At 38.1% G+C, this 57,671-nt stretch carries 52 protein-coding genes (1 of these 52 running past the window's edge); 33 read left to right on the plus strand and 19 right to left on the minus strand.

The window, feature by feature from the left end; translation table 11 throughout:
• The first annotated feature begins 278 nt into the window (after positions 1-278).
• From J7E57_RS13295 to J7E57_RS13305, 3 genes are all read left to right on the plus strand, one after another.
• Entirely contained in the window at positions 279-1,064 is a 786-nt protein-coding gene (locus tag J7E57_RS13295) for a DUF3050 domain-containing protein (RefSeq protein ID WP_215124999.1), read from the plus strand.
• 127 nt (positions 1,065-1,191) lie between these two features.
• Positions 1,192-2,070 carry a cupin-like domain-containing protein gene (locus tag J7E57_RS13300; protein WP_029274179.1) on the plus strand — a complete coding sequence of 293 codons (879 nt, stop codon included), beginning with the start codon at positions 1,192-1,194 and terminating at the stop codon, positions 2,068-2,070.
• 103 nt (positions 2,071-2,173) lie between these two features.
• The gene (locus J7E57_RS13305) at positions 2,174-2,788 is read left to right on the plus strand and encodes a sugar O-acetyltransferase (RefSeq protein WP_251029911.1); all 615 of its coding nucleotides are present in this window, start codon (positions 2,174-2,176) and stop codon (positions 2,786-2,788) included.
• A gap of 193 nt (positions 2,789-2,981) precedes the next feature.
• On the opposite strand, the gene J7E57_RS13310 is transcribed toward J7E57_RS13305, so the two are convergent.
• Positions 2,982-3,407 carry a YybH family protein gene (locus J7E57_RS13310; RefSeq protein ID WP_215124998.1) on the minus strand — a complete coding sequence of 142 codons (426 nt, stop codon included), beginning with the start codon at positions 3,405-3,407 and terminating at the stop codon, positions 2,982-2,984.
• Positions 3,408-3,500: 93 nt separating this feature from the next.
• On the opposite strand from J7E57_RS13310, the gene J7E57_RS13315 reads away from it, so the two are divergent.
• The 5 genes from J7E57_RS13315 (at position 3,501) to J7E57_RS13335 (ending at position 9,301) form a co-directional block, all read left to right on the plus strand.
• Entirely contained in the window at positions 3,501-4,379 is an 879-nt protein-coding gene (locus J7E57_RS13315; protein WP_215124997.1) for a carbohydrate kinase family protein, read from the plus strand.
• Between the two features lie 114 nt (positions 4,380-4,493).
• Positions 4,494-5,591, plus strand: coding sequence for a vWA domain-containing protein (locus J7E57_RS13320; protein ID WP_215124996.1), 1,098 nt, complete (start codon positions 4,494-4,496; stop codon positions 5,589-5,591).
• Between the two features lie 160 nt (positions 5,592-5,751).
• Positions 5,752-7,239, plus strand: a complete 1,488-nt coding sequence (locus tag J7E57_RS13325; protein ID WP_215124995.1) for a sigma 54-interacting transcriptional regulator — start codon at positions 5,752-5,754, stop codon at positions 7,237-7,239.
• A gap of 5 nt (positions 7,240-7,244) precedes the next feature.
• Positions 7,245-7,991, plus strand: a complete 747-nt coding sequence (locus tag J7E57_RS13330; RefSeq protein WP_215124994.1) for an AAA family ATPase — start codon at positions 7,245-7,247, stop codon at positions 7,989-7,991.
• 59 nt (positions 7,992-8,050) lie between these two features.
• Positions 8,051-9,301 carry a metallophosphoesterase gene (locus J7E57_RS13335; RefSeq protein WP_215124993.1) on the plus strand — a complete coding sequence of 417 codons (1,251 nt, stop codon included), beginning with the start codon at positions 8,051-8,053 and terminating at the stop codon, positions 9,299-9,301.
• Between the two features lie 99 nt (positions 9,302-9,400).
• On the opposite strand, the gene J7E57_RS13340 is transcribed toward J7E57_RS13335, so the two are convergent.
• From J7E57_RS13340 to J7E57_RS13350, 3 genes are all read right to left on the minus strand, one after another.
• Complete coding sequence (locus J7E57_RS13340; RefSeq protein WP_029274172.1) at positions 9,401-10,090, minus strand: response regulator transcription factor; 690 nt, start codon at positions 10,088-10,090, stop codon at positions 9,401-9,403.
• 92 nt (positions 10,091-10,182) lie between these two features.
• Entirely contained in the window at positions 10,183-11,856 is a 1,674-nt protein-coding gene (locus J7E57_RS13345; protein ID WP_215124992.1) for a sensor histidine kinase, read from the minus strand.
• A gap of 3 nt (positions 11,857-11,859) precedes the next feature.
• Positions 11,860-13,743, minus strand: coding sequence for a S9 family peptidase (locus J7E57_RS13350; RefSeq protein ID WP_215124991.1), 1,884 nt, complete (start codon positions 13,741-13,743; stop codon positions 11,860-11,862).
• A 228-nt stretch (positions 13,744-13,971) separates the two neighbouring features.
• Here J7E57_RS13350 and J7E57_RS13355 point away from each other — a divergent pair, with 228 nt between their 5' ends.
• Entirely contained in the window at positions 13,972-15,795 is a 1,824-nt protein-coding gene (locus tag J7E57_RS13355) for a tetratricopeptide repeat protein (RefSeq protein WP_215124990.1), read from the plus strand.
• A gap of 21 nt (positions 15,796-15,816) precedes the next feature.
• Here the strand turns inward: J7E57_RS13355 and J7E57_RS13360 are convergent, their stop codons facing one another.
• The 3 genes from J7E57_RS13360 to J7E57_RS13370 are packed head-to-tail and all read right to left on the minus strand — an operon-like array spanning position 15,817 to position 17,367.
• Positions 15,817-16,464 (minus strand): hypothetical protein, encoded by a 648-nt coding sequence (locus J7E57_RS13360; RefSeq protein WP_215124989.1) that lies wholly within the window; start codon positions 16,462-16,464, stop codon positions 15,817-15,819.
• 46 nt (positions 16,465-16,510) lie between these two features.
• A complete protein-coding gene (locus J7E57_RS13365; RefSeq protein WP_215124988.1) occupies positions 16,511-17,086 on the minus strand; it encodes a GNAT family N-acetyltransferase in 576 nt (191 codons plus the stop codon).
• A 17-nt stretch (positions 17,087-17,103) separates the two neighbouring features.
• Positions 17,104-17,367, minus strand: coding sequence for a hypothetical protein (locus tag J7E57_RS13370; RefSeq protein ID WP_215124987.1), 264 nt, complete (start codon positions 17,365-17,367; stop codon positions 17,104-17,106).
• 108 nt (positions 17,368-17,475) lie between these two features.
• On the opposite strand from J7E57_RS13370, the gene J7E57_RS13375 reads away from it, so the two are divergent.
• Entirely contained in the window at positions 17,476-17,787 is a 312-nt protein-coding gene (locus J7E57_RS13375; protein ID WP_215124986.1) for a DUF4286 family protein, read from the plus strand.
• Between the two features lie 43 nt (positions 17,788-17,830).
• On the opposite strand, the gene J7E57_RS13380 is transcribed toward J7E57_RS13375, so the two are convergent.
• From J7E57_RS13380 to dtd, 3 genes are all read right to left on the minus strand, one after another.
• A complete protein-coding gene (locus tag J7E57_RS13380; protein WP_215124985.1) occupies positions 17,831-18,160 on the minus strand; it encodes a nucleotide pyrophosphohydrolase in 330 nt (109 codons plus the stop codon).
• The gene (locus tag J7E57_RS13385; protein ID WP_215124984.1) at positions 18,150-19,691 is read right to left on the minus strand and encodes a glycosyltransferase family 39 protein; all 1,542 of its coding nucleotides are present in this window, start codon (positions 19,689-19,691) and stop codon (positions 18,150-18,152) included. Before J7E57_RS13385 ends, J7E57_RS13380 begins: the two co-directional genes overlap by 11 nt.
• Positions 19,692-19,781: 90 nt before the next feature.
• The gene (gene dtd, locus J7E57_RS13390) at positions 19,782-20,234 is read right to left on the minus strand and encodes a D-aminoacyl-tRNA deacylase (RefSeq protein WP_215124983.1); all 453 of its coding nucleotides are present in this window, start codon (positions 20,232-20,234) and stop codon (positions 19,782-19,784) included.
• Between the two features lie 30 nt (positions 20,235-20,264).
• On the opposite strand from dtd, the gene J7E57_RS13395 reads away from it, so the two are divergent.
• Together J7E57_RS13395 and J7E57_RS13400 are read left to right on the plus strand one after the other, a co-directional pair.
• On the plus strand, positions 20,265-21,290 hold the full coding sequence (locus tag J7E57_RS13395) for a hypothetical protein (protein WP_251029912.1): 1,026 nt from the start codon (positions 20,265-20,267) through the stop codon (positions 21,288-21,290).
• On the plus strand, positions 21,256-23,709 hold the full coding sequence (locus J7E57_RS13400; protein ID WP_215124981.1) for a hypothetical protein: 2,454 nt from the start codon (positions 21,256-21,258) through the stop codon (positions 23,707-23,709). Before J7E57_RS13395 ends, J7E57_RS13400 begins: the two co-directional genes overlap by 35 nt.
• 323 nt (positions 23,710-24,032) lie before the next feature.
• On the opposite strand, the gene J7E57_RS13405 is transcribed toward J7E57_RS13400, so the two are convergent.
• Complete coding sequence (locus J7E57_RS13405; protein WP_215124980.1) at positions 24,033-25,079, minus strand: 3-oxoacyl-ACP synthase III family protein; 1,047 nt, start codon at positions 25,077-25,079, stop codon at positions 24,033-24,035.
• Between the two features lie 124 nt (positions 25,080-25,203).
• Here J7E57_RS13405 and J7E57_RS13410 point away from each other — a divergent pair, with 124 nt between their 5' ends.
• Positions 25,204-25,485, plus strand: coding sequence for an ATP-dependent Clp protease adaptor ClpS (locus tag J7E57_RS13410; protein ID WP_029274160.1), 282 nt, complete (start codon positions 25,204-25,206; stop codon positions 25,483-25,485).
• An 88-nt stretch (positions 25,486-25,573) separates the two neighbouring features.
• Here J7E57_RS13410 and J7E57_RS13415 read toward each other — a convergent pair whose 3' ends face one another.
• From J7E57_RS13415 to rsmA, 3 genes are all read right to left on the minus strand, one after another.
• A complete protein-coding gene (locus J7E57_RS13415; protein WP_215124979.1) occupies positions 25,574-26,173 on the minus strand; it encodes a thioredoxin family protein in 600 nt (199 codons plus the stop codon).
• A gap of 110 nt (positions 26,174-26,283) precedes the next feature.
• The gene (locus J7E57_RS13420; protein ID WP_215164993.1) at positions 26,284-26,676 is read right to left on the minus strand and encodes a hypothetical protein; all 393 of its coding nucleotides are present in this window, start codon (positions 26,674-26,676) and stop codon (positions 26,284-26,286) included.
• A 19-nt stretch (positions 26,677-26,695) separates the two neighbouring features.
• The gene (gene rsmA / locus J7E57_RS13425; protein ID WP_215124977.1) at positions 26,696-27,481 is read right to left on the minus strand and encodes a 16S rRNA (adenine(1518)-N(6)/adenine(1519)-N(6))-dimethyltransferase RsmA; all 786 of its coding nucleotides are present in this window, start codon (positions 27,479-27,481) and stop codon (positions 26,696-26,698) included.
• Positions 27,482-27,654: 173 nt separating this feature from the next.
• Here rsmA and pdxA point away from each other — a divergent pair, with 173 nt between their 5' ends.
• From pdxA to ade, 16 genes are all read left to right on the plus strand, one after another.
• Complete coding sequence (gene pdxA, locus J7E57_RS13430; RefSeq protein WP_215124976.1) at positions 27,655-28,734, plus strand: 4-hydroxythreonine-4-phosphate dehydrogenase PdxA; 1,080 nt, start codon at positions 27,655-27,657, stop codon at positions 28,732-28,734.
• A gap of 241 nt (positions 28,735-28,975) precedes the next feature.
• Positions 28,976-30,154, plus strand: coding sequence for an MFS transporter (locus J7E57_RS13435; protein WP_215124975.1), 1,179 nt, complete (start codon positions 28,976-28,978; stop codon positions 30,152-30,154).
• 175 nt (positions 30,155-30,329) lie between these two features.
• Positions 30,330-31,175, plus strand: coding sequence for a sulfurtransferase (locus J7E57_RS13440; RefSeq protein WP_215124974.1), 846 nt, complete (start codon positions 30,330-30,332; stop codon positions 31,173-31,175).
• A 243-nt stretch (positions 31,176-31,418) separates the two neighbouring features.
• Positions 31,419-31,949 (plus strand): YceD family protein, encoded by a 531-nt coding sequence (locus J7E57_RS13445; RefSeq protein ID WP_215124973.1) that lies wholly within the window; start codon positions 31,419-31,421, stop codon positions 31,947-31,949.
• A 15-nt stretch (positions 31,950-31,964) separates the two neighbouring features.
• Positions 31,965-32,156, plus strand: a complete 192-nt coding sequence (rpmF, locus tag J7E57_RS13450) for a 50S ribosomal protein L32 (RefSeq protein ID WP_025143959.1) — start codon at positions 31,965-31,967, stop codon at positions 32,154-32,156.
• Positions 32,157-32,257: 101 nt separating this feature from the next.
• Positions 32,258-33,196, plus strand: a complete 939-nt coding sequence (plsX, locus tag J7E57_RS13455; RefSeq protein ID WP_215124972.1) for a phosphate acyltransferase PlsX — start codon at positions 32,258-32,260, stop codon at positions 33,194-33,196.
• An 18-nt stretch (positions 33,197-33,214) separates the two neighbouring features.
• The gene (locus J7E57_RS13460; protein WP_215124971.1) at positions 33,215-34,213 is read left to right on the plus strand and encodes a beta-ketoacyl-ACP synthase III; all 999 of its coding nucleotides are present in this window, start codon (positions 33,215-33,217) and stop codon (positions 34,211-34,213) included.
• 116 nt (positions 34,214-34,329) lie between these two features.
• A complete protein-coding gene (gene accB, locus J7E57_RS13465; RefSeq protein WP_131529503.1) occupies positions 34,330-34,806 on the plus strand; it encodes an acetyl-CoA carboxylase biotin carboxyl carrier protein in 477 nt (158 codons plus the stop codon).
• Positions 34,807-34,903: 97 nt separating this feature from the next.
• Complete coding sequence (gene accC, locus J7E57_RS13470) at positions 34,904-36,247, plus strand: acetyl-CoA carboxylase biotin carboxylase subunit (RefSeq protein ID WP_215124970.1); 1,344 nt, start codon at positions 34,904-34,906, stop codon at positions 36,245-36,247.
• Between the two features lie 170 nt (positions 36,248-36,417).
• The gene (locus J7E57_RS13475; RefSeq protein ID WP_215124969.1) at positions 36,418-37,611 is read left to right on the plus strand and encodes an LVIVD repeat-containing protein; all 1,194 of its coding nucleotides are present in this window, start codon (positions 36,418-36,420) and stop codon (positions 37,609-37,611) included.
• A gap of 119 nt (positions 37,612-37,730) precedes the next feature.
• The gene (tatC, locus tag J7E57_RS13480) at positions 37,731-38,612 is read left to right on the plus strand and encodes a twin-arginine translocase subunit TatC (protein ID WP_215124968.1); all 882 of its coding nucleotides are present in this window, start codon (positions 37,731-37,733) and stop codon (positions 38,610-38,612) included.
• 45 nt (positions 38,613-38,657) lie between these two features.
• Entirely contained in the window at positions 38,658-39,095 is a 438-nt protein-coding gene (gene rpiB / locus J7E57_RS13485) for a ribose 5-phosphate isomerase B (protein ID WP_057931793.1), read from the plus strand.
• A gap of 26 nt (positions 39,096-39,121) precedes the next feature.
• Positions 39,122-40,756: a M28 family peptidase gene (locus tag J7E57_RS13490; RefSeq protein ID WP_215124967.1), complete on the plus strand. Its 1,635-nt coding sequence runs from the start codon at positions 39,122-39,124 to the stop codon at positions 40,754-40,756.
• Between the two features lie 154 nt (positions 40,757-40,910).
• Positions 40,911-42,296, plus strand: coding sequence for a LutB/LldF family L-lactate oxidation iron-sulfur protein (locus J7E57_RS13495; RefSeq protein ID WP_410522687.1), 1,386 nt, complete (start codon positions 40,911-40,913; stop codon positions 42,294-42,296).
• Between the two features lie 30 nt (positions 42,297-42,326).
• Positions 42,327-44,303 (plus strand): thiamine pyrophosphate-dependent enzyme, encoded by a 1,977-nt coding sequence (locus J7E57_RS13500; protein WP_215124965.1) that lies wholly within the window; start codon positions 42,327-42,329, stop codon positions 44,301-44,303.
• Positions 44,304-44,403: 100 nt separating this feature from the next.
• On the plus strand, positions 44,404-46,041 hold the full coding sequence (ade, locus tag J7E57_RS13505; protein WP_215124964.1) for an adenine deaminase: 1,638 nt from the start codon (positions 44,404-44,406) through the stop codon (positions 46,039-46,041).
• A gap of 162 nt (positions 46,042-46,203) precedes the next feature.
• Here ade and J7E57_RS13510 read toward each other — a convergent pair whose 3' ends face one another.
• The 3 genes from J7E57_RS13510 to J7E57_RS27345 form a co-directional block, all read right to left on the minus strand.
• Positions 46,204-46,812: a SprT-like domain-containing protein gene (locus J7E57_RS13510; protein ID WP_317196549.1), complete on the minus strand. Its 609-nt coding sequence runs from the start codon at positions 46,810-46,812 to the stop codon at positions 46,204-46,206.
• Between the two features lie 81 nt (positions 46,813-46,893).
• Complete coding sequence (locus J7E57_RS13515) at positions 46,894-47,301, minus strand: GxxExxY protein (RefSeq protein WP_251029913.1); 408 nt, start codon at positions 47,299-47,301, stop codon at positions 46,894-46,896.
• 34 nt (positions 47,302-47,335) lie between these two features.
• Entirely contained in the window at positions 47,336-49,603 is a 2,268-nt protein-coding gene (locus J7E57_RS27345) for a helix-turn-helix domain-containing protein (protein ID WP_215124963.1), read from the minus strand.
• Positions 49,604-50,232: 629 nt separating this feature from the next.
• On the opposite strand from J7E57_RS27345, the gene J7E57_RS13525 reads away from it, so the two are divergent.
• Complete coding sequence (locus tag J7E57_RS13525; protein WP_215124962.1) at positions 50,233-51,816, plus strand: peptide chain release factor 3; 1,584 nt, start codon at positions 50,233-50,235, stop codon at positions 51,814-51,816.
• Between the two features lie 81 nt (positions 51,817-51,897).
• Here J7E57_RS13525 and J7E57_RS13530 read toward each other — a convergent pair whose 3' ends face one another.
• Together J7E57_RS13530 and J7E57_RS13535 are read right to left on the minus strand one after the other, a co-directional pair.
• Positions 51,898-53,418, minus strand: a complete 1,521-nt coding sequence (locus J7E57_RS13530) for a glycoside hydrolase family 32 protein (protein WP_215124961.1) — start codon at positions 53,416-53,418, stop codon at positions 51,898-51,900.
• Between the two features lie 47 nt (positions 53,419-53,465).
• Entirely contained in the window at positions 53,466-54,518 is a 1,053-nt protein-coding gene (locus tag J7E57_RS13535; RefSeq protein ID WP_215124960.1) for a helix-turn-helix transcriptional regulator, read from the minus strand.
• Between the two features lie 1,024 nt (positions 54,519-55,542).
• Here J7E57_RS13535 and J7E57_RS13540 point away from each other — a divergent pair.
• The 3 genes from J7E57_RS13540 to J7E57_RS13550 form a co-directional block, all read left to right on the plus strand.
• Positions 55,543-56,640 (plus strand): slipin family protein, encoded by a 1,098-nt coding sequence (locus J7E57_RS13540; protein WP_251029914.1) that lies wholly within the window; start codon positions 55,543-55,545, stop codon positions 56,638-56,640.
• A gap of 64 nt (positions 56,641-56,704) precedes the next feature.
• Positions 56,705-57,466 carry a DNA polymerase beta superfamily protein gene (locus J7E57_RS13545; protein ID WP_215124959.1) on the plus strand — a complete coding sequence of 254 codons (762 nt, stop codon included), beginning with the start codon at positions 56,705-56,707 and terminating at the stop codon, positions 57,464-57,466.
• Positions 57,456-57,671: the beginning of a DNA polymerase beta superfamily protein gene (locus J7E57_RS13550; RefSeq protein ID WP_215124958.1), read on the plus strand. The gene runs 846 nt beyond the window's last position; 216 of the gene's 1,062 nt are visible here — the first part of the coding sequence; it begins with the start codon at positions 57,456-57,458; its stop codon lies off the right edge, out of view. Before J7E57_RS13545 ends, J7E57_RS13550 begins: the two co-directional genes overlap by 11 nt.

Raw genomic sequence — 57,671 nt, forward strand, 5'->3', positions numbered from 1 at the left:
TTTAAAGACAGTACCTTTTCAGCTTCTATGGCTTGATTGTCAGTTAATTTTCATGTTTTCGTTTTTATATATTTGATGCCTTTGAACGCTTTAATTTTGCGGACTTTATAAATTAAATTATCTCAAAACTATGTACCTAAAAAAACAAAGGTCTGTTTTTAAAAGGGCTGGAAAGCGGTAAAAAAGAACAATCAAAATAAAATAGTGAAAGAATTAATGAATGAGTGTGTTTAGTTTAACTCAACCGTTCTCTTTTTCAAAACTCAATTATTCAGTACATGCATCCGAATATCATTAAAATTCAAGAAAGAATAGAGCCCCTAAGGCAGCAAATCATCAACCATAAAGTTTATTCGGCCATTAGTGAACTGGAAGATCTTCAGGTTTTTATGGAACACCACATTTTTGCCGTTTGGGATTTCATGTCGCTGCTTAAAGCCTTACAGATAAATTTAACCTGTACCACCCTACCCTGGGTCCCGGTGGGCGATCCTGTTACCCGGCAATTGATTAATGAAATTGTGGCTGGTGAAGAATCGGATATAGATGCTCACGGAAACATTAAAAGTCATTTCGAACTGTATTTAGATGCGATGGATCAATGTGGGGCAAACACGAAGCCGATCAATGCTTTTTTAAGTGAGCTAAAAAATGGCAAAAGCTTTAATGAAGCTTTCGAAATTGCCAATGTACCCGCAACTGCTAAAGATTTTGTTAATGCGACATTTGAAACCATTAACAGTGGCAAAACACATTTACAGGCCGCAAGCTTTACTTTTGGTCGCGAGGATCTGATCCCAAACATGTTTTTTAGCATGGTAAATGACCTGAACAGTACCCAGGCTGATAAAGTTTCGATTTTTAAATATTACCTGGAGCGCCATATCGAAGTAGATGGCGATCACCATAGCCATTTGGCACTCGCTATGATGGAGAAGCTCTGTGAAAAAAATGAAGCCTTTTGGGCCGAAGCAGAAGAGACCACAATACTAGCCTTGCAGAAAAGGATCGACCTGTGGGACGCAGCCTATGCCGAAATTGTTAAAAATAAAGTTGAAGCATAATTACTAAATTGTTAAGTATTTGCTAATTTAGATTACGTGATTTTAGTCACATTTACCTGTTAACATCAATTTTGTAAAATAAAATTTACACATTTGTTGTTCGGCACAAATAACCGATTTTAAGCGCATGAGTTTCATTTTAAAACCTGTTGATATCGTTGAGAGCATCACTCCCGAAGATTTTAAGAAAAATTATCTGAAAACTAAACGTCCGTTAGTAATCAGGGGCCTAACTAAAGACTGGCCTGCCAGAGAAAAATGGACAACTGAATATTTAAAAGAAATTGGTGGCGAGCTTGAAGTTCCACTTTACGACAACTCAAAAGCCGATCCATCTAAACCAATTAATGCAGCTACGGCGCATATGAAATTTGGCGATTACCTTGACCTGATCAAACGTGAGCCAACTGAACTTAGGATATTCTTTTTTAACCTGTTTAAAAAAGTACCAAGTTTAATCAATGATGTAAAAATCCCAAAAGATTTAATGGGTGGTTTTATCGAAAGTATGCCTGCTATGTTCTTTGGCGGTTCTAACTCGGTGACCTTTTTACATTACGATATCGATTTACCGCATATTTTCCATACACACTTTGGCGGTAGAAAACACATCGTTCTTTTCGACAACAAATGGAAAGACAGATTGTATTGCCTGCCAAATGCAACTTATGCTTTAGAAGATTATGATGTGGCTAACCCTGATTTCGAAAAATTCCCAGCACTAAATGGTGTTGAAGGTTATGAAGTTTTCCTGGAGCATGGCGATACTTTATTTATGCCAACCGGAATGTGGCACTGGATGAAATACCTGGATGGGTCGTTCTCTTTAAGCTTAAGAGCCTGGGATCAATCAATTACGCGCAAAGTAGCCAGTGTTTGGAGTTTATTTACCCATGGAGCGATAGACAGTTTAATCAAAATGACTTTCAAAGAAAAATACGCCCACTGGAGAGAGAAAAAAGCAGTTAAAATTGCCGAAAGGGCTTTAGCCAAAGGCAGACCATAGAAATTATTGAAAAAGTAAAATACAACGGGGCATCGGTTACGATAGCCCCGTTTTTTGTTATTATTGCGTTTAAACACGGAGAATTAAAAATCAGATACCAAAGATGGAAAACAATATCCTTAGCGAAAAAGAAAAAATGCTGGCCGGCAAAGCTTATCAGGCTGGCGGCGAAGAACTATCAAAAGAAAGATTAAAAGCGCGTGAAATTGTTTTCGAGTTTAATAACCTCGCACCTAAATTTATCAAACAACGCAAAGAGTTATTAAAAAGGTTATTCGGAAAAACAGAAAGGATGTTTTATGTAGAGCCTCCATTTAGATGCGATTATGGTTACAACATTGAAATCGGTGATAATTTTTATGCAAACTTTAATCTTGTCATTTTAGATTGCGCCAAGGTGCGCATTGGCAACAGCGTTTTCATTGCACCAAACGTGGCTATTTATACCGCAGGTCATCCTATCCATGCACATTTACGCGATCAGGAATATGAATGGGCCCAGGAAGTGACCATTGGCAATAGTGTTTGGATTGGTGGAAATGTAGTGATTAACCCCGGGGTAAAAATTGGGTCGAATGTCGTAATCGGATCAGGCAGTATTGTAACCAGGGATATTCCGGATAATGTTTTTGCAGCAGGAAATCCATGCAGGGTAATCCGCCAGTTAACAGATACTGATAAGGATTATTATTATAAGGATTTTAAGCTGTGCGAGTAAATTAGCCATCATCCCCTACCTTTACTTAATTAAACGGCGTCATCTCGACTGAAACGCAGTGGAATGGAGAGATCTATCTAGACAGATTTCTCGACTTCGTTGCACTCCGCTCGAAATGACGACCCGGGAGAAGCTTCGCTACCAAAACAACTTTGTCTTCCTCATTCATTTCCCATCTCACATCTTCCATCATTTAGCTACTATGATCGGCAACTACTTTCCATTCTCCTTTAATTTTTCTGATCAGGAGCGTGAAATATCCTTTAAGTTCATCTTTTTCGCGTTTAACATTCCAGCTGCCCAATACAAAAGCCAGATCAGGCTTTAAAAAATCGACCTTTTTAATTCCAAACACCAAAAATCCCATTGCCGATTTATCCGGATAACCCTTTTTATAATTATCCAATGTTTTTTGCCAGCCATAAGTTGGTCCGTTTTTACCTACGAAAAGTAAACTATCCGATTTTTCATAACCCTGCATAAAGGCTTCAACATCGCCTTTGTTCCAATCTGTGCGCTGCTTTTCGAGTAAATTAAGTATGGCTTGTTTATCATTTGCATTTTGAGCAAAAGCGCTAAAAGAAGTTAAAAACAATGCAATTACAAGTATTCTTTTCATGGTTATTTAAGTTGAGGTAAAAATTAAAGATAAGAAACAAATTATTTTGTTCCATGCGTAAAAATTCTTTATTTACATATCTATAAATCTCCTATGCAAAATAAAGTAATCACAATTGGCGAAATACTCTGGGATGTTTTCCCAGAGGGTAAAAAAGCTGGCGGCTCGAGCATGAACGTTGCGCTTAATTTACACAAACAAAGTATAGATAGCAGTTTTATTAGCGCAATTGGTGATGATGAAAATGGAAAAGAGCTATTCGATTTTCTAGCCAGCAATCATTTTGCAACTGATTTGATCCAAGTAAACGCCGAATTACCAACCAGTACGGTTGTGGTGCGGTTGGATGAAAACCATCAGGCCACTTATACGATTAAACAACCTGTAGCATGGGATGACATCAAAATCAACGATAAAAACATAGCCGCCGTAAAACAGGCAGATGCATTGGTATATTGCAGCTTAACCTGTAGAGCGAAAGAATCTAAAAAAACTATCCTTACGCTCTTAGAAAATGCAAAGACTAAAATCTTTGACATAAACCTCCGTGCTCCTTTTTATACAAAAGAATTAATTGGAACGCTTTTGGCAAAAGCGGATATCCTAAAAATAAATGAAGATGAAATTTTATGGGTGAAAGAAGCGTTTGCTTTAACTGGCAATACCGATGAGCAACTTTTAAAACAACTTTCCAGTCAGTTTAATATCGAAATCATCTGCCTCACGCTTGGTGATAAAGGTGCCTGTGTTTTAAAAGATGGCAAGTTGTTTAAACATGCTGGTTACAAAGTACAAGTGGCCGATACAGTTGGTGCCGGCGATGCCTTTTTAGCTACATTTATTGCCTCTTACCTACAAGGTTATCCTATGGAGACCACATTAGATAACGCCTGCAAAGTTGGGGCATTTGTAGCCTCTCAACCTGGCGCAAATCCAGAGTACAATAAAAAGATTTATCATATGGCGCTATAAGACCTTATAGGTTTTTGAAACCTATAAGGTCTCTTTTACCTTCCAAATATGACACCACGCTTAAATTAATGCAAAGCGAAACTTTTATCTTCGATAAATCGTTAATACAAGCACATGAGAGGTTTTCGTTTTTCTGATTATAAGCCGGGCGATACGCCAAAGGGTGGGTTTGATGAGTTGCTGAAATTATTTAGCGAACTGCTGAATTATACAGCTGGGGATGCAGCAGAGGCTTTAAGCTGGCTGAATGAGCTCGACAAACAATATAAATTAACCAATAACGATTATGGCATTGGTAATTTTATCGACGACCTGAAAGACAAAGGTTATCTTACTGAGGATAATCAATCCGGAGAGTTTAAAATTACTGCCAAAACCGAACAGACCATTCGCAAATCTGCCTTGGACGAAATTTTCGGGAAACTAAAAAAATCGGGAAGGGGCAACCACAACAGTAATCAATCGGGTATTGGTGAAGAGAAAAATGCGGATAGGCGCGAATATAGTTTTGGCGACAGTTTGGATCAGATTGATATGACGGCCTCTATCCAAAATGCCCAGATTAATCATGGCATCGCCGATTTCACTTTAACCGATCGCGATCTGGAAGTAGAGGAAAAGGATTTTAAAACCTTAACATCTACCGTATTGATGATTGATATTTCGCACTCGATGATCTTATATGGCGAAGACCGGATTACCCCAGCTAAAAAAGTAGCGATGGCTTTGGCCGAGCTGATTAAAACGAAATACCCTAAAGATACTTTAGACATTGTGGTTTTCGGAAATGACGCCTGGCCAATTAGCGTGAAAGACCTGCCTTATTTACAGGTTGGTCCTTACCATACGAATACTTATGCGGGATTAGAATTGGCTGCTGATTTACTCCGTCGCAGGAAAACGCATAATAAACAGATTTTCATGATTACCGACGGAAAACCGACCTGCTTAAAGGAAAATGGCAAATACTATAAAAATAGTATGGGTTTGGATAGGAAGGTAATTAATAAAACCTTAAATATGGCTGCCCAATGTAAGCGGCTGAAGATTCCGATTACTACATTTATGATTGCCAAAGACCCTTACCTGCAGCAGTTTGTTCGCCAGTTTACCGAAATTAATGGCGGCAGGGCTTTTTATAGCTCGTTAAATGGCTTGGGCGAATACATTTTTGAAGATTACATTAAAAACAGACGTAAGACGGTTAAATAAAGGTAGAGGGCAAAAGGTGGAAGGTTTAAGGTAAAACCTAAAGCCGAAAAGACCTATTTAACGAGTCTTAGAAACATTTAAACAAGGGAAGATTTAGCGATTGATGTTGCGTGCTGCAACCTTAAACCCTAAACCCTAAACCTTAAACCCATTTTAAAAGATGCAAAACACCACATTAGGCGAATTAAAAACCACTGGATATAAATCGAGATCTGTAAAGGAAGAGCTTAGGGAAAATCTGATTAAAGTTCTCCGCGATAAAAAAACCGAATTTGAGGGCATTATCGGCTACGATGAAACGGTGATTCCTGAATTGCAAACGGCCATTTTATCGCGTCACAATATTTTATTATTGGGATTACGCGGACAGGCTAAAACACGTATTGCCCGTTTAATGGTAAACTTACTGGACGAATATGTGCCATATGTTGCCGGAAGTGAAATTTTCGATGATCCATTGAATCCAATTTCATGGTATGCTAAAAACGAAATTGCCATAAAAGGCGATGATACCGAAATCGCCTGGTTACACCGTAGCGAAAGATATACCGAAAAACTAGCGACACCAGATGTTACCGTTGCCGATTTAATCGGCGATGTTGATCCCATTAAAGCCGCTACATTGAAACTAACTTATAATGATGAGCGTGTAATCCACTTTGGTTTAATTCCGCGTGCACACCGCAGCATTTTCGTGATTAATGAACTTCCTGATTTACAGGCACGCATCCAGGTGGCATTATTTAACATGCTACAGGAAAAAGATATTCAGATCCGCGGTTTTAAACTGCGTTTACCATTGGATATCCAGTTTGTATTTACCGCAAACCCTGAAGATTATACTAACCGTGGAAGCATTGTAACACCTTTGAAAGACAGGATAGAAAGTCAGATTTTAACCCACTACCCTAAAAGCATCGAAATTTCGCGCAAAATTACTTTTCAGGAGGCAAAATTAACCACCGATCAAAAAGCCAATATTGAGGCTGATGGTTTGGTGAAAGATTTAATCGAGCAGATTGCTTTCGAAGCAAGAAAAAGCGAATATATCGACCAAAAATCGGGCGTTTCGGCGAGGTTAACCATTTCGGCCTATGAAAATTTAATCAGCACTGCCGAAAGAAGAATGCTGATCTCTGGCGAGAAAAATACTTTTGTCCGTTTATCTGACCTGGCCGGGATTATCCCTGCAATAACGGGAAAAATAGAACTGGTTTACGAAGGCGAACTGGAAGGGCCAGCGCATGTAGCTACAACCTTAATCGGCAAAGCGGTTAAAACGTTGTTTGCGCGCTACTTCCCTGATCCTGAAAAAGCAAAGAAAAGTAAAACGGCCAATCCTTATACCGAAGTAACCGAATGGTTTACGGAAGGCAACAATGTAGATGTTACCGATGCTTTAACCAATGCACAGTATAAAAAAGCGCTGATGCTGGTACCAAGTTTATACGATCTGGTAAAGAAGTTTCATCCTAAATTAAGCGAAAATCAAACTTTATTGTTAATGGAGTTCGTATTGCATGGTTTAGCTGAATACTCGCAATTGAGCAAAAATTATTTAAATGGCGGCTTTGGTTTCTCTGATATGTTTGGCAGTTTATTCAACGCCGAATTTGACGAAGAAGAGGACGAAGACGATTTCAGATAAAATTAATGGAGTTTAACGGATATCTTTTATCGCTAAGGTTAAAACAAGAGCACCTTCCTAATGGGTATCCGTTTAATATTCCGTGCTTAAAATCTTTTGAAAAGTTAGACTTCCATCCTAATGTTACATTTTTTACCGGCGAAAATGGGGTTGGAAAATCGACCCTTATTGAAGCTATTGCAGTTTATCTTGGTTTCAATGCAGAGGGCGGAGGTAAAAATTTCAATTTTAAAAGCACAGCAACACATTCTGACCTTCATAATTTTTTAACAATATCAAAAAGTTTTAGAAAGCCAAAAGATGGTTATTTCCTTAGAGGTGAGAGTTTTTACAATGTTGCCAGCGAGATTGATAAGCTAGATGAGGAGCCTGGCGGACCAAAAATTATAGATTCTTATGGCGGGCTATCTTTACATGAACAATCTCACGGACAATCGTTTTGGTCGCTATTTACGAACCGATTTTGGGGCAATGGTGTTTATATCCTCGATGAGCCCGAATCGGCGCTTTCTGCTACAAAACAAATAGCCATGTTATCCAAAATTAATAATCTGGTAAACAAAAATGCCCAATTCATCATCGCAACACACTCTCCGATTTTATTATCCTACCCCAATGCCTGGATATACGAAATGTCGGAAAATAAAATAGCTAAGGTTAAATACGAGGAATCGGAAGTTTATCGGGTTTATAAAGCCTTTTTAGATCACCCTCAACGAATATTAGATAATTTATTTACTTCAAATACTTAATTTAGACAGGTCAAAAGAACCTGTCTTATTTTTTAATTTAACTCGAATAACCCGATCGTATGGGAAGATTACCTTTCATCATTGCTGCCTGCATATTCATCATTGCTTTTGACATTTATTGTTTCAAAGCCATTATCGCTGTTTTTAAAAAATGGAAACCGACTACTAAAAAAGTATTCGCTATTGCCTATTGGAGTTATAGCTTACTTCTGATTTTCGGCGTTTTTTGCGGCATTTACCTCAACCTTTTCCTTACGTTAAGGGCCATTATTTTGGTTGCCTTCTTTTTAACCGTTGCCTGTAAACTGGCTATGCTTCCATTTTTGATCTTGGATGATTTACGAAGGTTATTCATTAAAATTTTCAGGAGGAACAAAAAAAGTGAAGTTTCAACAGCACAAAATACAACAGCAGAACCCATTTCACGCTCTGAATTTCTGGTTAAAGCCGGATTGGTGGCAGCAGCAGTACCCTTAACTTCATTAAGCTGGGGCATTATTTCCGGTGCATACGATTATCAGGTGCGACGGGTAAATTTAATCCTCCCTAACCTACCCAAAGCTTTTGACGGCATTACCATGGGGCAGATTTCTGATATCCACTCTGGAAGCTTTTACAACAAAACAGCCGTAAAAGGCGGTGTAGAAATGCTATTGGGCGAGAAACCCGATTTCGTTTTTTTCACCGGTGATTTAGTGAATAACCTTACCAACGAGGTAAGAGATTATCAGGATATATTTTCGAAAGTAAAAGCACCTCTTGGTGTATATTCAACATTGGGAAACCACGATTATGGTGATTATTTTTTTGGCAAAGAATCTTCTCCTGCCAAGGTAAAAAACCTGAAAGATATGGTTGATGTGCATAAAGTAATGGGATACGATTTACTAATGAACGAAAACCGGAGATTAAAAGTAGATGGAGAAGAAATCGGGATTTTAGGCATCGAAAACTGGGGAATGGGCCGCTTCCCTAAATATGGAAAAATGGAGCTTGCAGTTCAGCATACAGACGATTTACCGGTTAAACTTTTGCTTAGTCACGATCCTTCGCACTGGCGTGGAGAGGTTTTAAAGAAATACCCCCAAATAGATGCCATGTTTAGCGGCCATACCCACGGAATGCAGTTTGGCGTTCGTTTCAAAGAGGTTCAATGGAGCCCGGTGCAATACATTTACAAGGAATGGGCGGGTTTGTACCAGGAGCAAAAACAACAGCTTTATGTTAATGTGGGCTATGGCTTTTTAGGTTATCCAGGCAGGGTTGGAGTTTTACCTGAGATTACAATATTTACTTTGAAGAGGGCTTAGACCAAACATAAGTGAGTTTCGAATGATTGAATGAGAGAATATCGGCATCAGGCCTAAAACATTCGCTAATTCAATCATTCTCTCATTCAAGAATTATATTTATCCCGCGTTAAAGCGATAACCTACCCCCCTAACAGTTTGTAATAACTGCGGATTATCAGGGTTCAATTCTATCTTCTTACGTAAGCGCACAATATGCATATCAAGCGTTCTGGTATTCACATCAGAGTTGTAGCCCCACACCACCAACATCAATTCATCACGGTTGATAACTTTACCTGGGTTGCGCAAGAAATAAAGGAGGATACGGTTTTCCAATATCGTTAACTCGATCTTCTTTCCATCCCTAAACAACGTGTGGATGTTTGGATGATGTTCCATATTACCAAAACGGTGAATTTCGGCCGTATCTTTATTCACAATAAATTTCACCTTACTCTCCAACATCGCAACCAAAACATCCATATTAAATGGTTTGGTGATATAATCAGATGCACCAAAGTTATAGGCGTCAATTTTATCAACATCCTGCGCTTTAGCAGTCATCATAATGATCAGGTTTTCGAATCCTTGCTTGCGCACATTTTCGCAAACTTCGGCGCCCTGTTTACCCGGCATCATCCAATCCAATAAAACAATATCAGGCTGATCGGCAACAATCATTCTTTCACCAGCTTCGCCATCATTTGCTTCAAGCACAGTATAACCTTCAGCCTTTAAACGGTGGGCCACAAGAAAGCGAAGATTTTCATCATCTTCTACAATTAATATTTTTACTTCTTTTGACATTTGTATGTGTGTTTTATACGCGGTTGTAATGTTGAAACGCTGTAATGTTTAAAGGGTTAAGCTCAACTTTACAACCTTCCAATTCCTAAAATTTAACTATTATAAGGCAGCACAATCTTAAATTCAGTACCACTTCCTACTTTACTTTTTACAGAGATTTCTCCCTCCATAAAGTTAACCAGTTCTTTGCAGAATGCCAAACCCAGGCCTACACTGCCCATTTGGTTATATTCATTCTGAATCCTGAAAAACTTCTTAAATATATTGTTTAATTCTGATGCTGCGATACCTATTCCCTTATCGGCAAACCGGAAAACCAGCACCCCTTTAATCAACTTTGCACTAATGTGTAATTTTTTCTGTTCTGGTTTCGAATATTTGTAGGCATTCTCTGCCAGATTATCGAATAAACTCCCCAATAATACCGGATCGGTAATAAAGGTTTTAAAGCCCACCACCTCATAGGTAATCTTAAAATCGGGATGTTTTAATGTATGCGATTCGATGGTACTTTCAATAAAATCTACAATATTAACTTCTTCCTGATTCAGTTTAATCGCCTTATTTTCAATCTGCGTAAAGGCCAGTAATTTGTTCATTAAGCCATTCAGTTTGTCGGCTTCTTCATCCAGTATCTTGCCATAAAGTTGCTGTTCCCTCTGGCTTAATGTAGTAGCACTTTTAATATTGTTTCCCGCAATCTTAATCACGCTGACGGGCGTTTTAAACTCATGCGTAAGGTTATTCACAAAATCGTACTGCAGCTTAAACATTTTGCTATTGATATTCAGGTTACGGTAAATCAAAAAAGCAACCAATAAAAGTACGCCGTATACCAGTAAAAGCACCAGGGCGATCGGCATGAAGTAAATAAAAATTTCTTTCTTGATGTAAGATCTTGATGAAATAAGGTATAACTTAAAATCAGAAAATGCACCCGGCAGAGCAATTTCGGTATTAATATTTTCGTCAGAAGTATCAATCGGATCGTAAGTCAACGGCTCAATCCTGATCGTTTGGTACAGCAATGGTCTGGTATTGATGATCTTTATTTTATGTGCATCGAGATTAAAAACCAGTACATCCTGTTGATAAACAGGCGCTGGATTTAATTTCCGTCTGATCATATCTTTATAGGCCCTTAAATCTTCCCGGCGGGGAATATTTAAATAGGTGATTTTATTTTCATTCGAGTTAACGATAGAAAAATTAGTAAACAATTCCTCTTGTGTAGGTACCGATGCTGTATCCAGATCCTCAACAAAAGTGGCAAGTTTTATGGCTATTGCATTAAAATCGCTCCCCACATTAAAAGATCTGGTATCATCTTCTGAATATAATTTTACCGAATCGGGCTTAATACCTTTACCAAACTGAAAAATAGATTTAGGGCCAATACCTAAGTGGTTTGCATTGATCCCATCTTTTACGGGAACATTCTTTACCTCTGTATCGTAAAAAGTAACCTTCGAGATAAAAGGATATTTTAACATCACGGTATCTACAAACTTTGCTGCTGTAGAAGAATCTAAAAAGCCGCTATAATACGAAATCTCGGGCATTTTATTCTGAAAGAAATCGTTATAAGGCTTAATACTCTGCTCTAGCACGTTTACTTTCTCAGATACAAAATCGTTCTCAATCGATTTCTTGCTGTAGTTAAACGCTAAAAAAAGCGATAGAATAAAAAGAATGGAAATGAGTACAATGAAGGTTATACCGAGCGAGAAATTTTTACGATATCCACTTTTTTTATCTAAGGCCATACCCTATTTCTTACCTAGATTTTCCTGTAAAAATTCTTCTAATGCTTTGTACAGAGCCGTTCTACTTTGTTGACGTACTATAGGGTTTGGGCCTTCTTCCTTTTCGATATAGGTAACCTGAACATTCCGTTTTTTCAGCTCTTTAATAAACTGAACACCTTCCGCTACATTAACACGAGGATCTTTAGGGTTCTGCGCTATAAAAACAGGCGCTTTAAACCGGTCGGCATGGAAAACAGGTGATGCAAACCGCATATAATCGGTATCTGTTACCGGATTGCCAACAATTTCATAATACATCTGCAAATTCGCTTTTAAAAACGGCGGGATGGTTTTCAGGTAACTAAACAAATTGATTACTCCTGAATTTGATCCACCACATTTATAAAGATCGGGATTTTTATACAAACAATTTAATGCAATATAACCACCAAAACCATTGCCATAAATGGCGATTTTTTTAGGATTGGCAATTTTTTTGGCAATTAACCATTTTACGCCATCGTTAACGTCTTCCTGGATTTTATCGCTCCACTGCTTAAAGCCAGCAGCATAAAAAGATTTTCCATAACCGGTAGATCCACGATAGTTTACCTGCAAAACAGCATAACCACGGTTAGCCAGAAATTGTACTTCGGCATTATAGCCCCAACTATTTCTCCCTGTAGGGCCATTATGCGGCAGAACCACTACAGGCAAATTAACAGCCTTTTTATTTTTGGGTAGGGTTAAATAACCGTTAATGATTAAATTATCAGAACTTTTAAAACAGATTGGTTTCATGGCACTCATATCGCCCTGTTTAATAGATGGGCTAATATCAGTTAGTTTTTTAAGTTTGTTCTCGCTAACAGTATAAAGGTAATAAGAACCTGGATTTTTATCAGTAAATGTCCTTACCACAAAAACCTTGTCCATTTTATCTTTATCCATAATTTTCCATTCGGTTCCTGGCAAAAGCCGGTCTATTTTCGAATAAGTAATTTTGGTACTGTCATCAAGATAATATTTTTCCTTTTTCCAGGTTTCGCAGGTTACAAAAAGCATTTTCTTTTTTGGGCGCGAATATTTTGCATCTACTACATTTAAGGTATCGTTTGCAAAAAGCACCTGTTTTTCTTTACCTGTTTTTAAATCGAGTGCCACTAGTGCATTCTTATCCCTATTTACATTTGAAATTACATAAAGTATATTAGGTTGGCTTTCGGAGAAGGCAACTGGCTGTAAAGTGGTTTCGAAATTATTGGTAATTACCGGAGCAAAGGCCTGATTTTCGTTTTCCCGGTACATTAAAGTTTCGTTCACCCCATCACTCGCTACAGCAATTTTCAACACCCCTCTGTTATCTGTCATCCATTCGGTAATATTGCCAGGGTTTTTAGCTGCAATATCCATTTTACCATTCCGAACATTTAAGCGGTAAACATCGAAAACTGTCGAATCGCGTTTATTGGATGCAACAATAATGTATTTATCATCAATCAACTGATCTTCTATTACCCTTAACCTGTTTTTCTCGTTTGCACTCAGCTGAACCTGCTTGCTTCCATCTTTATTGATCACGAAAATATCCGATTTACGCTCTTTAGATTCGTCTTCAGTATAATAAATCAACTCGTTATTGCTGGTCCAGAAATGAAAACTGATATTCTTCCCATTCAGATGGGTTAACTGAAGACTATTTCCGGTAGCAAGGTCTTCAACAAAAAGATCAAGTTTTTTATCATGAAGCTTTAAATAAGAAAGACTTTTCCCGTCCGGAGAAATGCGATAATAGGCTTTATCCTGCGTTTTAAAAAAGTCGTCCACAGGAATAGTATCATCGTTAGCGCCTTTACAGGCCCAGATCAATGCAACCATTAACAATAGAAAAATCTTTTTTAGCATAAATAAATCCTTTACGGGATGACAAAAATAAGTATCATAACAACTTAACTGCGATTTACACCAACAATGTTACTTATGCAATCAATAATAAGTCGTGGTTCAATTTAGTATTTATAAAATACCTACAAAATAAAATACAGGTAACATTTAAAATACGTTTAATATCAATTGATGCTTTAGCTAAAGATGTATTAAAATGTTACATTTAAAACTTATAATTTAGGGTTTATGAACCGCTTGCTTTTCATCATATTCTTATTTCTATCTCTTGGGGCCAATGCACAAATCTTCCGTCCCAATCAACAGATTACACCTGATGAAAGTAGCTTGGCCATTCAATACTATAATGATGGAGATTATGAAAAAGCAGTTGTGCTACTGGAAAAACTTTATGCCATACCCAATAACGAAGCCTATTTCGATATTTACTTTAATACATTGGTAAAATTGAAGCGTTACGATGTTGCGGAGAAAGTGGTTAAAAGGGAAATAAAAAAAAATCCACAGGGTGATGTTTATCCAATAGCATTGGGCAAACTTTATCAGGAGAAGGGTGATGTGCAAGCGGCAAACAAGATTTTTACCGACGTAATTAATAAACTTCCGAAAGATGAATTTAAGATCCGGAATTTAGCCAATAGTTTTTATCGTTTTGAAAATTATGAATTTGCGGTTCAAACTTTTAAGCAGGGAAGAAAACTGTTGGGCAACGATCAACTCTTTGCCTTTGAGCTATTAAATATCTACCGTTTTAAAAAGGATAAGCCCATGCTCATGCAAGAGTACCTTGATGCCATGGGCACCATGCCGCAGCTTTTACCGCAGGCTGAAGCCGTACTGGCATCTATTTTTGAGGACAAAAACGATTACCAAACCTTTCAGGCAGCCATTTTAAAGAAAATACAGAAAGAGCCCGATGCCGAAATTTATATTCAGTTACTCACCTGGAACTATATTCAACAACAGGAATTTGATATGGCCCTGCGCCAACTAATTGCATACGATAAACGCACCAAAGCTGATGGAGGCACCTTGTTTAATGCCATTTATACATTTGTTGACAATGGCGCATACGAAACAGCGATTAAAGCTTACGATTACCTGTTAACTAAAGGAAAGGATAACCAGTATTATCTTCCTTCAAAAATAGAAATGCTGAACACCAAGTATAACCTGCGTACCAACGGGAAATATACAGTAGCCGATCTTGATCTGTTAGCGAAAGATTATCAGGCCTTACTGGACGAAAACGGTAAGAACAGAAACACACTTTTCGCGATAAAAAAACTCGCAAACTTGCAGGCTTACTATTTAAATCAACCCAGTAGTGCAGAAAAAGAGCTGGAAGAAGCCATAAAAATGCCTGGCATTAACGATCAGGAGTTAGGCCAACTGAAACTCGATTTAGGCGATATCTATATTTTAACCAACCAACCCTGGGAAGCTTTTTTAGTATACGAGCAAGTGAGCAAACAATTTGAAGGACAACCCGTAGGAAATGAGGCACGTTTCAGAAGCGCTAAACTTTCATTTTATCAGGGTAATTTCGAATACAGCAATGGCCAATGCCTGGTTTTAAAGGCTGCGACTTCACAACTCATTGCAAACGATGCGCTGAATCTGAGTTTACTGATTAACGATAATATTCAAACCCCTGCTGATAGCAACGCACTAAAAATGTATGCCGATGCAGAGATGCTTTTATTCAGAAACCTCCCTGAACGAGCAGTTAAAAAAATGGATAGTATTGCGGTAGCGTTTCCACAAAATAGCCTAACCGACGCGATAATGATGAGTAAGGCAAGAATTCTCATCAAAGCCAACGATTTCCAAAAGGCAGCCGATATCTTGAAAAAGGTAACTGAAGATTTTAAAGATGGGATTTGGACAGACGATGCGCTTTTTACATTGGGCGATCTTTATGAAAAGAAATTGAACGACATTGCACAGGCCAAAATCTATTTCCAGAAACTGATTACGGATTACCCGGGGAGCATGTTCAGTGCCGAAGCCAGGAAAAGGTTTAGGAATTTACGCGGTGACGGAGTTTAAACCAGTAGCAAATGTTAATCATTACATGATAATCGTTTTACTTTTGAAAATGCTTTCTAATTTTTCGGCAGACAAAAAAGAAAGAGCAATTGCAGCGAAACCGATTAGTGAACATACGATAACAAAGAGACATACCCCTGTTGCAAATGGAGCAGATCCTTTGGTTAAAACGATGCATTTATCAGAAATATTATAGCCTCCTTCAACAAGGATTTTTTTACTTTCCTCATTAATCACCTCATTATCAAACTTGCCTTTGATATGAGCATTTTTCGTAAAATAGTCTGCTAAATCTTCCCTATTTACTTTGTCGTCTATAACTACGACAAAACATTCTATATTTTTCAAGTTAGCTACGTTCTCATCATTTTGGTAAACCGGATAGGTAATTGCCGAAAGCGTAGTATCTCCATCTTTAACGCTTAAATTTTCGACATAGAGATCTCCGTATGCGCTTACATCAGCAACTCCAAAGTACCTGGGCAGTTTTCCAGCTCCTATACTTTTTACTTCTGCAAGTGTATAATTCTTTATATTCTTAATTTGATGATTGAAAATCAGATCTGGAACAGCTTCAATAATGAATGCTATTGTAATACCCAAACCGATAAACCGATAAATGATTCCAAAATGCTTTAGAAATACGATGGCCTTTATTAAAAATTTCATTTTTGAGAGTAGCTAATTTATCGAATGTAAATAATTGATATCGATTTCAGAAAGTATTTTTCTTATTTTTTTTCCAGTCCCAAACCACAACATTCCATTCTACCGCGCTGTTATCTGTATAAGTATGAATAACCTCGAAACCAATACGTTTATGTGCATTCATCGATCGTAAATTGATGCTTGCAATTTCGGTGATTGCGAAATCGTATTTAGATTTAAAATAATCTTTATAAGCCCGATAACATTGATCGAACAAACCTTTACCACGATAAGCCTGACTAACGCAAACCTGCCCTACAACGATATAGAAATAAGAAGAAACGGATTTACCGTGATATTGGATGTGATCGAAACTTTCGTACATTTCAACCAATCTTGGGATATCATTTTTAGATTCCTCAGTCATTGCTAACACATAAGCTATAACCAATTCGCCATCTTTTGCAATAATGTTGGGTTCGTGCCGATGCATCTTTTCCAGATCATCAAGCGAATGCGAAACGGTAACAAAGCCTTCTTCTTTTATTTGTTCTGGAGTTAAATCTTTCTTTAAGTTTTGCTTTTGAAGCTCAAGAATGCCTTCAAGCTCTTTTGTAGTAGAAGATCTGGTAATGACAATCATTTCTGGATATAGATGGCTTAGGCATCTAATGCAATAATAGTTAAGGTTAGCAACAAAACGAAGCAAATTGCTGCCAAAATTAAAATTCTGGCGCCATGCTGCCTATCCGTTAGGGAATAAGAAAAAACCTTTTCGCCAGTATTTAATGTTCTCTTTTTCTTCATTAAATCCCAACCAATCACCAACCCTAAAATGCCGCCGAAAATTGCAGTTAGGTAACCAGTATAAATATAATTACGAGTGGAATTGTCTATTTTTTGAGAGTCGTTAGTTCGTATCATGCTTAAAAACAATGGGATTCGTCAAATTTAACAGATTGACACCACTTTAAAGAATAAAATCCATTATCATCAATTTTTTAACATTTATATATTATTTACCTTTGTGCCATGTTTTTATATAATGTTACGCTTATCCTTGATGATGCAGCGGCTGAAGAGTGGTTACAGTGGATGCAAGATGTTCATATCCCTGAAGTGATGGCTACGGGTATGTTTATTTCCAACCGTTTATTAAAGGTTGTAGACTCACCGAACGAAGGGGTAACCTATTGCGCACAGTACGTTGCCGAAACATTAGATCATTACAATAAATACCAAGAGATATTTGCCCCTGCTTTACAGGCTGAACTAAACGAAAGATACAAAAACCGCTTTGTGGCTTATCGTACCTTAATGGAATTTGTACCCCCAACCCCCTGAAGGGGGCTTAAATCCAAAAAATCCAAAGTCCCCTTCAGGGGATTTAGGGGTTTAACTTCTCATTATTCTTGTGCCTATCTGCATCGCGGATGCTCTTTTTTTCCAGGTTCTTTTCCAAAGCATCGGTAAGGTTTATGCCTGTTTGATTAGCCAGACAGATTAAAACGAACATCACATCGGCCATTTCATCGGCGAGGTTTACCTCTTCGTCGCTTTTTTTAAACGACTGCTCGCCGTATTTACGGGCCATAATACGGGCTACTTCTCCAACCTCCTCCATCAAAATGGCGGTATTGGTGAGTTCGTTAAAATAGCGGATGCCTGTGGTTTTAATCCAACGGTCTACGGTTTCTTGTGCTTGGTTAATGGTCATGTTTTTCTTCTTCTATTTCTGATTTTATAATGCTGCTCACTTTGATATTGGCACCTTCGAGCAAAAATACACCTGCACCTTCTTCTCTCACATAAGGTGTTTTTATTTCCCCAATTTTGGTAATCTTGACAAAAAATGGCTGCTCTCTCTTACGCTGTGGATCTTCATCGTTCCATTCGGTGATCATAATTAAATCCTTGATCGGTTTATCCATTTTAAACCAATAAAGATAATCGGCATTGTACGATACAGCATTTATACTTTTATATTTTGAATAATAGTTAATCGCACCAGCTTGTCCATAATTATCGGCACGTACCAACAGCGCAGATTTATCTTTAACCTTTCCGTAAGCAACATCAACAAGTGCTGCCAATTCTTTCCAGCCCTGCATATCAGCATAATCTTGTGGCAGCTGGTGGTTTCTCCCGTCTTCCCATCGCAAGGCACCTACCCGTTCAAATCTCTTATGATGTGCTACAATTTCATCAGGACTATAAACTGGCATAATAAGCGGTATCAAATAAATGAATGAGCCAATATTAAAGGCTAACAGTAATCCAGTTAATACATATTTCTTTGCTAAAACCCGACTTAAATAATGTGCACCAAAAGCCAGTAAAACAGGATATAAGCCTAATGCATAATAATCTTTTGCCTTAAAATAGCTAAATACAAAAAGTGTAAACAGGTAGGAGAGAATAATCCATCTGTATTTGCTGAAATCCTTATAAAAAATCAGGCTGCCAATGCCTGCTAAAAGAATAAAGATCGAACTGATAAAAAAGAGGGACTGTCCGATAAAAAAATCAATCCGGTTTACATGAACCAACTGAGTTGCCTGTAAAAGTTTCATGTGGGCGAGCACTGGAAAGTGATTGTTAATCTGCCAGATTACATTGGGCGAAATGATTAAAAGCGCCAGTAAAGTGGCCAGATAAAGATGTTTATCGGTAAATATTTTTCGTTTTGATGTAATGAGTATAGCTGGTAGTAGACCAATTATGAGAAAAAGGATGTTGTATTTATTTAAAAAACCTAAAGCGACAAAAAAGGCAAAGGCATACAAGTATCTGGCTTCGTTTTTATCGAAATATTTTAACAGATAATAGAATATAGCTGTCCAGGCCAAAACATCGAAAGAATTGGGCTGATAAAGGGTATTTAGTCTGAGCAGAGCAGAACACAGGCAAGCTACTGCAACCAGGCATTTGGCCAGCAAGTTACCCTTTAAAAAACCGACAATTTTCCAGCAGTACAATATCGTGAAGGCACCTAATAATGCAGGAACTAGTTTTACCACGAAATATCCATTGCCAAAAGCTTTAATAAGCCATGAAAATAGCGAGGTTAATGGCGGAACAGAGGTGAAACCCGCAGCGAGGTGGTTTGCCTGATCTAAATGCAGAAATTCATCACGGTGCAGTTCGTAAACTGAATTGACCAATACAAAAGATAACACTAACTTTAAAATCAGAAAAAACGCAAGACAACTGTATTCCGCTAGCCGGTTCGGATTTTTATCCTTCATATTAGCTTAGGTTAAATTTTGGAATAAATTAATATTATTTTTTTGACAATTCAAGACTTAATAAGTTACGCCGCTATTGTTTAAATTCAATTATTCCTTATCTTTTGTATCAATCAAAATTGTAACTGGCCCATCGTTTAAAAGTGCGATTTTCATATCAGCGCCAAAAATTCCTGTTTTTACTTTTTTACCCAATAAAGCCGATAACTTTTCAATCATTTTTTCGTAAAGTGGAATCGCTACATCTGGTCGCGCTGCCCTTGTAAAACCTGGGCGGTTTCCTTTTTTGGTAGATGCAAATAAGGTGAACTGGCTGATCAATAAAATATCTCCGCCCACATCGGCAAGTGCTTTATTCATCATTCCGTTTTCATCTCCAAAAACACGCATACCGATAATTTTCTGTGCTAGCCAATCCAAATCGGCTAAAGCATCGGCATCTTCTATGCCTAACAACACTAAAAATCCGGCATCAATCGCTCCCGTTATTTCACCATCAACTGTGCAACTTGCCTGTGTAACTCTTTGTAAAACTGCTCGCATTTTATACTACTTTTGCTCAATAAAATTGATATGCGCAAGATAAGTATTTTAGTGATTTCTGTATTTCTCTTCATCGGTTGTAAGCAAAAATCAATCGTTCATCCTACTTTTTATTATTGGAAAACGGATTACCAGAATAAAAAGGAAGAAACCGATTATCTTGATCAGTTTAAATCAAAATCTTTATATGTACGGATCATGGATGTAGATTTTAATCCCGATCTGCAATTGCCAGTACCCATTTCGCCAATTAAATTCTCAGACCCCATACCCAGGCAGGTCGATATTATCCCCGTTGTGTTTATCGTTAACCAGGTTTTTAACAAGATTGACACCTTGCAAACAGCAGTTATGGCCAATCGCATTGCCAAATTTGTAGAAGCAAAGGTAAAACAGGCCGGAAAGCTAAATTATACGGAATTACAAATTGATTGTGATTGGACCAAAGGCACAAGAAACAGATATTTTAAATTTTTAGAGCAATTAAGCGCCAACCCACTTTTAAAGGGCAAAACCATTTCGGTAACCTTGCGCTTGCATCAAATAAAAAATATTGTGTCGAATGGGATTCCCCCAGTAGAGAAAGGCATTTTAATGTGTTACAACATGGGTAACCTGCGTAAATATGGCGACCAAAACTCCATATTGGATCAGCACGAAATGGATCTCTACTTAAAAGATTTCCTGGAACAATATCCCTTACCACTTGATGTGGCCTTACCCATTTTCGAATGGGCAGTAGTATTCAGAAACGGGCAATATGCCGGTATCTCGAAACGAATAGGCAAAACCCAGATCGGGGATAAAAAACTTTTTAAACAGAGGGGAAATTCCATTCTCTATGATCTTTTGGTTGATTATCCTGCTGCCGGATTAAAAAAAGGAGATGTGGTAAGGAAGGAAGAGATTTCCACTGAAGATTTACTTTCAACCTCTAAATTTTTATCGCGATATTTAAGCCCTAGAGACCGGAACCTCGTTTTCTACCATTTAGACACCGACCTTTTAAAACATTTTACTAATGAAGACGTTCAAAAAGTTATCGCTAATTTTTAGTGTATTCCTGATTACTTTTTTCGGCGAAATTGCCGTAAATCTTGCCTGTGGTGGCGAGATAGATCCTTATGATTACTACATTTCTTATTTCCACAACAACATTGAAGGGGATGAATATTCGCCGTTCGCCTACAACCAGATGGTATACCTCAACAGCGAAACGGATATAGAAAGCGAGCCAGATATCAATAGTCGTGAATGGGCGAAATACCTCAATGTTAAAAAAGAAGATGTGCTAAAAGTAATGTACAAAACAGATAGTGCAACTGACGTAAAACTCGTTAATTTTGATGGTAACGTTTCGCAATTACCCGATAGCTTACAACAGAATAGTTTTATCAAGGCGTTAAGCAAACGCAAAGAATCACTAAAGTATTATCAATTCGCCAAAAGCTGTGAACCCTTGGCTAATGTGGATTTTAGTCTTTGGGATCCTAATCCCCGTGATACGACCGCCATGGGTTCAAAAGCCCAAGAAGGTCTAAAATTAACAGAAGCAGAGAAAGACGATTTTCTTAAACTGCGTTACGCTTACCAAGCTGAACGGATGTTTCATTTTGCAGGATTGCACGCCGAAAGCAAATCGACCTACGAAAAGTATATCAAAACCAGTAAGGTAAACAGTGCGGTTAAGGGCTGGGCATTAGCACTCTATGCCGGATCGACCCGTAGGTTGGGAAATCCTGAAGAATCTGCCTTTTTATTCTCGAAGGTTTTTGCAAGCAACCCAGAACGGAGAGTACAGGCCTATAAAAATTATTATTACACCAGTTCGCCCGTTAACGGGGCGCTAAAATACGCCAAAACCAATAACGAGAAAGCCAATATCTGGGCGATAAATGGCTTTGGAGATGCTGATTCGGGTATAGAAAGTCTGAATAAAGTTTATCAGTACGAACCAAAAAGCCAGCTTAACGGCACGCTGCTGGTACGCGAAGTCAATAAATTAGAGCAAGATCTTATTGAGGCGAACGACATTGCCAAAATTGGCTATAATTATTATTTTTCGGATAACGGCAATTCTAAATATAAAGACAGTCTAAAAGCCGTCAACCTTAAACAGCTGAATGAAATCAGGAATTTTGCAGTAAAACTGGCCACCGAGAAGAAATATCCACAACCAGAACTAGGTACGTTAACAGCAGCTTATTTATCATGGATGGAGAACAAAGATTTCTTGGCCTCAAATTACCTTGCCATCTTAAAACCTGATAAATTACCGGAAAGATTACGCGACCAATATCGCATTACCGATTTATTAATCAAGGCTAAAAACATCAAAAAAGGAAATCCTTTTAATGAGAACGATTTATTGCCAACCTTAAAATGGCTCGACGAAAAACGTTTTGCAGAGAACAGCGAGCAACCAAAAGGACCATATTATTATGATACAGATCGTGCCAGCAAACGCTTTAGCAGAACGACCAGGAATTTTTATCAGCAAATATTGGCTCCAGCTTATTTGAGTATGGGCGATACTGCAAAAGCGGCATTAGCAATGGTTAAAGGTGACTTGGAATACAAAACATTAAAGGAGAATTCACTTTTCCAGAACATGAGTTATCAAAGTATTGCTTTTTGGCAGAAAAACTTAAGTCCGAAAAGCTTGCAGGGCTTAGCTGTTTATAAAACCAGGGCGACAGGTAACGATGTTACCGCTTTGTTGGCTTCGGCTTTAAACCAGCTCAAAAACGATGATTTTTATGAACTTTTTGGCACAACTTATTTACGCACACATCAATATGATAAGGCCGTTCAAATGTTTGCAAAGGTTTCGCAAGGTTACAAATATTTTAACCCCGATAACTGGTACGCTGATGAAGCCAACGCTAAACTTTATGCTAATCCTTTCATCGAAACGATAAACGATTATCCTAAAAAATATGTAACAGCGAAAACATCAATTACTAAAAAAGCTTTTGCAGCTGAAATGCTCCGCTTGCAGAAATTAACCGTTAGCGATAAAAAAAATGCCGCACTTTACTATTATAAAATGGCCAATGCAGTTTACCAAACCGGCTACTACGGCAATAGTTGGTTTTTAATCAGTTACGACTGGTCATCATACGACAACAGCAACCCAGCAAAATATGTATACGATGGCGATTATAAAAAAGCGCAAACGGCAAAAGCCTGGTATTTAAAAGCAAGGGCTTTAAGTACCAATGCTGATTTTAAAGCAAAATGTACATTTATGTTGGCTAAATGTTTACAGAAACAGATCATCATGAATGCTAACCCGCTATCATTTTATTATTACGATAAAAAAGATGTGAAATGGAGAAACTTCATCAAGGCAAATTACAACAACCCTTATCTTAAAGAATTAAGGTTTAGCTATGGCAAAACGCCTTTTTATGCTGTTGCGGCGGGCGAGTGTAGTTATTTAGGAGATTTTATTAAGCCAAAAACGCAATAAGCACGTTTGACCATTAAGAAGTTAAGGTAGTTAGGAACCATGTGACAAACCTTTATATCCTTAACTTCTTAATGGTAAAAAACATAAAGCTATTGGTAAAACTCAAAGGCTTTTCTAAGAACTGTGGGTTATCTCCATTGGAGCGCACCTGTACCAATTTTACATCACGCAATGGAGAGATCCTTTGATATAGATTTCTCGACTTCGTTGCACTCCGCTCGAAATGACGAATCTGTATTGATGAGACAACTTTCTTATCTTAACTTGCCTGGCTATTTTAACTAAACCCTAAACCCTAAACCCTAAACCCTAAACCCTAAACCCTACCACCTAATCAGTGCACTGGCCCAGGTAAAACCCGATCCGAATGCGGCAAGGCAAACCAGATCACCATCTTTAATTTTGCCTGCTTCCCAAGCCTCGCACAAGGCAATAGGAACAGAAGCTGCTGTGGTATTGCCATATTTTTGGATATTATTAAAAACCTGATCATCATTTAAACCCAACAGCTGCTGCACATACTGGCTGATACGCAAATTTGCCTGATGTGGCACCAACATATCAATATCTTTCTCTGTTAAATTATTTGCAGCCAAAGCCTCTTTAATTACTTCAGGAAATTTTACCACCGCTTTTTTGAAAACCGATGGCCCATCCATATAAGGTAAAGCGGCACCGCTATCCAAAATTTCCTGCGTCATAAATAAGCCACCCAACTCCTGCTCAGGATAGGCAGGTTTATCTTTCAACCATTTATTGGCATGAGAACCTGGATAATACATGGCCAGGATTTCGGCATCCGCACCATCGCTATGCAAATGCGTACTTAAAATCCCTTTTCCGGGTTCATCTGTAGGCTGTAATACCACAGCGCCAGCACCATCGCCAAAAATCACCGATACATTACGGCTACGGGTTTCGAAATCCATCGCGAACGAATGTTTCTCGCTTCCCACTACCAGCACATTTTTATACATACCTGTTTTTACAAACTGATCGGCCACAGAAAGGGCATAAACAAAGCCCGAACATTGGTTGCGGATATCTAAAGCACCAATTTCACCCATGCCCATTTCGCGTTGCAATAGTACGCCACAACCCGGGAAATAATAATCGGGGCTTAAGGTGGCAAAAACGATAAAATCGACATCCTTAGCGGTAATGCCAGCCCTTTCGATCGCGATTTTGGCTGCCTCAATACCCATGGTGGTAGTGGTTTCCTCGTTACGATCGGCAAAACGGCGCTCTTTAATACCGGTACGTTCCTGGATCCATGCATCGTTGGTATCCATAAAACGGCTTAAATCATCGTTGGTATATACATTTTTCGGAACGTAGTAACCTATTCCGGCAATTTTAGACTGGTGCATGCTATTATTTATATTTTGGTTAAACAAAGTTAATCATTTATTGCCTAAGCTATTATTATTAACAAAGGAACAAAATCTTGTTACTCGATACTAAATACTTGATACTAATGTTTATTTTTGCGCCATGTCTACAGAAACCAAAGAAGAGACCTTTACGCTCGAAGAAATTTTAACTTCCCTAAAAACCGTACATCGCCTTATTTTGTGGAATGATGATATCAATACTTTCGATCATGTGATTTATTGCATGATGAAATACCTGGATTATAACGAATCGCAGGCTGAAAAAATTGCATGGAAAGTGCATAATGATGGAAAATGCCCTGTTTTGGAAGGATCATTTACCGAAATGGAAGTTTACCGTAAAATTTTACAACAAGAGGGCTTAACTGTTTCTGTTGATTAGCGATATTTATTTCGCGAACTACCCTCGCACAATACCGTCATTTCGAGCGGCGTGCAACGCAGTCGAGATGACGACGATTCTGTATAAATTAACTCCCCAACCCTTTCAAAAGCTCCAATAACCCGGCCTGCGTAGTTTGCGTTTTATCTTTAGCGTACCAGCCGTGAAGTTTTTCTGCCAAAATTGGCATATCAGTGCTATCTTTTCTCCACTCTTTTAAAAGCTCCTGCAAAATTTGCGGCCTTGGGCCCCAGGTTCCTAAAACTTGGCCTGCTGATTCATTTAACACAATTAAAACCGGAATAGCTCTTCCACCATTGGTTAAGTGCGCATCAATTAAGGGCAAATTTTTATCTCTAAGCACAAATTTCAGATCAATTTTACCTAATGACGCTGTCGCGATTTTATTAAACACCGGAACAATCTGGGCAGCATCGCCACACCAGCCTTCGGTAATCACTAAAAATTTATAATTTTCTTTAAGATGATCAATGGTTGAAGTCAACTCATCGGTTAAGCTAACTGTTTTATCCACACGATTCATCCTTTGCACATTCATTTTAGTATAGTGTAAATCGTAAGTTACATCACCAGTAGCCTTTCCCTCTAACAGAAGTCGATCAATCAATTCACGATAGGTTAAATAGTCAATGCCTTGTTCCTCAAAAATTTCGCGATAATTTATCATAAGATTTCCTTAAAAATACAGCGCAAAGGAAAGGAGAAATTAGATAAGAATGATCATTACTTTGCAATTTGATGTAACAACATGTAGTTGAAAAATCAGGTTTTTAATACTTATTTAATGTCACTTACCTCATTAATAACTTTTGACTTATGATTATATATCCGAACTGTAGGCTTAATCTCTTTCCTAGAAACATTTAATATTTCAATATCAACTTTAGGATCTACCGCTATCGAAATCTTATTATTGACTATTATCTGATCTTTATGATTTGCTCTTTTGAGTATTAAAGTATCTTTTGAAGTATTCTGAATATCCATATCAAATGCAGATCTGTCCTCCAGACATATTGATAGTTTTGTGCTTGGAGCTAAAGGTTTCATGATATATAACGACTTGGGATCCCTATGTAACACTGAACAACCAACCAATATTATAGATAACAAAAGGATACTACAAGAGATGGTGATTTGATTTTTCATATCATTCTTTAATTTATTCATGATAGCGAAAAATTAAGGCTTAAGGTTGCATCAACTTACTCACATGCTGCGTTAAAGCCACAAAATCTGCTACGGTTAACTGCTCCGCACGTTTCTCGAAGTAGATATGATCGTCCATTTTATCTTTAGGCATCACCGCAGAAACAGCGTTACGCAAAGTTTTTCTCCGCTGGTTAAAACCTGCCTTAACCACCCGCCAGAACAATTTTTCATCACAGTCTAAAGTCTCCACTTCGTTTCTGGTTAAACGGATCACTGCAGAATGTACTTTTGGCGGTGGATTAAATGTACCCGGCTTAACCGTAAACAGGTATTCGATTTTATAATAGGCCTGAAGAAACACACTTAAAATCCCGTACTCTTTGTTACCTGCAGGTGCAGCGCAACGTTGGGCAACTTCCTTCTGAAACATGCCTACCATCTCGACTACTTTATTCCGGTTATCTAAAATCTTAAATAAAATCTGTGATGAGATATTGTATGGAAAATTACCAATAATGGCAAACGGACCTGGAAAAATAGCATCGAAATCGAGTTTCAAAAAATCGCCATTAATCAACCGATCGCCAAGCTGAGGATATTTTTCATTTAAAAAGTGAAAAGACTCGGTATCAATATCGATAAGATAAGTTTCTAAGTCTTTACGCTGCAGCAAAAAATCAGATAAGATTCCCATACCTGGCCCTACCTCTAAAACCTGATTGTATTTATCGGTGTTTACCAATGCCTCTACAATGCGGTTGGCAATGCCTTTATCGGTTAAAAAATGTTGGCCTAAATGTTTTTTCGCTTTTACTAAACTCATACCTTAAAATTAATCGAATATTTTAACCACAAAGAGGTGCTAAGATTCGGCGCTATGGACGCAAAGATAGGCTTATTATTTCTTTGCAAATCAATCTCTGTTCTTTGAGGTTTCATTTTTTTTAAAGTCTTTAAACGAAAATCAGTAATTTGCGCTAAAATTTTCCAGTAATTATGAGCGATAAACTTAAAATTGGCATCAGTATAGGCGACGTAAACGGTATAGGTTTAGAGGTAATCATTAAAACATTATCTAATCCTGCCATTTTAAATTATTGTACACCGATTGTTTATGGCCATACCAAGGTTTCATCTTTTCATAGAAAAGCAAATAACCTGGGCGATTTCAGTTTTAACGTAGTTAGCCATGCCAACCAGGCACAGCCAAAAAAGGCAAACATGATTAATTGCTGGGAAGAGGATGTGAAAATCGAATTGGGGCAGGTTACGGCAACAGGCGGAAAATATGCACTTTTATCACTTGAGCGTGCAACAGCCGATCTGGTAAACGGCGATATCGATGCACTGGTTACCGCTCCGATCAATAAACATAACATTCAATCAGAAACTTTTGCTTTTCCGGGCCATACCGAATACCTGCAGGAAAAAAGTGGAAGTAAAGATGTGCTGATGTTTTTGATCAGCGAAAATTTACGTGTGGGTGTAGTTACTGGCCACATTCCGGTGAAAGATGTTCCAACCTCGATTACAAAAGAGAAAATTATCAGTAAATTAAAGCTGATTAACGAAAGCCTTAAAAAAGATTTTTGGATCGAAAAACCAAAAATTGCCGTTTTAGGCTTAAACCCACATGCGAGCGATAATGGTTTATTGGGTACCGAAGAGGCTGAAATTATTACACCGGCCATTCAGGAAGCCTACGATAAAGGTATTGTTTGTTTTGGGCCATACCCTGCTGATGGCTTTTTCGGCAATGGTAGCTACAAACAGTTTGATGCCGTTTTGGCTATGTACCATGATCAGGGCTTAATTCCTTTTAAAACATTAGCTTTCCATAATGGCGTAAATTATACCGCTGGTTTAAACTTCGTGCGCACCTCTCCAGATCATGGAACAGGCTACGATATTGCGGGTAAAGACCTGGCTGATTCTACTTCTTTCACCGAAGCATTGTTTTCGGCTATCCATATTGTAAAAAACCGTAGGGAGCAAGAAGAAATGTTGGGCAATCAGTTGCGTACAGGTGGAAAAGTGGTTGAAACGCAGTTTGATATTAAAGATGATGCTTCTTAAAAGGTAGAAAGACTAGAGCTGAAAGACCAAAGTTTTATTAAACTCAGATCTACTAAGGCAGCTTAGGTAGTCAATATTTTTTTTTGCAAAGCATGGTCTTGTGTTTCATAGGTCCCGAAAGTCCTGCTATGCGTTCCAATCTTTTTGTGATTGTCATGCTGAGCTTGTCGAAGCACCATATCAAAAAGTATTTCCACTACTATCAGGTTTATTTTAGGTAAAATTGTGCATCAAATTCAAAATGAACGGCACTAAAAAACCCAATTACATTCTCCCCACAATTGTTATTGCACAGTTTCTCTGTACATCGTTGTGGTTTGCTGGCAATGCAGTATTACCAGATATTGTTAAAAGTTTTCCAACAGAAACAAACCTATTGGCCAACCTCACCAGCATGGTACAGTTTGGTTTCATCAGCGGAACATTAGTTTTCGCTTTTTTTGCCATTTCCGATATTTTTTCACCCTCGAAAGTGTTCTTTATCTGCGGAATTGCAGCTGCCTTGTTTAATCTGGGCATCTGTTTAGCACTATCCGATGTCCGTTTATTGTTACTTTTTCGCTTTTTAACCGGTTTTATGTTGGCTGGAATTTATCCTGTCGGCATGAAAATAGCATCCGATTACTTTAAAGACGGGCTAGGGAAATCGTTAGGTTTTTTAGTTGGTGCTTTGGTTTTTGGTACTGCCTTCCCTCATTTATTAAAAACATTTACAGCAAATTTTAATTGGCAATATGTAATCTTTGCTACTTCGGGTTTATCTCTAATTGGTGCAATTGCTATTTTATGGTTTGTACCAAACGGCCCATTTAGAACAGCCGGGCAGAAATTCGATTTCCGTTCTTGTTTTCATGGCTTTAAAAATCCTGATTTTCGATCTGCTGCTTTCGGCTATTTCGGGCACATGTGGGAACTTTACACCTTTTGGGCTTTTTTACCCGGCATGCTGCTGCTTTACAACACTAAACATGCATATGCAACTTTAAATATACCGCTGTTTTCGTTCTTAATTATCGCGTCAGGAGGTCTGTCTTGCATGATCGGCGGTTTGCTCTCACAAAAATTTGGTGCAAAACGGATTGCCACCATTGCCCTTTCCATTTCGGGGTTATGCTGCCTGCTCTCGCCGCTTTTCCTGTTCAGCGGCTCGGTTTATCCTTTTCTTATATTTTTATTTTGCTGGGGCTTGTCAGGCACGGCCGATTCACCTTTGTTTTCTTCTTTAATTGCCAAACATGCGCCCCAAAGCCTGCGGGGAACTTCGTTAACACTGGTAAACTGTATCGGCTTTGCCATTACGATTATTAGCATCCAGATGATTAATCTTTTGGCTAAAGAAATGAATTCGCATTATCTTTATATGGTTTTAGCTGCTGGGCCAGTTTTAGGTATTGTGGCACTCATAAGAAAAACAACTTAAATGCACCTATTTGGAATTGTAATAAGCGTTTTGATGGGGGTTCTCGCTATGATTCTTTTTTCTTATCGCCACGAAACAGACAATAAAGTTAGTAAGATCGGAGAATATTCTTTCATATGTCTTCCAATATAATTACTGGAATTATAATTACATTAGTTATCCTTAAAAAACATACATGAACACAAAATTATCATCCATTATAAAACCAGCAGAATTAACCTGGCTAAACCAAGACGATGAAATCGTAATTATAGATGCCAGTGCCGGCTCAAAAGTGAGATACGATGAACAACATTTGGCAGGTGCACTTTTTGCAGATGTAAATAATGATTTAGCCAGCATTGGCGATTTTGCTATTGGCGGAAGGCATCCCTTACCAACATCCGACCAGTTTTCTGGCACCTTACAGCAACTCGGTATCACAAAAGACAGCCATGTAATTATTTACGATGATAAAAACGGCGGTAACGCAGCCGCGAGGCTCTGGTGGATGCTAAAAGCCATCGGTCATGAAAAAGTACAGGTAATTGATGGAGGCTTTCAGGCGGCTGTTAAAGCAGGCTTCCCGACTACAGATAAAGTAGAAATCCCAAAGTCTGTCGAAAAATACGAAATCACAGCATGGAACTTACCTTTATCAGATATCAATGAAGTAGAAAAAGTTGCTAAAACCGACGACTACATTGTGATTGACGTGCGCGATGCCAACCGTTTTGCAGGCCTTACCGAACCTATCGATTTAATTGCAGGCCACATCCCTGGTGCGGCAAACATTCCCTATACCGAAAATTTGGATGCTACGGGCGCTTTCCTGGCCCCTGAAATATTGAAAGAAAAATATGCTGAAGCTTTGGCTCACGTTAAACCCGAAAACGTAATTGTACACTGTGGCTCGGGTATTACCGCCTGCCATACGATACTGGCTATGGATTATGCAGGTTTACCAATCCCTAAGCTTTATGTTGGTTCCTGGAGCGAATGGAGCAGGAATAACAAGGAAATGGTATTGGCGGATCAGTAATTTTTGTTGGTCGAGATTTGCAATCTCGACTCATTAAGTGGATTTACAATCCACTTAATGAGTAAGAATCCTTTCTTGTTAGTCGGAATCACAAATCCCGACTAACAAGAAACGTGTAAGGTCTCTTTCAGTATTTCGATTAACATTCTGAAAACCTGTTCGATTAACATCAACAATTTTTAAAAAACATTTTTAATCTAATTATTTTATCCCTACATTTGCAGGCTAAAATTTTACAGTACTTTGAACCCACTAAAACAATTTTCATTACCGTTTACCGGATTAAAATTGGGAACTCATCAGTTTGATTATGAGCTTGATGACGCCTTTTTTAATGCATTTGAGTATTCGTTAATTAAAAGTGGAAATTTAAAAGTAAACCTGGAACTTGAGAAACAAGAGACCATGTTGCTTCTAAAATTCAAAGTTATTGGTACGGTTAATTTAGATTGCGATAAATGTTTATCTGAGTTTTCATTACCGGTAAATCTATACGAAAGACAGATTGTAAAATTTGCGGAGGCCGAGATGGAAAGCGATGATGAAGAAATTATCTCGCTAAGCCGTAAAGATACCGAGATTGATATATCGGGCCCTTTATACGAAATGATTAACGTAGCCGTACCTTATATCAAAAACTGCGAGCAGGCAGGTAAAGATTGCGATCAGGAGATGATTGATCGCTTAAATCAATTATCGATCGAAAAGCAGGCTGAAGAAAATGAACAAACAAGCGACCCACGTTGGGAAGCCCTTAATAAGTTAAAAAAATAATTAGATTATACACCAATGGCACATCCAAAACGGAAAATCTCGAAACAGAGAAAAAATAAAAGAAGAACACACTATAAAGCGGTTACTCCTTCTTTAGCAACATGCTCGGCAACAGGTGCTATTCACGTACCTCACCGTGCTTACAACGTTGATGGTAACTTATACTACAACGGCAAACTGGTTATCGAAAATACTCAGATAGGGTAATTTTCTTAAAAAATTATTTGTGTTTTCAGCGGCTTTAGTCATACCTTAGTCAACTGAAAAATTCAGGATTACACCTGACTTAACACAAACAGATTTTTTCTATGAAAATAGGCCTCGACATAATGGGCGGAGACTATGCTCCCAAAGCAATTGTTTTGGGAGCAATAGCTGCTCATCAATCGCTTAACGCTGGAGAGCATTTAGTTCTTATTGGCGATACCGAACAGATTAAACCCATTCTTGCAGAAGAAGGTTTTAATCCAGATCATTTTGAATACGTTCATACTGATGAAGTAATTGGTATGGGCGAACATCCCACCAAAGCAATCGTTCAGAAACCAAATTCGAGCATAGCAATTGGTTTTAACCTTTTAAAAGAAGGCAAAATCGATTCTTTCGCAAGTGCTGGTAACTCTGGAGCCATGTTGGTTGGCGCAGTTTTTAGCGTTAAAACCATTCCGGGCATTATCCGCCCTTGTTTATGTACAATTCTTCCAAAAATTAAAGGTGGTACTGGCTTACTCTTAGATGTAGGTGCTAATGCCGACTGCAAACCCGATATTTTATTACAATTTGGTGTTTTAGGCAGTTTATATGCAGAAAATCTTTTGCAGATAAATGATCCGAAAGTTGCCCTGATAAATATTGGCGAAGAAGATGAGAAAGGAAATATGCTAAGCATGGCTACTTTCCCGTTAATGAAAGAAACCAACCTTTTCAACTTTGTTGGCAATGTGGAGGGAAGGGATTTATTTAATGATAAAGCCGATGTAATTGTGTGCGATGGTTTTACCGGAAATATAATGCTAAAATTAGCAGAATCGTTTTACGTACTTACCATCAAAAAGGGACTTAAAGATGAGTTCTTCGATCGTTTTAATTATGAACAATACGGTGGAAGTCCGGTTTTAGGCGTTAACGCTCCCGTTGTTATCGGACATGGAATTTCTAGTCCGCTAGCTGTTAAAAATATGGTTCTACAATCCAGAGAAATGATCACTACAGGATTGGTAGAAAAGATTAGAATGGCATTTAAATAATTTATTAAAATTCTTAAAATGAGTAAAATTCACGCTGCTATTACAGCAGTAAATGGTTACGTTCCCGACTATGTGCTTACAAACGCAGAGTTAGAAACCATGGTTGATACTTCGGATGAATGGATTACCAGTAGAACGGGAATTAAAGAACGCAGAATTTTAAAGGGAGAAGGTTTAGGTACTTCCGATCTGGCTGTTCATGCCGTAAACGGGTTACTTAAAAAGAGAGGAATTGATGCAAAAGAAATTGAACTGATTATCTTTTGCACCACTACTCCTGATTTTACTTTCCCTGCAACAGCCAACGTTTTAGCTGATAAAATTGGTGCCACAAATGCATGGGGTTACGATTTACAGGCAGCATGTTCTGGCTTCATTTTCGGACTTTCTACAGGCGCATCATTCATTGAGTCGGGAAGACACAAAAAGGTTTTAGTAGTTGGTGGCGATAAAATGTCATCAATTATCAACTACGAAGACCGTACAACCTGTATCATTTTTGGTGATGGTTGTGGCTGTGCTTTATTAGAGCCAAATGAAGAAGGTTTAGGTATCCAGGATTCTATTTTAAGAACTGATGGTTCTGGAAGAGATTTCTTAGGCATGAAAGCGGGTGGTTCGGTTATGCCGGCAACACACGAAACGATTGATGCAAGATTACACTTTGCACACCAGGAAGGCCCAACAGTATTTAAATTTGCGGTAACCAATATGGCCGATGTTGCAGCCGAAATTATGGAACGTAACGGCTTAACTGCCGATGATGTTGCATGGTTAGTGCCTCACCAGGCCAACAAACGTATTATCGATGCCACTGCAAACCGTATGGGCGTTACAACCGACAAGGTAATGATCAATATCGAGCGTTACGGAAACACAACCAACGGAACTATTCCTTTATGTTTATGGGAATGGGAAAGCAGATTAAAAAAAGGCGATAACATCGTTTTAGCTGCATTCGGTGGTGGTTTTACCTGGGGTTCGATTTACCTTAAATGGGCTTACGACTCTAATTAGTCAGAAGTCTTTAGTCGGGAGTCCGAAGTCCTATACTACGTAGAAAAAAATAAAACAAAAAAAGTATAACTTAGTTAATTCAATAAACACTATTTTTTACATAACTAGCCTAAAAAATGGATATCAAACAAATACAGGAACTGATTAAATTTGTTTCTCGTTCTGGAGTAAATGAAGTTGCTATTGAGCAAGAAAACTTCAAAATCACGATCAAAACAAACCAAGCACCAACAGTTGTGCATGCTACCGTACCGCAAGCTCCGCTTGTACAGGCTGCTGCTCCTGTTGCCACAGCTCCTACCGCTCCAAATGCAGCAACACCTGCTGTACCAGCCGCAGAAGACACCTCAAAGTACATTACTGTAAAATCGCCAATGATTGGTACTTTCTATCGTTCAGCTAGTCCAGACAAACCAATGTTTGTTAATGTTGGTGATGAAATTAGCACTGGTAAAGTAGTTTGTATTATTGAGGCAATGAAACTTTTCAACGAAATTGAAAGTGAAGTTTCGGGCCGTATCGTTAAAATCTTGGTTGATAATGCATCACCGGTGGAATACGACCAACCGTTATTTTTAGTAGAACCTATTTAGAAGCTGATTTCACAGATTAATTTGATTTCACAGATTGTGATGATACCGCTTAAATCGGTGTAATCCTTAAAATCAGTGCAATCCTAAATTAAAAATTATGTTTAAAAAAATACTAATTGCCAACAGGGGTGAAATCGCTTTGCGTATTATCCGTACCTGTAAGGAAATGGGCATCAAAACGGTTGCTGTTTACTCTACCGCAGATCGCGAAAGTTTACACGTACGTTTTGCTGATGAGGCTGTTTGTATTGGCCCTCCACCTAGTAAAGATTCATATTTAAATATTCCAAATATCATCTCGGCTGCAGAATTAACCAATGCCGATGCCATACACCCAGGTTATGGTTTCTTATCAGAAAATGCTAAGTTTTCTAACATCTGCCGCGAGTACAACATCAAATTTATTGGTGCAACTCCAGAGCAGATCAATGGCATGGGCGATAAAGCCTCTGCAAAAGAAACCATGAAAATTGCCGGTGTACCAACCATTCCAGGATCTGAAGGCTTGCTTACCAGCGTTAAAGAAGGTATTGCAATTGCAAATGAAATGGGCTACCCTGTTATTCTAAAAGCAACTGCCGGTGGTGGTGGCCGTGGTATGCGGGTAGTTTGGAAAGACGAAGATTTCGAAAATGCATGGGATAGTGCCCGTCAGGAATCTGGTGCAGCTTTTGGTAATGATGGTTTATATTTAGAAAAATATATCGAAGATCCACGTCACATCGAGATCCAGATTATAGGAGATCAGTTTGGCAAAGCCTGTCACTTATCAGAACGCGATTGTTCTATTCAACGCCGTCACCAGAAATTGGTAGAGGAATCTCCCTCTCCTTTTATGACAGATGAACTCCGTGTAAGAATGGGCGAAGCAGCTATTAAAGGTGCAATGGCCGTAAATTACGAAGGTGCTGGTACAATCGAATTCCTGGTTGATAAACACCGTAATTTCTACTTTATGGAAATGAACACCCGTATCCAGGTAGAGCATCCGGTTACTGAAGAAGTAATCAACTTCGATTTAATCAAAGAACAGATTAAAGTTGCTGCCGGAATTCCAATTTCGGGTAAAAATTACTTCCCTGATATGCACGCAATCGAGTGCCGTATCAATGCAGAAGATCCAGCAAATAACTTCCGTCCGTCACCAGGGCGGATCACCAATTTCCACTCTCCGGGTGGCCATGGTGTTCGCGTTGATACGCACGTTTATGCAGGGTATTCAATTCCTTCCAACTACGATTCGATGATTGCTAAATTAATCTGTGTGGCACAAACACGCGAAGAGGCAATCTGTACCATGGAACGTGCATTAGGCGAATTTGTAATTGAAGGTGTGAAAACAACCATTCCATTCCATTTGCAGTTAATGAAAGATCCCAACTTCAGGGCAGGAAATTTCACTACGAAATTTATGGAAACGTTCGAGTTTATAGAAGGATAAAAACGATTTTCACGTTTAACCGCATAAAGGCTGTTCAAAAGATTTGAACAGCCTTTTTTATGGAGTTTAAATTTTTAATTATAATCGATAAATACCTGATAATTAATATTTAACTCCGATACTGTAGCGTTTAATTAATTGCATACGTTTAACAACAAAACACTCCAATTATGAAAAAAAATCTAATTAACGTACTACTCCTACTACTTGTTTTCGCTGTATTTACAGGATGCAAAAAAGACGAGTATGAAATGATAAAGATTGTAAAAATGATTTCTGTTCAGCAAATGAGGGCTTTACCTGTAGGGATGATAAAAGCTATTCCTGCCCAAAAAACCGGAAAAATATACATTTACAACGATTATCTTTTCATTAATGAACCAAATGAAGGTATTCATATCTACAACAATGCTAATCCGGCTGCTCCTGTAAACGTGGGTTTTCTACAAATTCCGGGAAACGTAGATTTAGCGATCCACAACAACATCCTTTACGCTGACAATTTTATTGATTTGCTGGCTTTTGATATCTCAAATATGAACAACATCAAACAGGTAAAAAGAGTAACTGATGTTTTCAATCAATTGTATACCACAGGCGCTCAAAAGTATCTTTACATCTATAAAGACACCCTGGTAAAGAAAGAAACTTACAAGGAAAAGAAATATTACGACGCTGCCGCTTACAGCAACAACTCTTCTTCTGGGCAAGGTGGCTCGATGGCCAGATTTACCTTAATGAATGACTATTTATATACTGTTGGTGTGAATAATTTAAGTTTGTTTGACGTGAAAACAGCATCAAACCCAACTTTTCTGAAGGCTATTAATTTAGGCTGGGGTGTCGAAACTATTTTTCCTTACGAAAGCAAATTATTTATCGGCACAAATAGAGGTATGCACATTTTTAGTGCTACCGATCCGGCTAATCCCGTACAACTATCTACTTACAGCCATATTTTTGCCTGCGACCCTGTTGTTGTACAAGGCAAATATGCTTACTTTACCTTACGCACAGGCAATATGTGCATGCAAGCAAGCAATCAGTTGGAAGTTGTAGATATAGAAGATCCCACCAAACCGAAACAGATTGCAGTTTATGCTATGCAAAATCCACACGGCCTAAGCACCAGTGGCGATAATCTGTTTCTCTGCGAAGGCAATTATGGAATAAAGAGCTTCAATATTACCGATAAAACCAAAATAGGCAACAACATGTTGCAGCATTTGAATAATATTAAAAGCTTTGATGTTATTGCAGGCCCTAAATCTTTAATCGTTACAGGAGACGATGGGGTATATCAATTTAATTATAACAATGCCGCAAATTTAAAGCAACTGAGTATAATTAAAGGACAACGTTAAAAACTATTGTTGTAGCTTCTTTCTATTTTGCAGTCATTTCTCATAATAATATAAACTATTTCTATATTTAACACGTAAATACCATTCTATTCAAATAGAATGGTATTTTTGTTTTCAACATGAGCGACACTAAAAAAACTTCACTTACAAAAGCTATCGGGCAAAAGAGCACCACATTAGAGGCAGAAATGTCTTTTTTCGATCATCTGGATGTTCTCCGTAAACATTTAATCAGGGCCGTAATTGCCATTGCCGTTTTTACGGGTATCGCTTTTTACTTCAACGAATTCATTTTAGATAAAATCATATTTGGCCCAAAAAAGCCCGATTTCTGGACCTACAGGATGATGTGCAAACTGGTAGAAAAATTTCCATCGCTTGGTGCAGATATGTGTATCACTAAAATTAATGGAGAGATTATTAACACCGAAATGGCCGGTCAGTTTAACCTGCAATTAAATGTTTGCGTAATGTGCGGCATCGTGGTTGGTTTCCCTTATTTATTATGGGAAGTCTGGCGTTTTATTAAACCAGCATTACACGAAAATGAACGTAAATCGGCAAGTGGTTTTGTATTTTTCGCTTCTGTACTTTTCATTATCGGTATCTTTTTTGGCTACTTTATAGTGTGCCCATTATCAGTTAACTTTTTAACAGGTTATACGGTAAGTGCCGAAATCAAAAATACATTCACCGTTGATTCGTATCTATCATCTGTTGCAACTTTAACCTTAGGTACCGGGATTATCTTCGAGCTTCCTGTTATTATTTTTATCCTATCAAAATTAGGTTTAATGACACCAAAATTAATGAGATCGAGCAGAAGATATGCCGCCGTAATTATCTTGATTATTGCCGCTATCGTTACCCCAACACCTGATATCATGACGATGTTAATTGTAGCTACGCCATTATTCTTACTTTACGAGCTGAGTATTTTTGTTTCTGCATATATTGAAAAGAAGAAGAAAAAAGCCGATGCTGCGTTCTATGCTAACTAACAAAAACATTACGAATAGATTTTATAATTCTCTATAAATTTGACAATGTCTGATACAAAAATTAAAATTGCTATTGGAGCGGATCACGCTGGGTTTGAATACAAAGAAATACTAAAAGATTTTTTACAGGATTACGAAGTAAAAGATTTTGGTACTTACTCAGAAAATTCTGTTGATTATCCAGATTTTGCCCATCCAGTTGCTGCTGCTGTAGAAAATGGAGAATTTACTTATGGGATTTTACTTTGTGGATCGGCAAACGGTGTAGCCATCACTGCTAACAAGCATCAGCATATCAGGGCAGGTTTATGTTGGGAGAATGAAGTTGCTTCTTTGGTACGCAAGCACAATAACGCAAACGTTTTGTGTATACCTGCCAGATTTGTTTCGGAAGAACTGGCTAAAGAGATTACCACAACCTTTTTAACAACTGAATTTGAGGGCGGGCGTCACCAAAACAGGGTTGAAAAGATTTCGTGCTAACAAGAAAATAACTAACTATTATCATAATGAATAAAAATTTTTTAACCCTTGGCCTGGTATCGCTTGTTACGGCAAGTTGCTTTAGCCAGGTAAAGCCCCTTATACCGAATAAGGATGCTATAAAATTCAGCAAGGCCATTAGCCCTGAAAATGCATATAAACATCTTTCAGTATTGGCATCTGATGCGTACGAAGGCCGCGAAACAGGAACAAAGGGTGCCTGGATGGCTGCTGATTATATCCGCGATTATTTCAAATCGTTAGGCTTAAAAGCCCCTGTAAATGGCAGTTATTTCCAAAAAATTGATCTGGTTAACGTTACACTAAAAGAAAGTCAGGTAACGGTAAATGGCCAGCCTAAAGAATACCAGAAAGATTATTTGGTGTCTCCCAGCTTAATAAGCGATCAAGGTTTTACTTTCTCAGCCAACGAACTTGTATTTATTGGTTATGGTTTAAAGAAAGACAACTATAACGATTTTACAGGTACCGATATCAAAGGAAAAGTGGTGATCATGTTTAATGGTGGAGATCCAACCGTAAAACCGGGTACAAGAATTGATAGAGCAGCTTATCGTGCTACGCTTGAAGCAAGGGCAAAGTATTTTGCAGAAAATAATGTGAAAGCAATTATCCTGATCGACCCAGCAGTTGATAGAATAACTGAAAACACCAAGCAAACTCTCAAAAAAGGTAAGGTAATGGTGAAAACCAATGCTGCTATCGAAGCTCAAAAGCAAAACGATATTCCACGCATCTCGATATCTGTCGCTTTAGCAAACGATCTGTTAAAAGTATCGAATACTACAGTAGCCGATCTGCAAAAGAAAATAGTAGATAGTCAGGCTCCTGCCTCTCAAGTATTAAATATACCTTTCTCAGCAAGTGCTGCAAAAACAGAAACACCAGTAAGATGCGAAAACGTTTTGGGTTACTTAGAAGGTTCAGATCCGATACTAAAAAAAGAAGTATTGATCCTTACAGGCCACTATGACCATATTGGCTTAGTAACTGATCCAGATGCAAAAGACAAAGTGAACAACGGAGCAGATGATGATGGATCTGGAACTACAGGCGTATTGTTAATGGCAAAAGCATTTACAGATGCAAAAAAAGCTGGAAAAGGTTCTAAACGCAGTATCTTATTTATGACTGTTGTTGGTGAAGAAAAAGGACTTTGGGGTTCTGAATGGTATTCTGAGCATCCGGTTTTCCCTGTTGAAAACACCATTGCTGATTTAAATACCGATATGATTGGCCGTACTGGCGAAGAATATTTAGGTAAAGCAGATTCTGCAAATTACATTTACTCTGTAGGCTCGAGAATGTTGAGCAGTGATTTGGCTAACTTAAGTGAGCGAGTTAACGCAACCTATACTAAAATGAAACTGGATTATAAATACGATGATCCAAAAGATCCTGAGCAGATTTATTACCGTTCAGATCATTATAACTTTGCTAAATTGGGTATTCCGATCATCTTCTATTATGATGGCATGTTACAACAAGACTACCACAAACCTGGTGATGAAGTAAGCAAAATTAACTTCCCACTTTTGGCCAAAAGAGCAAAACTAACCTACTTTACCGCATGGGAATTGGCCAACAGAGCAAAACGCCCGGCAGTAGATATGGATGGAAAAGGAAATCCAAAGAAATAATAATTCAAAATACTTAGCCTCGACAAAATGTCGGGGCTTTTTTATGCACAATACCTTTTCGCGCCTGCATAAATTCCTATCTTTGATTTTATAACGAAATAGCTAAGAACTAAAATCAGTTAATATTCGTTACCCTATTACAAAATAACTATTGATGAATATTGCCGAGGAATTTTTAGAGAAATCTGACGAGAAAGCTTTCGATCTACCGCATCGTAAAACCATAAATTATAATATTGGGAAATACAATGCAGCTGTTGAACGGGGCTTATCAAAATTCGAAAATTTAGAGGCATCCAAAAAAAAGGCACACGTAATCAAATGGCGTGTGATGGAAAACCTTGATAAGTTCTTGCCAGAATTTGAATCAAATTTCCAACGCCGTGGCGGTAAGGTAATCTGGGCCAATGATGCTGAAGAAGCCCAACAGGAAATCCTCAACATCATCAAAAGAAACAATGGCAAAACGGTTATCAAATCAAAATCGATGACCACCGAGGAAATCCACTTAAACGATTTCCTGGAAAAGAACAACATCGAATCTTTAGAAAGTGATCTGGGCGAATACATTGTTCAACTGCTTGGACAGGCTCCCTACCATATTGTTACCCCGGCCATGCACCTAAGTGCAACAGATATAGCGCAGTTATTTCACGATAAATTTGGCACACCTATCGATGCCACTCCCCCGCAGCTGGTACAAAAAGCAAGAGAATTACTCCGCGATAAATACCTGAATGCCGATATTGGTATTAGTGGCGGAAATTTTTTAATTGCCGATAGCGGAAGTATTGCCCTAACTGAGAATGAAGGCAATGCACGTTTAAGCACCACTTTCCCTAAAATCCACATTGCTATTGTGGGTATTGAAAAAGTAATTCCTTCGATGGCAGATCTTGATCTGTTCTGGCCTTTACTGGCATCGCACGGAACTGGGCAAAACTTAACGGTTTATAATACCATTTTAAGTGGTCCACGCCAACCCAATGAAACAGATGGACCCGAGGAAATGTATGTGATTTTGCTGGATAATGGCCGCACCAATTTATTGGCACAAAAAGACCAGAGACAGGGCTTGTACTGCATCCGTTGTGGTGCGTGTTTAAATGCCTGCCCGGTTTATAAAAATATTGGTGGCCATACTTATAACACAACCTATAGCGGCCCAATCGGCTCTGTAATCACCCCGCATTTAAAGGGCATGGAAGAGTTTAAACATTTAAGCTATGCGTCTAGTCTTTGCGGCAAATGTTCTGAGGTATGCCCGGTAAAAATCGATATTCATAAAATGCTCTTACTTAACCGTAGAGATGCTGCTGCAGGGCACGAAAATGGCAAAAAAGAAGAAATCGGCTGGAGCATGTTCAGCAGAATGATGCAAAAACGCAAATGGATGGATTTCTTTGGCGGCAAGTTTAAAAACTTTATGCTCAAAAGATTTTTCAAAAAGAGCTGGGGCAAATACCGGGAGATGCCTAAAGTTGCCGATAAGTCTTTTGCTAAACAATGGGAAGAATTGAAAAAAAATAAGGAGTCTTAAATCAGGACTCATTAGTCAAAATAACCAGATATGCAATTTAACAGAGGTGATAAAGACGACGAGTTCTTATTGAACTTATACAGAAGATTACTTTACCCTCGGATGGTTGAAGACAAAATGCTTAAGCTTTTGCGTCAGGGCAGGATTGGCAAGTGGTTTTCGGGCATTGGCCAGGAAGCAATAGCTGTTGGCAGTACCTTAGCCATGCAAAGTGATGAGTACATTTTGCCTATGCACCGTAATTTAGGCGTTTTTACCTCTCGCGATATTCCATTAAAAAAATTAATGGCCCAATGGCAGGGCAAAATTACCGGCTTCACCAAAGGCCGCGACCGCTCTTTCCATTTCGGCACACAAGAATATAAAATTATTGGGATGATATCCCACCTTGGCCCGCAGATGGCCTTAGCTGATGGTATTGCACTGGCAGATGTTTTAGCTAATAAACCGCACGCCACATTAGTTTACACCGGAGAAGGGGCAACCAGTGAAGGCGATTTCCACGAAGCAGTAAATGTTGCTGCAGTTTGGAACCTTCCTGTTATTTTCCTGATCGAAAATAATGGATATGGACTTTCCACTCCAAAATCGGAGCAGTTCAGGTGCAAAAACCTGGTTGATAAGGCCATTGGTTATGGCGTAGAGGGCATTCAGATAGATGGAAATAATATTCTAGAAGTTTATAATACCATTAACCAGCTGGCTATGGAAATCCGAAAAGATCCAAGACCGGTTTTGGTAGAGTGCCTAACTTTCAGAATGCGTGGACATGAAGAAGCATCAGGTACTAAATACGTTCCGCAAGAATTGTTGGATGAGTGGGGAAAGAAAGATCCTTTGAGTAATTACGAAGCGTATTTAATTGAACAGGGTATTTTAACCTCAGATTCAATTATCGACATCAAAATCCAGGTTAAAAGAGATATAGAGCTGGAAGTTGAAGAAGCTTTTAATGAAGATGAGCCGATCGCTAATGCCGATCAGGAAGAGGCTGATATGTATTTCCCCTACAGTCAACAGGTTATTCAACCAGATCATTCTTCTACAGAAAAAAGATATCTGGATGCCATAACCGATGGCCTGGATCTGGCCATGCAAAAACACCCCAACCTGGTTTTAATGGGGCAGGACATTGCCGATTATGGTGGAGCTTTTAAAATTACGGATGGTTTTATTGCTAAATATGGCAAAGGCAGAGTGCGTAATACTCCCATTTGTGAATCGGCCATTGTTGGCGCAGGTTTAGGTCTATCTATAAATGGTTATAAAGCAGTTGTAGAAATGCAATTTGCCGATTTTGTCACCGTAGGTTTCAACCAGATTGTAAATAACCTGGCCAAAACACATTACCGCTGGGGCGAAAAGGCCGATGTGGTGGTGCGCATGCCCACGGGTGCCGGAACAGGTGCAGGTCCGTTTCATTCACAAAGTAATGAAGCCTGGTTTACCAAAACACCGGGTTTAAAAATTGTTTATCCGGCTTTCCCTGAAGATGCGAAAGGTTTGCTGTTGGCAGCGATTGAAGATCCAAACCCAGTGCTTTATTTCGAACATAAATACCTCTACAGGAGTTTAAGTGCTCCTGTTCCTAATGGCTACTATACTACAGAGATTGGTAAAGCAGTTAGGCTTGCCGAAGGAAGTAAATTCGCGATTATTACTTACGGGCTGGGTGTACATTGGGCTTTAGATTACCTGAAACAATATCCTGAAAGCTATGCCACATTAATCGATCTGCGCACGCTTCAGCCCTGGGATAAAGAAACAGTAAGGGCAGCGGTTAAAGCAACAGGAAGGGTTTTAATTTTGCATGAGGATACCTTAACCAATGGCTTTGGCGCCGAACTATCTGCCTGGGTTGGAGAGCACTGTTTCTCTTTTTTGGATGCACCTGTAATGCGCTGTGCAAGCTTAGATACGGCGATCCCAATGAGTAAGGTATTGGAGGAAGATTTCTTGGCCAAAGCAAGATTAGCAGAAATGATTGATAAATTATTGAAATATTAAGAAGGTGGTTAATTGTATAAACTGTTTGAATTGGTTAATTGCTAAAGTAAATCGACAGTTAACCAATTTATACAATTAACCAGTTAAACATAAAGAATGCATGAGCAATTTTAAAGTCGAAGGGAATATCATCAACATCACAAAGCGAAATATTTTCTTTGGCGAAGTAGCCGTTGAGGGTGGAAAAATAAAATCAATCTCTAAAATTTCTGAACAGAAAGAAGGAGCACATTTTATCTCTCCAGGTTTTATAGATAGCCATGTGCATATCGAAAGCAGCATGCTAATTCCAAGTGAGTTTGCGCGGTTAGCAGTAGTTCATGGAACCGTTTCCACAATTAGCGATCCACACGAAATTGCCAACGTTTGTGGTATGGAAGGTGTAGAATTTATGATTGAAAATGGCAATACCGTTCCTTTTAAATTCAATTTTGGTGCCCCAAGCTGTGTTCCGGCTACTGTTTTCGAAACTGCTGGAGCCGAATTAAATCATGATGATGTGAAGGCACTTTTAGAACGCCCTGAAATAAAATACCTGAGTGAAATGATGAATTTTCCAGGCGTACTTTATAAAGATGATGAAGTTTTAAAAAAGATTGCTGCTGCTCATAAACTAGGTAAACCAGTTGATGGACATGCACCAGGTTTACGCGGCGATACTGTTCAACAATATATCAATGCCGGAATTTCTACCGATCACGAATGTTTTACCGCCGAAGAAGCATTAGATAAATTACAGCGCGGCATGAAAATCCTAATCCGTGAAGGAAGCGCAGCCAAAAATTTTGAGGCGCTGATCGATCTACTGAACGATTGGCCCGAAATGATGATGTTCTGCAGCGACGATAAACATCCGGACAGTTTAGTCGAAAACCATATTAATCAGCTCTGTGCAAGAGCAGTAGAAAAAGGAATTGATATATTCAATATACTCCGGGCGGCCTGCATCAATCCTATTCTTCACTATAAATTAGACGTTGGCTCACTCCAGATTAATGATGATGCAGATTTTATCGTACTTGAAGATTTAAAAACATTCAAAGTTAAACAAACCTATATAGATGGGCTGTTGCTTGCCGAAAATGGAAAAACAGTGGGCAATTGGGTAAAACATGTCGAAGATCGAGAATCGGTAAATCATTTCGACTGCAGTTTGAAAAGGGAAGAAGATTTTATTTATCCATTCACCGGACAAAAAGAAATTCCAGTTATTGAAGCGTTAGACGGACAACTGATTACCAACAGGTTATCTGCCAGACCGAAAATTTTAAATCAAAATATCGTTAGTGATCTGGAAAACGATGTTTTGAAAATGGTGGTGGTAAACCGTTACCATGATGCCCCTATTGCTGTCTCATTTGTAAAGAACTTTGGTTTAAAAGGAGGAGCAATTGCATCAAGTGTTGCACACGATAGTCATAACATTATTGCTGTCGGCATAGACGATAAAAGTATCTGCGAAGTCGTAAATCTGGTGATTAATGAAACCGGTGGCGTAGTGGCATTGGGAAATGGGAAAAAAGAAGTTTTAGCTTTACCAGTAGCAGGCTTAATGAGCAACCATAACGGTTATCAGGTTGCAGAAAGTTATACTTCAATCGATCAATTTGCGAAAGATTTAGGCTCTACTTTACTCGCCCCTTTCATGACGCTTTCTTTTATGGCCTTATTGGTAATACCACACTTAAAACTAAGTGACAAAGGTTTATTTGATGGGGATGAGTTTAAGTTTGTATAGATATAATCGTCATTGCGAGGTACGAAGCAATCCTACAACGATCGCTAGTAAAACCCCAAGCATTAAGATTGCTTCGTACCTCGCAATGACGAACACTTTAAATTTGTTATATTAATTACTAAAGATGCTGAAACAAGTTCAGCAGGACGATCGCGAAAAAAATTATTCCACCACAAAAACCTCTGCCAAAGGATTAAACAGATATAACCGTTTATCATCTAAACATATACAGCGGTACCGCTTCCTAATACGTTCGCCTTTGGTAAAACGCCGGCCATCTTTAATTTTAAAAGTGGTATTAATCGGCAATTGCTCTAAATGTAAAGTCTCGGTTTTATTGCTATCGTATTTTTTTAAAGCTCGCGATAAATGCAGATCAGAACAGCTGGATGCCGCCGGGTTCGACATATAATTATCAATCGCTTTGTGGATATCGGCTGGAAAGATATTCAGTTCAAAAAAGGGAACCATCATCCGCTGGAAGTTCTTCTTCCATTCTGTGCCATGCGGTTTTACTTTATTCTTAAAATCGTTCCAGGTGAGCAAATGCGCAAACTCATGCACTGTGGTAACCAGAAAAGCGTAATGGTTAAGATTGAAGTTTACTGAAATACGATGGCCTTTGCCTTGATAAGGATGGCGGTAATCGCCCAGTTTTGTAGAACGGGTTTTGGCGATCTTAAATTCACACTGAAAATAATCTATCCATTTTGCAATTAGCGGTGCCGCTGGTTCGGGCATGTACTGCGCTAAAACTTTAACCTTTTCCACGGATGCAAGATAAGAATTTGCTAAAGTATTTCAACCATATAAGACATATAAGAACATTTAAGGCTTTACAACTAATAGTAATTAATGTAGGAATCTATACAAATCATTTACATAAGTTTTTTGTCCGCTTTCGTAAATATTCAAACAGTTGAAATTAATTATCAATCCCATAGGAACCTCTAAAAGTTTCATATAAGTTAAAATTTGTGCTTCATGGATAGGTAATACTTTCTCAACCGCTTTCAACTCCACAACTATACTATTTTCCACAAACAAATCACACCACAATTCTGTTTCAACTAAAATTTCCTTATAGTAAACTGGCACTAACATTTCAGATTTATAATTTATTCCACGAAGAGCCATCTCATGTTTCAAACATTTGTGATAAACACTTTCCAACAAACCTGGTCCGAGTGCTTTATGAACTTCGATTGCTGCTCCATTAATTTTATAAATTAACGTTTTTAGATAGTCTTTACTCACCATGGCTAATATGTTCTTATATGGTTAAATCATAAATCTAGTCCTCCGAAGGGAACAACGATGCTAAAACCAGTTTAATCTCCCCGAAAGAATAATCTTTGCCTAAAAACTCCCTTATGGTAGCCATCGATTTTGTTTTCTGACTTTCTATAGCATCGGTAATGTTTTTGATTTTATTCGCCTTTACCAGTTTGGTTACATCCAATTGTTGTGTAGAAACATAATAGGCCAAATGTCCCTCAATGGTACCGGCAGAAAAGCCACGTTCTTTTGCAATTTCGTCGATGGTTTTGCCCTGCTCATACAGCTCGAAGCTCACTAACTTGGTATCAATCTTTGGCTCTTTTTTCTTTTTCTCTGCCGCAGATTTTACTTTAAGCGTTTCTCCTTTTAGCTGAATGGCTTTCTGAAGCTGGTTGTTTCTTTCAACCGTATTCAACAGTGCATCGGTATCGGCTTTGCTAAACTCTTTCCCAGCAATGAGCGCTTGCAATAATGCTTTGCTTTTATGCATTTTTTTTAATTGCTCATATACCAAAATTTCTAGCTCTAACAGTTCTGTAACATAGGTTTTAATTTGCTTTTCTTCTTTGATCGCTTCAATTTGGGCCAGAAAACGATCAGAAATTTCCTTAACTAAAGGATTAAAATATTTTAAAGCAGCCTCTACCCTTTTCGATACATTAAATAAAGTATGTTCGGTTTGCTGTGCGAATAGGTTTTTGAGCTGATTAACAAACGTATCGGCTGTGGCTGTTATTTTTTGAAAGTCGGTATAAACGGTATCAGTCCAATCTTCGTGTTTTTGCTTGGTCGATTTTTCACTTTTATCAAAAGTCTGGCGGTGTTCTTTTAAATAATAGCGGATCAGGTTCAAATCAAATGCGGCAAGCAAATAACTGCGGATAAAAGTATAACTCTCTATACTGATCTGCTCGTTTAGCACTTCGGAAGGTTGTTTTGTTTTAGAGAAGTAATGCACATTTTGATCCTGTTGCAAACCACTATCACGAAGATGAGAAGTTAAAACCAAACCCTTCAAAGAGCGTAAACGCGACAAGGCTACATAAGCCTGGCCAGGTGCAAAAGCATCACCTACATCAATAATGGCCTTATCAAAGGTTAAACCTTGACTTTTATGCACGGTGATGGCCCAGGCCAGTTTAATCGGATATTGGATAAACGAACCTGCTACATTTTCTTTGATTTCGTTGGTTGCCTCATCCAGTTTATATTTTACGTTCTCCCATGTATAGGGTGAAATCTGGATCACCACTTTGTCTTCAGGCAGTTCAATTTCAACTACATCCTTTTCAATATGATGTACCACACCGATTTTACCATTGTAATAGCGCTTTTCGGCTGTCATGTCATTTTTAATGAACATTACCTGTGCACCTACCTTTAATTCTAAACTTTTATCATTCGGGTAAGCATATTCATTAAATTCACCCTGAATCTTTGCATCAAAAAAGTAAGATTTAGTTTTCAGCTGTGTTAACCTTTCGCGGTTAATGCCATCAGCTTTATTGTTATGGGTGGTTAAAGTGATATAATTTTCATCTGCCGAGGGTTTAAAATCCTGTTTGAAATGCTGCCTTAATAATGCAGTATCTTCAGCAGTAATTTTGTTGTTCCGTAGGTTGTTGAGCAAGTCGATAAAAACAGCATCGTCCTGACGGTAAATTTTATCCAGTTCGATATAAACCGGTGGATTATCCTGCAGGGCCAGCGCATCGAAGAAATAAATACTCTTATAAAATTTAGCCATGATGCGCCACTCGTCATTTTTTACCACTGGAGGTAACTGGTGCAGGTCGCCTATAAATAATAACTGTACCCCGCCGAATGGAAGGTTTCTGTTCCTCCGTACATAACGCAAGGCGAAATCTATGGCATCGAGCATATCGGCCCGCAGCATACTTACCTCATCGATAACAAGTAACTCCAGTTCCTGCAACATGCGACGCTTATTGCCCTGCATGTTTAAGTGTTTTACTAAAGTTTTGGGCGTATTGAAGTTAAAATTGATATTTTCATTGATCAAGGCGCCAGCAGCATCAGGGAAAAAAGCCCCAAAAGGAAGTTGAAAAAGCGAATGGATAGTTACACCAGCTGCATTGATTGCAGCAATACCCGTTGGTGCTACAATTAAGGCTTTTTTATGCGTAAGCTGAATGAGTTTCCGTAGAAAAGTTGTTTTACCTGTTCCTGCTTTTCCGGTCAAGAAAACGTGTTTTGAGGTATAATTAACAAATTTGGCCGCAATTTCTGCGGGCATAGAAGTTTCTTCTAAAGTGGGCATCGGCAGTAAAATTTTAGTCAACAATAAACGGAGGGATGAATAAAGCTAAACATTTTAGCACAAAATTAAACAATGATTGATGAGAAATTTTAAATTTTATTGGATAATTTTCAGCGAGCACTTATTCAAGCCACATTGGATCTTCAAACGCTATTAACTTTAAGCGCAAGAACTGTCAGTCTGAGCCTGTCGAAGACCTTTTGATAGTTAAACAAATAAAACATTTGTCCTTCGACAAGCTCAGGATGACAATGCTTTTCTATCTATCACGGAGCTGAACGGTTCATTATATCTCAATTAGCAGAATAAAAAACCTCAATAGAATTACTGGAGAAGCAACATAAACCTGACAGAAACGGCAGCTCCCGTCCCGATTTTACATCGGGATTCGTCGGGACTATAGTGTATGGCAGGGCTACAATAACGGAAGAACTACTGTCCCTACTTTTCCAAAGTATTGCTAATATTTAGGCCTATTTAACACCACAATAAAACAATACAACATCCTAACAATTAATAATAAAGCTTTTTCTTATCTTTGCGGCCTGATGAAACAACAATATTCAAATCTTATCGCTGTTAAATTCCTTTAACAAGGTTTCATCACTCTTTACACCCAAAATTTTATTATGCTTAACCCTGAAATAGAAAAACGTAAAACCTTTGCCATTATTAGCCACCCCGATGCGGGCAAAACCACACTGACAGAAAAATTTCTGCTTTTTGGTGGTGCTATTAATACTGCTGGGGCAGTAAAAAGGAACAAAGCGAACCAGAGTAATACTTCCGATTTTATGGAGATCGAAAAGCAACGTGGTATCTCGGTTGCGACTTCGGTAATGGGTTTCGAATATAGTGGTAAACGCATCAATATTCTCGATACACCTGGTCACAAGGATTTTGCGGAAGATACCTACAGAACCTTATCGGCGGTAGATAGTGTTATTTTGGTAGTAGACTGTGTAAAGGGTGTGGAGGAACAGACCGAAAAACTGATGTCGGTTTGCCGTATGCGTAACACCCCGGTGATTATCTTCATCAACAAAATGGACCGTGAAGGTAAAGAGGCTTACGATTTATTGGATGAAATTGAAGAAAAATTAAATATCAGCCTTTGTCCGCTTTCCTGGCCTATTGGTCAGGGACATACGTTTAAAGGTGTTTACAGCATTTATAACAAACATTTAAATTTATTCAATTCAGATAAAACCAAAGTAACCGATTCGGTTGTGGCGGCAAGTGATTTAAATGATCCATCTTTATTGAATTACCTTAAAGAGAATGAAATCAATACATTGAAAGATGATGTTGAATTGGTTGATGGTATCTACGGTAAGATAGATAAGGATTTATATACCGATGGCTTGGTTGCACCAGTATTTTTTGGCAGTGCGATTAATAATTTCGGGATAAAAGAACTCTTGGACGCCTTTATTGATATTGCCCCGAGCCCTCGACATAGAGAGGCTGAAGAGCGTGATGTACTGGTGGAAGAGAAAAATTTCAGTGGGTTTGTATTTAAGATCCACGCCAACTTAGATCCAAAACACCGTGACAGGATTGCCTTTTTAAGAATTTGTTCAGGTAAATTTGAACGCAATAAATTTTATTACCATACCCGCCAGGATAAGAAGCTAAAGTTTTCTAACCCGATGGATTTTATGGCGAACGAAAAAAGTATTGTAGAAGAGGCCTGGCCGGGTGATGTGGTAGGTTTATACGATAGTGGTAACTTTAAAATCGGCGATACCTTAACCGAAGGTGAAAAACTGCAGTTTAAAGGTATCCCTAGTTTCTCTCCATCTATTTTTAAAGAGGTAGAAAATATGGACCCAATGCGCACTAAACAGCTGGAAAAAGGCATTGAGCAACTAACTGACGAAGGTGTTGCACAATTATTCGTGATGCAGCCTGGAAACAGGAAAGTGATCGGTGCAGTTGGTGAGCTCCAGTTCGAGGTAATCAATTTCAGGTTAGAGCATGAGTATGGCGCAAAATGTCGTTTCCGTACCTTGAGTTATACCCGTTCGAGCTGGGTAACTTCTGCCGACAGAAAGAAACTGGATGAATTTGTAAAACGTAAACAACAGCACATCGGTTTCGATAAAGAAGCTAATCCGGTATATTTGGCTGATAGTGAATACATGATTAATTTAACGAAACAGGATTATCCTGATATCGATTTCCATAAAACAAGCGAGTTTAAGAGTTAATTTTTGAATAACTGAGTGATTGAATGAGAGAATATTGGCAACAGCACTAATAAATTCATTAATTCAATCACTCAAATTCAATCATTTTCGTTTACTCATATCCCAAACTTTAAGGCTATTTAAAACCGCTTTACCTCCTATGGAAAAGGCGGCTAAGCCTGTGGCTTTTTCATCAGGAAAAATCATCGTGGTAATTACTTTTTCGCCACCATTCACGAAAACTTCTAATGAAGATTTATCGAGCAAAATCTGGAGTTTTATTCTACCGTTTAACGGACTCACGGTTATAGTTTGAATGATGTTCTTATCATTTTTAATACCTTTCTCTGAACGTGAGCAATCTACATAAAGTTGTTTTTTAACAGCATCATAGCCAACTTCAACTTCCTTAACAACATTTCCTTTCTCATCCTTCAGTTGTGCAAGCTTAAAACCTAAGTTTTTTGCATCTTTAACAGAAAATTCGGCATCAATCCAATACGAATTTTGGCTGTCACCCAAGTCGATATCCTGATCGATAACAATATTTTGTTTGGTTATGACTTTACTACCTGAGTGTTTTTTAATATTATCGGCAATCAGGCTGGCCGGCTGCTGAAACAACCTAATTCCTTCAGGTGTAGTTTTTAAAGATAAATCTCTTGGGATAGACATCTGTCCTTTCCATGGGAATGTTTCTTTACCGCCAGGTTGTAACCATCCCAATAAAATCCGCTTGTTTTTTGGCGCATCGTTCCAAGGAATGGCAGCATAAAAAGAATCGCCATCATCAACCAACAAGGTTAATTTTCCGTCATTGTCGTTTTTAAAAGTCTTGCCATCAAAATCGCCTACAAAATACTGCATTGTTGGCCCCTTTGGTCCAAATAAGGATATGGCTAAAACCCATTTTGTATTATTCTTATTTCCGTCAACTGCCAGGGGAATAATAAACGGGCATTCCCAACCGCTACCCTGATTACCTTGTTTACCGAAATCACTCAACATCGTCCAATCTTTCAAGTTTTTTGAGCCATAAAACCTTGCCTGATGCTCATCAACCATTGCAACAGTCATAATCCATTGCTGAGATACCTCATACCACCAGACATTAGGGTCTCTGAAATCTTTTTTATTTAAATCAATAATGGGATTTTTGGCATAATTGGTAAAGGTTAACCCTCCATCATTGCTATAGGCCATGTATTGAGATTCATTCCGTTGTTTGGGTAGATCTGCTGTATAAAAAGCTACAACGGGTGCCTGTCCTTTCCCCAATCCACTTACATTATGTTTATCCAGCACAGCCGAACCTGAAAAAATCATGGTGGTGGTGTCATTTGTAATTTTTTCCGGAATAGCAACCGGAAGGTGCTTCCAGTTTACCAGATCCTTACTGGTGGCATGGCCCCAGCTCATATGGCCCCATTTATTTTCGAACGGATTGTACTGATAATAAAGATGAAATTCCCCATTCAGATAAATTAACCCGTTTGGATCGTTTAACCAATTTGATGGTGCAGTGAAATGATAATTTGGCCTCCATTGAGCCGTAGGCCGTTGAGCGAAAGTACTTATCGAACAGCACATTAGAAAAGCTAGAATATATTTGGTCTTGAACATAATTAAATTCAAATTACACATAAGAATTCAATTACTAAAACGTTTAACTAGTTTCTTAAGGACTTTATAAAAACTTTTTCTTCATCAACGCTTTCGTATTGCTCATAAGTTTGCGCCAATCTTCTTTTGATTTTCGAAATCAACAATCGTGGCGAAAGCACTTTAACACACTCTCCAAAGCCTAAAATTTCGCGCTCCAGTTCATAGTTTAGTACCACATCGATCCTAAAAGTTGTTGTTTTCTCGTTCTTACTTAATACTACCTGCGATTGATGCATCGGTTTCGTTACGACATAGGGCGCATGATCGTTGGTAAATTCGAGGATCACTTTCTGCGCACGGTCCCTTTCGCTTTTGGTTACACCGATCAGATCTTCATAATACCGATCGAAATCTACTCCTTGATAACTTACAAATTCTTCGTTAGGCAATTCCTGAAATTCTACTATCCTATCCAATGCCAAATTTAAGATCCCAGGCCGTTTTTTCGCTTTACAGATCAAAAACCATCTGTTTCTGTATTCTTTTAACAAATACGGATAGTAAATTCCTTGTTGTGATTGTTGTGCCTTGAAAGATTTATATTCAATTAATAGTGAACGTTTGTTTAAAACAGCCTGATATAATGGCGGAATACATTCCAAACCCTTAACGAGCTTATTACTTTCCAATTGAATATTATTGCCACTCTGTTTGGTCGATTTGTATAGGTTGTTTTCTAAACGGGCAATCATATCGCTCATTTCATCGAAATAATTGAAGGCATTAAACTGTTTCAGTACACCCACAATCTCTTTCATTTTATCTACGTCGGCATTATTGATCGGCGCTTTGGTAATACTAAAACCAGAATCTTCGTAAGCATAAAAGCGTTTATCCTTCACCACAATCGGTGCATTGTAACCCAGTTTATCACTTCGCATCAATTGGATATCAGCCTGGATAGTCCGCTTGCTTACCCCGGTGGTAATTCCTTCGAGCTCGTACAGGGTTGCCGACACCTTTTCAATAAGATCTTCTAGTGTCCATTTACGGTAACGGTTCTTCAAACAATCGTCGATGGTTTTATACCGGATAAGCGCCAATTTATTTACTGCCATTTTTAATCAATTTGGTTTTCAAGCTAAAAATCTGGTCATAAAGCTTAATTAAATATAGCAAAGTGTTCTTCATCTACGCAATACAATTGCGTAATTGGAAGATAAAAGAAAAAATATAATGTAAAAATTAAATTTATCAATCTAATTATCAGCTAATTAATTCTTTTAAGTCAAAATAAATTTTACTACGCAAATCTGCCGCGTAGTGGTGGTGGCATCTTTGTAATGTCGCCAGTCGATAAAGTTCTTTGATAAATATTAACAACAACAATCTGATTGACAGAAACAGTTAACTGTTCTAAATGATACGCGCTCTCGTTTATGCTGCTCCGGTTTTAACTGGATCAGCATTCACTAACATGAAGCCCCTGTTCGGGATACGCCGGACAGGGTTACATTAGTAGTGGTTATCATAATCAGATTGATATAAAGAAATCCCGAATGGGATGGCAATACTAAATAAAACTTATCCAATGTTGCGGGTTTCGGAATAGCCCCAAAGTATTCGGGCAATTGCGTAGAATATGCTGATAAGAATTGTGATAGATTGTCTAAACACGTTGTGTGTCGTGGGTTCGAATCCCACTTCCGATTAATTCGGAATAGCTCAGAGGTTAGAGTAACAACCAAAATGCAGGTTCGAATCCTGCTTCCAACCGTCACTTGGAATAGCAAAATGGTAATGCAATGGACTTAGGATCCATCTAAAAGAAGGGTAACTTTTCAAATCGCTCACCAAAACCAGCGTTGCGCAACCGCGTTTGGCTTAAGATTTTTCGAAATCCAAAAAGCAAATTTGTGTTTTGCTAAGTAAGGATCAGTGCAATAAGAAAAGATTTAAAAATCAAATGAGTTAATCGAAAAGGAAAATGCGATAACGAGCACATACCAGAATAGAAAGGCATAATTTCATTTTTAAACAAGCTTAATAAACTTTTACTTCCGCAGAAAACAGGTAAATGCTCTTCCGCAACGCTTTTAAGAGAATAAATAACAATAGAAATAAATTTTAACTCCAGAAAACATGAAAAGAGTAACCATTAACACCAATTATGTTGGATTGGTGTTTAAAAAAGGAAAATTAAAAAACGTTTTAACAGCTGGAACTTACTGGTTAGGTTTCGGTGAAGACATGACTTTGTACGATATGGCAAAAGAGTACTATTACACGGTTGCCGAATTGGATATCTTATTGGAAAACACAGATTTTGTGAATTTGATTCACTTGGTAAGTGTTGCCGATAATGAATTGGCCTTAGTTTATCAAAACAAAAACTTCAAGAACGTTTTAACAGCTGGCAGACATGCCATCTGGAAAGGTTTGTCTGCATATGACTTTATTAAAGTAGATATCAGTAACATCAAAATTGATGAAACCATTGATAAAAATTTGTTAGAGAAAGCACCATTATTGAATTACATCAGGGCTTATAAAGTAGAATCGTTCGAAAAAGCTTTATTGTTTATTGATGGTAAGTTTGAAAACGTATTGGAAGCAGGAAACTATGTTTACTGGAAAAACAGTACTACTGTTCAAGTTTTGAAAACCGATATGAGGCAATTGAATATGGAAATTATCGGTCAAGAAATTTTAACCAAAGATAAAGCGCAATTGAGGGTAAATTTCAGCATTCAATATAAAGTGGATGATATCATCAAAGCCTTATTGGATAACAAAGAATTTGAAAAACAATTATACATCACCATGCAATTGGCATTAAGAGAATGTATTGGCTTAATGACTCTTGACGAATTGATGGAAAGCAAAGAAAAAATTGCCGAAATGGTAATGGCCATCACCTTGGATAAGGTTGAAAACTTGGGCGTAAAACTAACCAATTGTGGGGTTAAAGACATCGTTTTACCTGGTGATGTTAAAGAAATTATGAACCAGGTTTTAGTTGCCGAAAAAAGAGCGCAAGCCAATATCATTACCAGGAGAGAAGAAACAGCATCGACCAGAAGTTTGTTGAATACAGCCAAATTGATGGAAGACAACGTTATGTTGTATAAGTTAAAAGAGATGGAATATGTAGAGAAAATCGCAGAAAAAATCAACAACATCAGCTTATCGGGCAGTGGACAAATTGTAGATCAATTGAAACAAATCTTCGTAAAATAAATTAAATTTAGAAACTCCTCGGTTAGGTGAGTATTACCTGCCGGGGATTGAACAAGAAATAAAAATGAAAACTACAATAATAAACAGACTTGCAGAAATAGAAAGATCAAATGATATCAAAATATTATTTGCATGTGAATCAGGTAGCAGGGGATGGGAATTTCCATCACCGGATAGTGATTTCGATGTCCGCTTTATTTATGTACGCCCGCTCAACTTTTATCTTTCGGTTCAGGATAAGGATGATCAATTGGGTTTCCCTATTAATGATGAACTGGATATTTATGGATGGGATATCAGGAAGGTGCTTAAATTGATCCGAAAATCGAACACCACTCCTTTCGAATGGTTACAATCACCTATCGTTTATGGAGAAAAGGATCATTTCAAGGAAGAATTATGGACATTATGCCAATCTTATTTTTATAGGAAGACAAATATCAACCATTATTTAGGAATAGCACACAGTGCTCTAGAAACCGTAGTAAACAGTGACGAAATTAAAATAAAAAAACTTTTTTATGTACTTCGCCCTCTACTTTCAGCTAAATGGTGCCTGAAAAAAAATACGATAGCACCAATGACCATTGGACCACTTTTGAACTTAATGCCAGAACACCTTCAAAAGTTGGTGAAAGACCTGATTACACTAAAGTCAACCTCTGCAGAAGGATATATTATTAAAATACATCCTGAGCTAAGTAACTATATTGATGAGGAATTTAAAAACTGTACTGAAGGCGCTAAAGATTTACCAAAAGAAAGTTTTGATTCAGAAATGCTCGACGTCCTTTTTAGAAAAACAATAAACCGTTATGACGATTAAAGATTTAAAGGACAAAAACCTATTATTATTCGAATGTTTAAGCGGTAGTAAAGCCTATGGATTAGCCACTCCACAATCTGACACTGATATAAAAGGAATATATTATATGCCAAAAGAAATGTTTTTTGGCCTGAAATATATTTCTCAAATCAGCGATGAAAGTAATGACGAAGTTTACTATGAAATTGGCCGCTTTATCGAATTA

The sequence above is a fragment of the Pedobacter sp. ISL-64 genome, assembly GCF_018613605.1.
Taxonomy (GTDB): Bacteria; Bacteroidota; Bacteroidia; order Sphingobacteriales; family Sphingobacteriaceae; genus Pedobacter.

Bases quoted from the DNA above. Each gene is read 5' to 3' on its own strand.
- J7E57_RS13295 (WP_215124999.1), top strand. From the start codon at position 279: ATGCATCCGAATATCATTAAAATTCAAGAAAGAATAGAGCCCCTAAGG.
- J7E57_RS13300 (WP_029274179.1), top strand. From the start codon at position 1,192: ATGAGTTTCATTTTAAAACCTGTTGATATCGTTGAGAGCATCACTCCC.
- J7E57_RS13305 (WP_251029911.1), top strand. From the start codon at position 2,174: ATGGAAAACAATATCCTTAGCGAAAAAGAAAAAATGCTGGCCGGCAAA.
- J7E57_RS13310 (WP_215124998.1), bottom strand. From the start codon at position 3,407: ATGAAAAGAATACTTGTAATTGCATTGTTTTTAACTTCTTTTAGCGCT.
- J7E57_RS13315 (WP_215124997.1), top strand. From the start codon at position 3,501: ATGCAAAATAAAGTAATCACAATTGGCGAAATACTCTGGGATGTTTTC.
- J7E57_RS13320 (WP_215124996.1), top strand. From the start codon at position 4,494: ATGAGAGGTTTTCGTTTTTCTGATTATAAGCCGGGCGATACGCCAAAG.
- J7E57_RS13325 (WP_215124995.1), top strand. From the start codon at position 5,752: ATGCAAAACACCACATTAGGCGAATTAAAAACCACTGGATATAAATCG.
- J7E57_RS13330 (WP_215124994.1), top strand. From the start codon at position 7,245: ATGGAGTTTAACGGATATCTTTTATCGCTAAGGTTAAAACAAGAGCAC.
- J7E57_RS13335 (WP_215124993.1), top strand. From the start codon at position 8,051: ATGGGAAGATTACCTTTCATCATTGCTGCCTGCATATTCATCATTGCT.
- J7E57_RS13340 (WP_029274172.1), bottom strand. From the start codon at position 10,090: ATGTCAAAAGAAGTAAAAATATTAATTGTAGAAGATGATGAAAATCTT.
- J7E57_RS13345 (WP_215124992.1), bottom strand. From the start codon at position 11,856: ATGGCCTTAGATAAAAAAAGTGGATATCGTAAAAATTTCTCGCTCGGT.
- J7E57_RS13350 (WP_215124991.1), bottom strand. From the start codon at position 13,743: ATGCTAAAAAAGATTTTTCTATTGTTAATGGTTGCATTGATCTGGGCC.
- J7E57_RS13355 (WP_215124990.1), top strand. From the start codon at position 13,972: ATGAACCGCTTGCTTTTCATCATATTCTTATTTCTATCTCTTGGGGCC.
- J7E57_RS13360 (WP_215124989.1), bottom strand. From the start codon at position 16,464: ATGAAATTTTTAATAAAGGCCATCGTATTTCTAAAGCATTTTGGAATC.
- J7E57_RS13365 (WP_215124988.1), bottom strand. From the start codon at position 17,086: ATGATTGTCATTACCAGATCTTCTACTACAAAAGAGCTTGAAGGCATT.
- J7E57_RS13370 (WP_215124987.1), bottom strand. From the start codon at position 17,367: ATGATACGAACTAACGACTCTCAAAAAATAGACAATTCCACTCGTAAT.
- J7E57_RS13375 (WP_215124986.1), top strand. From the start codon at position 17,476: ATGTTTTTATATAATGTTACGCTTATCCTTGATGATGCAGCGGCTGAA.
- J7E57_RS13380 (WP_215124985.1), bottom strand. From the start codon at position 18,160: ATGACCATTAACCAAGCACAAGAAACCGTAGACCGTTGGATTAAAACC.
- J7E57_RS13385 (WP_215124984.1), bottom strand. From the start codon at position 19,691: ATGAAGGATAAAAATCCGAACCGGCTAGCGGAATACAGTTGTCTTGCG.
- dtd (WP_215124983.1), bottom strand. From the start codon at position 20,234: ATGCGAGCAGTTTTACAAAGAGTTACACAGGCAAGTTGCACAGTTGAT.
- J7E57_RS13395 (WP_251029912.1), top strand. From the start codon at position 20,265: ATGCGCAAGATAAGTATTTTAGTGATTTCTGTATTTCTCTTCATCGGT.
- J7E57_RS13400 (WP_215124981.1), top strand. From the start codon at position 21,256: ATGAAGACGTTCAAAAAGTTATCGCTAATTTTTAGTGTATTCCTGATT.
- J7E57_RS13405 (WP_215124980.1), bottom strand. From the start codon at position 25,079: ATGCACCAGTCTAAAATTGCCGGAATAGGTTACTACGTTCCGAAAAAT.
- J7E57_RS13410 (WP_029274160.1), top strand. From the start codon at position 25,204: ATGTCTACAGAAACCAAAGAAGAGACCTTTACGCTCGAAGAAATTTTA.
- J7E57_RS13415 (WP_215124979.1), bottom strand. From the start codon at position 26,173: ATGATAAATTATCGCGAAATTTTTGAGGAACAAGGCATTGACTATTTA.
- J7E57_RS13420 (WP_215164993.1), bottom strand. From the start codon at position 26,676: ATGAATAAATTAAAGAATGATATGAAAAATCAAATCACCATCTCTTGT.
- rsmA (WP_215124977.1), bottom strand. From the start codon at position 27,481: ATGAGTTTAGTAAAAGCGAAAAAACATTTAGGCCAACATTTTTTAACC.
- pdxA (WP_215124976.1), top strand. From the start codon at position 27,655: ATGAGCGATAAACTTAAAATTGGCATCAGTATAGGCGACGTAAACGGT.
- J7E57_RS13435 (WP_215124975.1), top strand. From the start codon at position 28,976: ATGAACGGCACTAAAAAACCCAATTACATTCTCCCCACAATTGTTATT.
- J7E57_RS13440 (WP_215124974.1), top strand. From the start codon at position 30,330: ATGAACACAAAATTATCATCCATTATAAAACCAGCAGAATTAACCTGG.
- rpmF (WP_025143959.1), top strand. From the start codon at position 31,965: ATGGCACATCCAAAACGGAAAATCTCGAAACAGAGAAAAAATAAAAGA.
- plsX (WP_215124972.1), top strand. From the start codon at position 32,258: ATGAAAATAGGCCTCGACATAATGGGCGGAGACTATGCTCCCAAAGCA.
- J7E57_RS13460 (WP_215124971.1), top strand. From the start codon at position 33,215: ATGAGTAAAATTCACGCTGCTATTACAGCAGTAAATGGTTACGTTCCC.
- accB (WP_131529503.1), top strand. From the start codon at position 34,330: ATGGATATCAAACAAATACAGGAACTGATTAAATTTGTTTCTCGTTCT.
- accC (WP_215124970.1), top strand. From the start codon at position 34,904: ATGTTTAAAAAAATACTAATTGCCAACAGGGGTGAAATCGCTTTGCGT.
- J7E57_RS13475 (WP_215124969.1), top strand. From the start codon at position 36,418: ATGAAAAAAAATCTAATTAACGTACTACTCCTACTACTTGTTTTCGCT.
- tatC (WP_215124968.1), top strand. From the start codon at position 37,731: ATGAGCGACACTAAAAAAACTTCACTTACAAAAGCTATCGGGCAAAAG.
- rpiB (WP_057931793.1), top strand. From the start codon at position 38,658: ATGTCTGATACAAAAATTAAAATTGCTATTGGAGCGGATCACGCTGGG.
- J7E57_RS13490 (WP_215124967.1), top strand. From the start codon at position 39,122: ATGAATAAAAATTTTTTAACCCTTGGCCTGGTATCGCTTGTTACGGCA.
- J7E57_RS13495 (WP_410522687.1), top strand. From the start codon at position 40,911: ATGAATATTGCCGAGGAATTTTTAGAGAAATCTGACGAGAAAGCTTTC.
- J7E57_RS13500 (WP_215124965.1), top strand. From the start codon at position 42,327: ATGCAATTTAACAGAGGTGATAAAGACGACGAGTTCTTATTGAACTTA.
- ade (WP_215124964.1), top strand. From the start codon at position 44,404: ATGAGCAATTTTAAAGTCGAAGGGAATATCATCAACATCACAAAGCGA.
- J7E57_RS13515 (WP_251029913.1), bottom strand. From the start codon at position 47,301: ATGGTGAGTAAAGACTATCTAAAAACGTTAATTTATAAAATTAATGGA.
- J7E57_RS27345 (WP_215124963.1), bottom strand. From the start codon at position 49,603: ATGCCCACTTTAGAAGAAACTTCTATGCCCGCAGAAATTGCGGCCAAA.
- J7E57_RS13525 (WP_215124962.1), top strand. From the start codon at position 50,233: ATGCTTAACCCTGAAATAGAAAAACGTAAAACCTTTGCCATTATTAGC.
- J7E57_RS13530 (WP_215124961.1), bottom strand. From the start codon at position 53,418: ATGTTCAAGACCAAATATATTCTAGCTTTTCTAATGTGCTGTTCGATA.
- J7E57_RS13535 (WP_215124960.1), bottom strand. From the start codon at position 54,518: ATGGCAGTAAATAAATTGGCGCTTATCCGGTATAAAACCATCGACGAT.
- J7E57_RS13540 (WP_251029914.1), top strand. From the start codon at position 55,543: ATGAAAAGAGTAACCATTAACACCAATTATGTTGGATTGGTGTTTAAA.
- J7E57_RS13545 (WP_215124959.1), top strand. From the start codon at position 56,705: ATGAAAACTACAATAATAAACAGACTTGCAGAAATAGAAAGATCAAAT.